This window comes from Aquabacterium sp. (assembly GCF_034003525.1).
In the GTDB taxonomy this organism is placed as follows: domain Bacteria; phylum Pseudomonadota; class Gammaproteobacteria; order Burkholderiales; family Burkholderiaceae_C; genus Aquabacterium.
Genome location: NZ_JAVEYN010000016.1, coordinates 1 through 56585, shown reverse-complemented (window position 1 = coordinate 56585; position 56585 = coordinate 1). Strand labels below are relative to the sequence as shown.

Below are 56585 nucleotides of genomic sequence, written 5' to 3'. Positions count from 1 at the left end.
GTTGAAGGGCTGCCCCGCCAGCGCGTGCGCCTCCTGCTCCAGCGCCATGATGCGCTGCCCCAGTTCATGGCTTTGCTGTTGCAGCAGGGCTTTGTCGATCAGCACACCGTTGCGCTCGATGCGCTGCAGCACCCGCGAGGTGGGCAGCTCGAAACGCTCGTAGATATCACGCAAGGCCGGCTCGGCCTGCAGGCGGGGCCACAGCGTCTGGTGCACGTGCAGCGTCAGGTCGCTGTCTTCGCACGAATACTGCGCGGCCTTGTCCACGGCCACCTGGGCAAACGGGATCTGCTGGGCGCCCTTGCCCGCCACGTCTTCGTAGTTCAGACCGCTGCGGTGCACATGACGCTGCGCCAGATCGGCCAAGTTGTGCTTGCGATGCGCTTCGAGCACATAGCTTTCCAGCATCGTGTCGTGCGCATAGCCGCGCACCGTGATGCCGTGGTTGGCCAGCACATGGGTGTCGTACTTGATGTGCTGCCCCAGCTTGGGTCGGCTGGCGTCTTCCAGCCAGGGCTTCAGGCGGGCCAGCACCTCGTCGAGCGGCAACTGGGCCGGCACGTCCACGCCTTCGTGGCGCAGCGGGATGTAGCAGGCCTCGCCCACCTGGTCGCTGAAGGACAGGCCCACGATGCGCGCCTGCATGGCGTCCAGGGAATCGGTTTCGGTGTCGAAGGCCACCAGCTCGGCCGCCTGCAGACGCGCCAGCCAGCGGTCGAAGGTGTGCCAGTCCAGGACGGTGTCGTACTGCGCAGCGACCACGGTCACGGTCTCCGGCGATGCCTGTGCGTTGTCCCCCATGTCGCCCGATGCGCCCTGATCGAACAGATCGGCTGTGGCGCTCGGCTTGGCTTTCGGCCTGGCCGCCGGGGTCGATGCAGAGGCCGGGGCCGCGCCGCCACGCAGCTTGGCCGCCTCGGTGCGGAAGCCGAAGCGCGTGAAAAAGTCGAGCAAAGCTGCGTTGTCGGGCTCGCGCAAAGCCAGGGCCTCCAGCTCGGGCCACAGCGGCACGTGGGCACTCAGGTCGCAGTCTGTCTTGATGGTGATGAGGCGTCGCCCCTGGGGCAGCCAGTCCAGCGCCTTGCGCAGGTTCTCACCCGCCACGCCTTTGATTGAGACCGCAGCCGACATCACGCCGTCGAGCGAGCCGTGCTCGGTGATCCACTTCACGGCCGTCTTGGGCCCCACCTTTTCGACACCGGGCACGTTGTCCACGGCATCCCCGATCAGGGTCAGGTAGTCGATGATGAGGTGGGGCGGCACGCCGAACTTGGCAGCCACGCCCGCCATGTCCAGCTTCTCGTTAGTCATGGTGTTGACCAAGGTGACGTGCTCGGTCACCAATTGGGCCATGTCCTTGTCGCCGGTGGACACCACCACGCGGTGACCAGCCTCGGCACCGACCTTGGCGAGCGTGCCGATGGCGTCATCGGCCTCGATGCCGGGCACTTCGAGGATGGGCCAGCCCAGCAGACGCACCACTTCGTGGATGGGCTCGATCTGCGCCCGCAGGTCATCGGGCATGGGCGGACGGTGCCCCTTGTACTCGGGGTACCACTCGTCGCGGAAGGTCGGGCCCTTGGCGTCGAACACGCACACCGCGTGCTCGCAGGGCACTTCGTCGCGCAGGCGACGCAGCATGTTGACCATGCCGTGCATCGCGCCGGTGGGCTCGCCTTGCGGCCCGCGCAGGTCGGGCATGGCGTGGAAGGCGCGGTAGAGGTAGCTGGAGCCGTCGACCAGCAGCAGGGTCGGGCGGGCTTCGGCAGAGGCGTCGGCAGAAGAAGGAGACATATCCGGGGTGTTCATGCCCCGGATTGTGGGGCCTTCAGGCTGACGGGATCAGAATTCGGCGGAAGCACCCACCGAGAACAGGTAGAGGCTCTCCTTGCCGTCGATGATGTAGTCGAAACTCTGCAGCAGACGGATGTCGCGGGTGATGTTCATCGCCAGACCGACACCGACATAAGGAGCCTGACGGTAGTCACGCACAGTGCGCTCGGCGCCGCCCACCAGCACCTGATTGTCGTCCACGCGCTTGAAGGCCCAGCCCAAGCGGATCTGATTGACGAAGCCTTCGAGCAACTCCACTTCCCAATTGATGCCAGCTGTCAGGGCGCGCACGCTGCGACGCTCGTTTTGAACCGCGCCAATGACTTTGGTGTCATCCGCACGATTCATGCCACCAAAGACCATGTAGTTGATTTCGGCGGCCAGGCCCGGCGTCAGGCGTTTGCCACCGAAGACCTTGCCGCTCAGGCGTGCGCGGTCGCACGACACATCGCAATCCCACTGGGCAGCGCCAACGCCCAGGTTACCCCCGGCGTAGATGCCCCACTGACGAGCGGCCGGCTTCAGTTCATCCTGGGCCATGGCCGAACTGCCAAGCACCGACAAGGCGGCCACAGCCAGGGTGGACAGAGTGCGGGAGATCTTGCGCGATGTGATGCTGCTCATGATGCGGGACCGGTTCCTCAAGAGGGGGTGGATGGACGCCCCGAACGCCCAAGCGCGGGGATGTCTTCACAATGTTGAAAAGTCTGCCAGATCGACATGCGCAGACTTCTACAATCACGCTCTCCGACACCCCTTCAGCCTGGGGGTTTCGCGCAAACCTGACTGTCAGCTCTTCACCTGCGGCACGGGCTTTCCCCTAAACGCGGGTCCCAGGCGTGGCTTCATCCCTCTTTGCTCCATCTGTCTCATGGCCGTTTTCACCGAAGTCTCCCCACAGGAAGCAGCTGGCTTGCTGTCCACCCTGGGTCTGGGCGCCTTGCAGTCCCTGCAGGGCTGCGCCTCCGGCATCGAGAACACCAACTACTTCGCCAGCACCGATCAAGGCGACTATGTGCTGACGCTGTTCGAACGCCTGAGCTTCGAACAACTGCCCTTTTATCTGAACCTGATGCACCACCTGGCGCAGCGTGGCATTCCCGTGCCGGCCCCGCAGGCCAATGCGAAAGGTGAGATCCTGCACACGCTCAAGGGCAAGCCTGCTGCCGTCGTGACGCGCCTGAAGGGGCGCAACCAGCTCAGCCCCCAGGTGGCCGACTGTGCCCAGGTGGGCGCGATGCTGGCGCGCATGCACCGGGCCGGCACCGACTACCCTCATCAGCAACCCAATCTGCGCGGCCTGACCTGGTGGACGGAGACCATCCCCGTGGTCCGCCCGCACCTGAACGCCGAGCAGGCCGCGCTGATCGAATCCGAGCTGGCGTACCAGCAGGACCTGGCGCGCAGCGAGGCCTACCAAACGCTGCCACACGGCCCCATCCACGCCGACCTGTTCCGTGACAACGTGATGTTCGACGGTCCCACCCTGTCAGGCTTCTTCGACTTCTACTTTGCCGGCTGCGATACCTTCCTGTTCGACATCGCCGTGTGCCTGAACGACTGGTGCATTGACCTGGCCACCGGCGCGCTGGATGCGGCCCGCGCACAGGCCTTCGTGGCCGCCTACGACGCCGAGCGCCGCCTGACCGATGCAGAACTGGCCTTGCTGCCGGCCCTGCTGCGCGCCGCGGCACTGCGGTTCTGGACCTCGCGCCTGTGGGACTTCTACCTGCCGCGCGATGCCGCCATGCTGCAGCCGCACGACCCCACACACTTCGAGCGCGTGCTCACCCTGCGTCGTCAACAGCCCTGGTCCTACACCCGCCAGGCCGCCTCCGCATGAAGCTCCGCATCGTCAAGCCCTCGCAAGGCTATGTCTGGTTGAGGCAGGGGCTGCTGGTCAGCCGCCGCCAGCCTTTCCACTTTGTCGGCCTGCTCGGCCTGTGCCTGTCCTTCGCCCTGCTGTTGATCGGACTGCCGGTGGTGGGCCCCTTGCTGGTGGTGGGCTGCATGCCGCTGATGTGGCTGGGCTTCATGCTGGCCACGCGCAAGGTGCTGCAAGGCGAGCGCTTCACGCCTGCCATCCTGTTCGAAGCCTTCAAGGGCCCGCACAGCCCGCGCCGCATCCTGGCCCAGTTGGCCGGTGGCTATGTCATGGCCACCCTGTTGATCATGCAACTGGCGCAGTTGCTCGGCCCCGGCGCCGACGAGGTGGCGGCCGTGTTCGAAACGGCCGAGAGCGCTGCCGAACTGGTCAACCACCCCCTGATCCAGCAAGACATCCTGTGGCGCGTGCTCTTGACCCTGCCGGTTTCGCTGCTGTTCTGGCATGCGCCGGCCTTGATCCTGTGGGCCCGACTGCCGGTGAGCAAGGCGCTGTTCTTCAGCATCGTGGCGTGCTGGCGCAATCTGGGGGCGTTTGCCGTGTACGGGCTGTGCTGGTTCGGCGTGGTGCTGGCCCTCGGCCTGCTGGACCGTTTCCTGCTCAGCCAGCTGCCGATACCGATGCTGGGCAATGTGCTGGCCATCACAGCTGGCCTGTGGGTGGCGTCGGCGTTCTACGCCTCGCTGTACTTCACGGTGGTGGACTGCTTCGAGTCCCCAGCGGATGTCAGCCCCACGGACACCGATCCAAGGTCGCAGCCTGAGGCCTGAGGCGCGCCGCATGGCGGCGGCCCTGCTTCAGTCGGTCAGACGCGTGACGCCCTCGAGCTCGCAGGCATAGATCGCATTGCGCAAGGCGGCAATTGCCTCGTAGCGCGTGAAGCTGCGGCGCCAAGCCAGCACGACTCGGCGCGTCGGCGGCTCGCCCTCAAACGGCACATACACCACATGCGGATGGGGCTCGACCGGCACCGACAGGCGCGGCACCACGGTCACGCCCATGCCGGCGGCCACCATGTGCTTGATGGTTTCCAGTGAGGAGCCCTCGAAGCTCTTGCGGATGCCCTCAGTCGCGCTGGAAAAACGCGCGAACTCCGGGCACACCTCCAGCACATGGTCGCGGAAGCAGTGGCCAGCACCCAGCAAGAGCATGGTTTCGCGCTTGAGCTCTTCGGCACCAATGGAGGCACGCTGCGCCAGCGGGTGGCTGCGGGGCACGGCCACCAGAAAAGGCTCGTCGTACAGCGGCGCCACGGCCAGGTTGGTGTCCGGGAACGGCTCGGCCAAGATGGCACAGTCCAGCTCACCCGCGCGCAACATTTCCAGCAACTTGGCGGTAAAGTTCTCCTGCAGCATCAGCGGCATCTGCGGCACGCGGCTGATGGCCGAGCGCACCAGTTCCGGCAGCAGATAGGGCCCGATGGTGTAGATGACGCCCAGGCGCAGGGGGCCGGCCAGCGGGTCCTTGCCACGCTTGGCGATTTCCTTGATGGCCTGGGCCTGCTCCAGCACGGCCTGCGCCTGGCGCACGATTTCTTCACCCAAGGGCGTGACGGTGATCTCGGCGCTGCCACGCTCGAACAGCTTGACGTCGAGTTCGTCTTCCAGCTTTTTCACGGCCACCGACAAGGTGGGCTGGGAGACGAAGCAGGCTTCGGCCGCGCGCCCGAAATGGCGCTCGCGGGCGACGGCAACGATGTAGCGAAGTTCGGTCAGGGTCATGGTGGCCACATTGTGCGGCATCCGGGGTGCGGCGGCCACGCTTCGGGGCCTGCCAGCGTCACTGCAAAGCCCGGCGCCCTGCTTTCCCTCAGGCCTTCAGATACTCGGACTTGTGGCCCAGCCAGCGGCCGACATGGCGCTGAGCCGCACCCGGATGGTCGCGCAACAGCACCTCGGCCACCTGGCGGGCCCGCGCCACCAGCGCCTCGTCTTCGTGCAGATCGGCAAAACGCAGCATGGCCGCGCCCGACTGGCGCGCGCCCATGAACTCGCCCGGGCCACGGATTTCCAGATCGCGGCGCGCGATCTCGAAACCATCGGTGGTTTCGGCCATGGCCTTGAGGCGCTGCTTGCCGGAGTCAGACAGCGGCGAGGCGTACAGCAGCACGCACACGCTGGCCACGGCGCCACGCCCCACCCGCCCGCGCAACTGGTGCAGCTGACTCAAACCGAAACGCTCGGCGTGCTCGATCACCATCAGGCTGGCGTTGGGCACGTCCACCCCGACTTCGATCACGGTGGTGGCCACCAGCACCGACAGCTCGCCCGACGAAAACTTCGCCATCACCTCGGCCTTCTGGGCCGCCGGCAGGCGACCATGCAGCAGCCCCACCCCGCAGCCCGGCAAGGCTTCACTCAGATCCTGATGGGTCTGGGTGACGTTGCTCAGGTCCAGCGGTGGGCGCTTGTTGCTGTCGCGGCCGGCCACCTCGTCTGCCGCCTGGTCGCTGTCTTCGGTTTCGTCGATCAGCGGGCAGACCCAGTACACCTGGCTGCCCTTGGCCACCTCGTCGCGGATGCGCTCGATGACCTCTTCGCGCCGGCTGTCGGCGAAGACGCGGGTGACGATGGGCGTGCGGCCGGGCGGCAACTCGTCGATGGTGCTGACCTCCAGATCGGCCAGGTAGGTCATCGCCAGGGTGCGGGGGATGGGTGTGGCGCTCATCATCAGCAGGTGCGGCTCCAGCTCGCGGCTCTGCAGCTTGCTGCGCAACTGCAGGCGCTGGGCGACGCCGAAGCGGTGCTGCTCGTCGATCAGCGCCAGGCCCAGTTTCGCAAACTCGACCTGGTCCTGGATGACCGCGTGCGTACCGACCACGAGCTGCGCCTCGCCCGACGCGACAGCAGCCAGTTGCTCACGCTTGACCTTGACCTTGAGGCTGCCCGTGAGCCACGCCACCTTGATGCCCAGGGGCTCCAGCCAGTCGACCAGCTTGCGAAAGTGCTGCTCGGCCAGGATTTCGGTGGGCGCCATCAGGGCGCATTGCCAGCCAGCGTCCATGGCCACGGCAGCCGCCAGCGCCGCCACCACCGTCTTGCCGGAGCCCACATCGCCTTGCAGCAGGCGGTGCATCGGCACAGGGCGAGCGAGATCGGCCGCGATCTCGGCACAGACGCGCTGCTGCGCGCCCGTCAGCTGGAAAGGCAGGACCGCCAACAGGCGCTCGGGCAGCCCTTGGGCGTGGGCTTTCAACACAGGCGCCTTCAGGTGCGCACGCTCGGCGCGCGCCTGCATCTGCGAGACCTGTTGCGCCAGCAGTTCCTCAAATTTGAGGCGCTGCCAGGCCGGGTGGCTATGATCCTCCAGTGCCGTCAGCGAGGTGTCGGGGCTGGGGTGGTGCAGGAAATGCAGCGACTCGCGCAAGGACGGCAGGCGCGGCGGCAGCAAGGCCGGCGGGATCAGCTCGTCCAGCGGGGCCCGCGCCAGGCCCGCCGCCACCGCCTTGCGCAGGTAGGCCTGCGGCAGGCCGGCCGTGGTCGGGTAGACGGGGGTGAGCGCCTGCGCCAGCGGCGCGCCTTCCTGCACGATGCGCACCTGCGGGTGCACCATTTCCCGGCCGAAAAAGCCATTGCGCAACTCGCCACGCACCCGCAGGCGCACCCCGGCGCCCCAGCTCTTTTGCTGTGAGCCGTAGAAGTTCAAAAAGCGCAGCAGCACCTCGCCCGAACCGTCGTGCAGGCGCACGATGAGCTGGCGGCGCCCGCGGGCCTCGATGCGGTTGTCGCGCACCACGCCTTCCACTTGGACCGTTTCCCCGTCGCGCGCCTCGCGCAGCAGGGTCAGACGCGTCTCATCTTCGTAGCGCAGCGGCAGGTGCAGCGCCAGGTCGATGTCACGCGTCAGGCCCAGGCGCTCCATCGCTTTCTGCGGCGGCGAACGCTTGTCGGCAGCCGCAGGCTGCCCCGTGCGCGCCTTGCCACGTGCAGAAGATGTCGAAGAAGGGCCTGCTGCCTCGTGCGCCACGCTGAACTCGTTGAATGGATGAAAGCGATCGCCATTGTGCCCGCCCGCCAACCCCACCGCCCCCGCGTCTGAGCGTGCCCGCGCCCTGCCGGGTCACCCCAGGGCTGCGCAGATGAAGGACAATAGCGGGTTTCCTTGGCACGGGACCCGTCCGTCCCTCAATGGCATGACCGCTTCTGCTTCCGGCTACACCCTCAGCGATTTCGACTTCGAGCTGCCGCCCGAACTGATCGCCCAGCACCCCGCTGCCGAGCGCAGCGCCTCGCGCCTGCTCGATGGCCGGGGCGCCACACCGGTGGACCGCGTGTTCCGCGACCTGCCCTCGCTGCTGCAGCCTGGGGATCTGCTGGTCTTCAACAACACCCGCGTCATCAAGGCACGCCTATACGGCGCCAAGCAGTCCGGCGGCGCCGTCGAGGCCCTGGTTGAGCGCGTATTGCCCAACCACGAGGTACTGGCCCACATGCGCGCCAGCAAGTCGCCCAAGCCCGGCAGCATCGTGCGCTTTGCCGACGCCTTCGACGCCGAGGTGCTGGGCCGCGGCGGCCCCGATGGCGGCCTGTTTCACCTCAAACTCTCGGGCGACCCGTTCGAATTGCTCGAACAGCACGGCCACGTGCCCCTGCCCCCTTACATCACCCATGCCGACGAAGCCGACGATGTGCGGCGCTACCAGACGGTGTTCGCCAAGGCCCCCGGCGCGGTGGCGGCCCCCACGGCGGCCTTGCACTTTGATGACGCCGTGCTGGCGGCCCTGCGCGAGCGCGGGGTGCGCACCGCCGAAGTGACCCTGCACGTGGGCGCGGGCACCTTCCAACCGGTGCGCACCGACAACCTGGCCGAGCACAAGATGCACAGCGAGTGGTTCGAGGTGCCGGCCAGCACCGTCGCCGCCATCGAAGCCACCAAGGCTGCGGGCGGCCGTGTCATCTCGGTGGGCACCACCACCTTGCGCGCACTGGAGTCCGCCGCCCTGCACGCGCCTGCCGGCCAGATCCTGCAAGCGGGCAGCCGCGACACCGACATCTTCATCACCCCGGGCTTCCAGTTCAAGGTGGTAGACCTGCTGCTCACCAACTTCCACCTGCCCAAGAGCACGCTGATGATGCTGGTGAGCGCCCTGGCCGGCTACGAACACATCCGCTCGCTCTACCAGCACGCGATCGCGCAGGGCTACCGTTTCTTCAGCTATGGCGACGCCATGCTGATCGAGCGTCGCGCGCCATGAACACGCTGCTGCGCCTGGCCTGCTGGTGCCTGCTGTGGCTGGCAGGCACGGTCGCGGCCGCCCCCAAGCTGGTGATCGATGCCGTCACCCTCGCGCCGGGTGCATGCTCGGAACAGCGGCTGGGCCGGGGGGTGACGCTGCCCGATGACTGGCGACAACTCGGCATTCACCCTCCGGCGGTGTACTGCTACCGTGCGCAGCTGACGCTGCCGGCGGTGCCCGCCACCCCCTGGGCCTTGCGCGTCGATCGCCTGCCTGGCAACCACCGCATCACGGTCAACGGCGAGACCCTGTCCACGCGGCACATGGAAGGCGAGGCCATCACCAGCATGGCCCCCCTGCCCTATCTTACCGAGCTGCCCGTCAACGTCCTGCACGCCGGTCACAACGAGATTGCCATCGACGTGCGGATGAACCCCTTCCGCAAGCCCGGCATCGCCCCGCTCGAGCTGGGCGTGTTGAGCGAAATGCGCGATGACTTCGACCGCACCACGCTGTTGACCGTCGATCTGCCGCAGATGCTCAACATGAGCGTGGCCGGCATGGCCCTGTTCGTGCTGTTCGCCTGGCGAGCCCGTCCGCGTGACGTGATCTTTGCCTACTTCGGCTGGATGATGCTCATCATGTGCGGCCGCAACGGCCTGTACTTCATCGAGACCATCAGCTGGCCCACGCACGTCGTCGACTGGCTGTTTTTCTCGACGCACTCGGTGACGACCTACTTCCAGGTCATGTTCGGCCTGGCCTACTCCAACACGCGCATCAGGAGCCTGATCAACCCCTTGCGAATCGTCGGTTTCGGCGTGCCGCTGATGGGCCTGTTCGCGATGGGCACGCCCTACCTCGACGTGCTGCGCCTGATCGCCTACCCATTGATGATGGCCGGCGGCGTGCTGGTGGTCTACAAGATCCTGCAGACGGCATGGACCCGCCACTGGATGGAGGCCTCGGCCATGACCCTGGGTCCGCTGGGCACGCTGGTGAGCATGGCCCACGACTACCTGTTCCTGACACCCTACCTCGACGTCACCGACCTCTACTGGACACCCTACTTCGCGCCCATCATCTTCCTGGGCTTTGCCCTGACCTTGATGAGCAAGTTCATCGAAGCAATGAACCTGTCCGAGCGGATGAACATCACGCTCGAAGAGCGCGTGGCCGACCGAACCCGCGCCCTCGAGGTTGCCAACGAATCCAAGACCCGCTTCCTGGCTGCCGCCAGCCACGACCTGCGTCAACCCACCGCGGCCATCGGCCTGCTGGTGAGCCTGCTGCGCAAACAGGCCACCGAACCCGAAGTCAAGGAGCTGACCAACATGCTCGACGAGGCGGTCACCTCCATGGAGTCGCTGCTGGTGGGGCTGCTGGACATCTCCCGCCTGGATGCCGGCGCCGTCAAACCAGAGTTTCAGTCGGTGCGCATGCAGGACGTCTTCCAGGAAGTGAAGATCCACGAAGCCAGCGCGGCCGCCGCCAAGGGGCTGGACCTGCGCTTCCGCCTGCCCAAGAACAACGATGGCAAGCAGCTGATGGTCTTGACCGACCCCATGCTGCTGCACAGCGTGCTTCGCAACCTGGTGGCCAACGCCATCCGCTACACCGAGCGGGGCGGCGTGCTGGTGGCGGCCCGCCGGCGCGGCAAGCACCGCCTGCGCATCGAGGTCTGGGACACCGGCATCGGCATCGCCCCGGAGCAGCGCGAGCGCATCTTCGACGAGTTCTACCAGGTCGGCAACAGCGCCCGCGACCGTACCCGCGGCATCGGCCTGGGCCTGGCCATCGTGCGGCGCACGGCCTCCATCCTCGGTGAGCAGATCAGCGTGCGCTCGGTGCCCGGTAAAGGCTCGTGCTTTGCCATCGAACTGCCGCTCAACCTGGTCACGCCAGCCCAGACCCAGGTTCAGCCCGGCGTGGCCCACCCCCTGTCCGACCGCGTGATCTGGCTGGTGGAAGACGATGTGCTGTTGCGCCGCGCCCTGGGCGAGATGCTGCACAGCTGGGGCGCTCATGTGCGCACCTGGTCAGACGGCGAAGCGCTGCTCGACGAGCTGCCCCACCTGCTGACCCATGTCGACGCCGAGCAACTGCCCGACACCCTGATCACCGACTACCGCCTGCCCGGCATCGACGGCCTGCAACTGGCGCAACATGTGAGCCTGCAGCTGCGCGCCCAGGATCCACCGACCAAGCCCCTGCAGACCCTCATCATCTCGGGCGACACCAACCCCAATGAACTGGCCCGCTTCGACGAATCGGGCCTCACCGTGCTGGCCAAGCCCTTCCGCAGCGAACGCCTGCTGGAACACCTGAATGCCCGTCGCCCCGCGACCGCCCAGGCCTGAGGCCCGGTCGCACGACACCCCCACGAGACCCGTCCCCATGCTGAACTTTGAACTGCTCAAGACCGAAGGCGAAGCCCGCCGCGGCCGCCTCACGCTCAACCACGGCGTTGTCCAGACCCCCATCTTCATGCCAGTGGGCACCTATGGCACCGTCAAGGGCGTGATGCCCCGCTCGCTCGAAGAGATGGGCGCGCAGATCATCCTGGGCAACACCTTCCACCTGTGGATGCGCCCGGGCCTGGACATCATGAAGCAGTTTGGCGGCCTGCACAAATTCGAGTCCTGGAACAAGCCCATCCTCACGGACTCGGGCGGCTTCCAGGTCTGGTCGCTGGGAGAGATGCGCAAGATCAGCGAAGAAGGCGTGCGCTTTGCCTCGCCGGTCAACGGCGACAAGCTCTTCCTGACGCCCGAGATCAGCATGCAGATCCAGACCATCCTGAACTCGGACATCGTCATGCAGTTCGACGAGTGCACGCCCTACTGGAAGGGTGACAAATCGCTGGGCCACATCACCACCGAGAAGGAAGCCCGCGCGTCGATGGAGCTGAGCCTGCGCTGGGCCAAACGCTGTCAGACCGAGTTCGATCGGCTGGAGAACCCCAATGCCCTGTTCGGCATCGTGCAAGGTGGCATGTTCGAGCACCTGCGCGAAGAGTCGCTGGCCGCGCTGGCCGACATGAACCTGCCGGGCTACGCCATCGGGGGCGTCAGCGTCGGTGAACCCAAGGACGAGATGCTGCGGGTGATGAGCCACATCAGCCCCAAGCTGCCCGCGAACAAGCCGCGCTACCTGATGGGCGTGGGCACACCCGAAGACCTGGTGGCTGGCGTGGCCACAGGCGTGGACATGTTCGACTGCGTGATGCCCACCCGCAATGCGCGCAACGGCCACCTGTTCACCCGCTTTGGCGACCTGCGCCTGCGCAACAGCCGCAACAAGGCCGATGAACGCCCGGTGGACGAGACCTGCAGCTGCTACACCTGCCAGAACTTCAGCCGAGCCTACCTGCACCACCTCGACCGTTGCGGCGAGATGCTGGGCCCCATGCTGACCACCATCCACAACCTGCACTACTACCTGAATCTGATGCAGGAAGTGCGCGATGCGCTGGACGCCGGCCGCTTTGCCGCCTTCCAGCAGCAGTTCGCCGCCGATCGCGCGCGCGGCGTCTGATCCGGTGGCCGTCCGGGCTCAGGCCCGGGCTACGCTCACCAGAACTGCCAGTTGCCCATCACCACCACCCAGGCGCCCAGGATGCCGTTGGTCACGGCGTGCGCCAGGATCGGTGCCCACAGCGTGCGGGTGTAGCGGTACAGCCAGGCGTAGGCCATGCCAGCCACCAGCGCGGCCAGCCACTGGCTGTGCGCCAGCATGAACACCAGCGAGGACAGCAGCATGGCCCGCAGCGTCACCGCGCCCGGGTCTTGTGTCTCGAAATCGGGTTTGTCCACCCAGCGCATCAGGTAGGAGCGCCAGAACAGCTCCTCCATCACCGGCACCAGCATCGCAGCGCCAATCCAGCGCACGATCACCAAGCCCCACAGCAACTGGCCCTCGTCGTCCACCGGCCGAAAGCTGGCACTGGGCTCACCCAGCAGCATCCAGGGCTCGGTCAGCCACACCCACAGCACGAACACCACCACGCCCACCGCCATCGCCAGCAAGGCGTGCCAGAACGACAGGCCCGAGCCACGCCCCAGCTCGCCGTAACGGCGCCAGAAGTACACCAGGCTGCCACCGACCACCAGCACCGAGACGCCATAGAGCCAGCGCGGGTCCAGCCAGCCACCTTCGCCAGCCGGCCACTGCGCGCGCAAGGCCAGCAAGGCCATGAACAGGGCAAAGGGAATGACGCGCGCCCAAGCGGCAGGGGAAAGCAAGGATTTCATCGGGTCCAGCGGAGCAATGGAGTGCGGCGATTCTGCCACCCCACCCCGATCTCACTCAGGGCTGGGCTCATCGAGCAGGCCCTGCACCCGCACTTGAAGGGCCTCGGGCGTGACCGCCTCAGGCGCCATGGGCTCGCCCACCACCAGGCCAATGCGGTTGAACAGTCCGCGGCGCAGCGGACGCGCCATCGCCGCACCCTCAATGCGAGAGAAGCTCGAACCCCACAGGTTGTGCAGCGCCGCCGGGATCACCGGCACCGGGTCCGAGGCCAGGATCTTCATGATGCCGGCCTTGAAGGGCTGCATGCGCCCATCCTTGGTGATCGCCCCTTCCGGGAACAGGCACAGCAGATCTCCGTCGCGCAAGACCTGCCTCGCGCGCTCGAACGCCTGCTCATAGGCCTGCGGGTCTTCTTTTTGTGGCGCAATCGGGATGGCCTTGACGGCCCGGAAAAACCAGCCTATGCCCGGCGTCTTGAAGATGCGGTGGTCCATCAGGAACACCATCGGGCGCGGGCTGCAGACGCCCAGGATCACGGCATCGACAAAGCTGACGTGGTTGCACACCAGGATGGCCGCGCCATCGGTGGGCAGGTGTTCGTCACCGCGTACCTTGAGTCGGTACACCACCCGCGTCACCACCAGCATCACCAGGCGCACGATGTACTCGGGCATCAGCCAGAACACATAGCCCACCACCAGGATGTTGAGCAAGGCGGTGGCACCGAACACCTGCGGGATGCTAAAACCGGCGCCCAGCATCGCCCCGGCCAGCAGGCTGCTGACGATCATGAACAGTGCGTTGAGGATGTTGTTGGCGGCGATGATGCGCGCGCGGTGGCTGGGCTGGGCGCGCAGCTGGATCAGCGCGTACATCGGCACACTGTAGAGTCCAGCGCTGAAAGCCAGCAGCGCCAGATCGGCCATGACGCGCCAGTGGGCCGGATGTGCCACAAACTCGCCCACCGTCAGCAAGACGCCGGCAGCGGGCGGCACCACCGCCTGCGACGCCAGGTACAGATCGAAGGCAAACACCGTCATGCCTAAAGCGCCAATGGGCACCAGGCCGATTTCGACATGGCGGTGCGAGAAGGTTTCGCACAGCAGCGAGCCCACCGCAATACCGACCGAGAACACCACCAGCAGCAGCGAGGCCACCTGCTCATTGCCCCCCAGCACATCGCGCGCGAAAGACGGGAACTGTGCCAAGAACACCGCGCCGAAGAACCACATCCACGAGATGCCCAGCAGGGAGCGGAACACGCTGGGGTACTGGCGGGCCAGTTGCAGGTTGCGCCAGGTTTCGCTAAAGGGGTTCCAGTTCAGCTTCAAGCCCGGATCGGAGGCAGGCGAGACCGGGATGCGCGCCGAAGTCAGCCAGCCCAGCACAGCCACGCCCAGACAGGCAGCGGCCACCCAATGGGCGCCGGTCTGCGGGATGCTCATCAACAGGCCCCCGCCCACATTGCCCAGCAAGATGGCGACAAATGTGCCCATCTCGACCAGCCCATTGCCCCCGGTGAGTTCGCGCTCACTGAGGTGCTGCGGCAGGTAGGCGTATTTCACCGGCCCGAAGAAGGTGGAGTGCAGGCCCATCAACAGCACGCAGACCAGCAGCAGCGGCACCACCTGGAACCAGAAGCCCAGTCCGGCCAGGGCCATGATGCCGATCTCCAGCAATTTGACCGCTCGCATGATGCGTGCCTTGTCGTACTTGTCGGCCCACTGCCCGGCCGTGGCCGACAGCAGCACAAAGGGCAAAATGAACAACGCCCCGATCACCAGCCCGGCCATCTGCGGTGGCAGCCAGCTCACCTGCAACTGGTAGGTCACCAGCACGGTCAAGGCAAACTTGAAGAGGTTGTCGTTGGCGGCCCCCAGAAACTGGGTGAAAAAGAAGGGCGCAAACCGGCCCTGCTTCAACAAGGCAAACTGCCCCTCGTGGGCTGCCGGTACTTCTTTCACGGTGTCCATCCTCTGTGTTTGTTTCGTGCACTGTACAAGGCCAGCGTCATGACCCCTGATCCCACCCTGCGCCTCTTCCTGGCCCTGTGGCCCGATGACGACACCCGTGCCGTCCTGCTCGCCTGGCAGCAGGCTCAGAGCTGGCCCGCCGGCGCCCGCCTCACCCGTGCAAACGATCTGCATCTGACCCTGCATTTCCTTGGTCAAGTGCCGAAGGCGCTGCTGCCTGCTCTGAAGCAAGCCCTACCAGCGGCAGGCTCGCCTGTGATCCTGACCCTGGACCACCTGGACGTGTGGCCCAACGGTGTGGCCGTGCTGCGGCCCGAAGCCACTCCCCCGACCCTGCTTGATCTGCACGCGCACCTGGGCGACGCGCTCAAGCAACTCGGCCTGCCGCTGGAATCCAGGCCGTATCAGCCTCACATCACGCTGGCGCGCCGTGCGCGGGGCCTGGTCCCCAAAGCGGCGCTGCCACTGCGCTGGACGGCGCAGCGCTACGCGCTCGTTCTCTCCGATCACGGCTACCACCCACTCCAGCACTACGGCTGACACAGGGGCAGACATCGGCTCGCAGGTCAGGGCTGAAGTCGGGACAGCACCGCCTCGGTGTCTTCGCCCAGCTTGGGCGCGCGGCGGGTGATGGCGCCCGGCGTGCGCGAGAGCTTGGGCACGATGCCCGGCACCTGCACGGTCAGGCCATCCGGGGTGGTCACCGGCAGGATCATCTCGCGCGCCTGGAAATGCGGATCGGCCGCGATGTCGGCGGCAGTGTAGATGCGCCCGACCGGCACGCTGGCCGCATTGAGCACCGCCAGCACCTGCTCGACACGACGCGCCTGGGTCCACAAGCCAATGGCGGCGTCGATCTCGGCCACGCGCACCACCCTGCCAGGGTTGCTTGCCAGTTGCGGATCGGTGGCCAGGTCGTCGCGCCCGATGGCGATCATCAGCCGCTTGAAGATCGAATCCCCATTGCCGCCGATGACCACCATGCCATCGACACAAGGGTAGGCGTTGCTTGGCGCGATGCCCGGCAAAGCCGAACCAGCCGGCTGGCGCACGGCCCCGAAGGCGCTGTACTCGGGCAAGAGGCTTTCCATGCAGTTGAACACCGACTCGTACAAGGCCACGTCCACCACCTGGCCCAGGCCCTTGGGCGCGTCGCGGCTGATGCTGGCCTGACGGGCCTGCAAGGCCAGGAGCACACCGATGACGCCATGCAGGGCCGCCAGCGTGTCCCCCAGACTCACGCCCGCGCGCACCGGCGCACGGCCGGGCTCGCCATTGAGGTAGCGCATGCCGCCCATGGCTTCGGCCACCACGGCAAAGCCCGGCCGATCCCGGTAAGGGCCGGTCTGCCCGTAGCCGCTGACGCGCAGCATGATCAGGCCCGGGTTGCTGCGGCTGAGCACCTCGTAGCCCATGCCCCATTTCTCGAGGGTGCCAGGCTTGAAGTTCTCGATGAGCACGTCGGCCTCGTCGATGAGGCGGCGCACCGTGTCGCGGCCGGCCTCGGTGCGCAGGTCCAGCACCACGCTCTGCTTGTTGCGGCTTTGCACCTGCCACCACACGCTGGTGCCGTTGTGCAGCATGCGCCATTGGCGCAAGGGGTCGCCCCCTGCCCCCCCCTCGGTGGCCGGCGGCTCGACCTTGATGACCTCGGCCCCGAAATCGGCCAGGGTCTTGCCGGCAAAGGGGCCAGCGATCAACTGGCCCAGTTCGATGACCTTCAGACCAGCCAGGGCCTGGGGCGGGATCTGAGGGGCACCCTCAGTCGACAAAGAGGAAGAAACGGGCGTGCTCATGGCCTTGATGTTAACCGTGTGTACCGCCTCAGAAACGACACAGGCCCCGTGCAGGGGCCTGGTCCAGGATCAGGGGGCGCGCTCAGGGCTGGGCCGGATCCGTCACGAAGCCGATCTTGCTCAAGCCGGCTTTCGAGGCATCGGCCAGAGTCTCCGCCACGGCGCCGTAGGGCACGGTCTTGTCAGCACGCAGATGGATCTCCGGCTGGGTGCTCTTCTGGCCCTCGGTCATGAAGCGTGCAGCCGCTTCTTCACGGCTGAGCGCCGCACCGTTCCAGTAGCGGATGCCGTTGGCGTCGATCGAAAAGTCGATCTTCTCGGCCTTGGCCGACATCACCTGGGCGCTGGCCTTGGGCAGGTCCATCTTCACGGAATGGCTCAGCAAGGGGGCCGTCACGATGAAGATCACCAGCAGCACCAACATCACGTCGATGAGCGGCACCATGTTGATCTCGGAGACCGGGGCGCTGCTGCTCTTGCTGTCAAAACTGGCGAAGGCCATGGCTCACTCCTCGCAGTCGAAATCAGGCGGCGCTGCCGTGCTTGACCACGCGCACCGGGGCGGCCGAAGCGGACGGGGTGTCGTGCTCAACGCTGGTTTTCAGCGTCTGGCCCGTGGACAGGAAGGTGAACAGCTCGAAGGCAAAGGCGTCCAGACGGGCGCCCCAGACGCGGTTGCTGCGGGTCAGCCAGTTATAGGCCATGACCGCCGGGATGGCGACGGCCAAGCCCACGCCGGTCATGATCAGCGCCTCACCCACCGGGCCGGCCACCTTGTCGAGCGTGCCCGCACCGGTGGCGCCAATGGCCAGCAGCGCGTGGTACACGCCCCAGACAGTGCCGAACAGGCCCACGAAGGGGGCGGTGGCGCCGATGGTCGCCAGCACGCTCAGGCCGCTTTCCATGCGCATGGTTTCTTCATCGAGCACCTTCTTGATGGTGCGGGTCAGGAAGTCCTGGGCGCTGCCGGCTTCTTCCAGCTTGGCCGCGCCGTAACGGGCGTGGTGGGCCTGCGCGTGCATGGCGTGCGCCGTGAGGTGGGCAAAGGGCTCGTCCACCCCATGCGTGGCGATCTCGTTTTGCACGGCCTCCAGCGAGGTGGCGTTCCAGAAGAAATTCAGGAAGGCCTGGCTGCGTCGCTGACGCTTGAACAGCCCCACCCCCTTGATGACGATCAGTGCCCACGAGATCAGGGACATGATGACCAGGATCACGAACAGGCCCTGACCGACCAGATCGGTCTGGGCAATGAAGTGCGTGAAACCCAGTTCGGGGGCCGTGGCAACAGGCACCGCGGCAGGCACGGCAGCAGCGAGATCGGTCATGGTCAGTCTTCCAGATTGAATGTCAGGGGGGCCACCACCCACACCTTGCGGGCTTGCCCGTCTTCCAGGTGCGGCTGAAAGCGCGCTTTCTTCATCGCCTGGACCGCTTGCTGGTCCAGGCGTGGGTAACCCGATGAACGGGCCACCTCGATGTCTTGGGGGCGGCCCTGCTCGTCCACCAGCACCTTGAGGCGCACCACCCCCTCCTCGCCCATCTCACGGGAGATGCGGGGGTAGCTCAGCATTGGCTCAAGCAGATAGCGCACAGCCGAGGACGGCAGCACCTTGGGTTGCGTGGTGCTGCGGCCGACCTGCCCGGCGGGCGCCGCCGTCACCGGACCTGTGGGAGCCGCCTGGGTGGCTGGCGCGGCCGCAGGGGCCGGAGCGACCTCGGCGGGGGCCACCGGCTTGGGTGGAGTGGGCGGCGTGGGTGGGGCCACTGGCACCTGCATCTCCTGCGGAGCGGCAGGACGCGGGGCAGCCACCAGCGGTGGCGCCGGACGCGGCACCGGCGGCGTCGGACGGGGTTGCACCACCGGTACCGGCTTGGGTGGCTCAGGCTGCACCACCGGGGGCTGAGCGGCCTGGGTCTGCGGCTCGTCGGCAATCAGGGCCACCGTGATGGGGGCCGACTCGGCCACCAGCACCGGTTCGGGCGCCAGATGCCAGAACACCAGCGCCGCGCTGGCATGCACCACCAGCACCGACGCGGCCAGGCCGGCACGCTGCAGGCGTGTGAGCTCGACCGGCGGCCGCAGCAGCTGGGGTTGAAGCGGGAGCGCAAACGAAGTCATAGAACGTAGCTTAACACATCAATTGCAATTGCGAATCACTCTCATCCACTTCAGTGAACCGCATTCACAAGCAATTACCTTTGCCCCCTCTTCGGGTGATCGCGGGCCGTCGCTCGCCATGGAATGATGACGGGCGCGCACCGTGCCGGGCTCAGACCCGCCGTCCGCACTCACACACAGGGATGTCATGGAAATGGAAGTCTTGCTGACGCCGCTGGCCGCACACGCGCCCTGCGGCGACGATCTGTCGTTCTCTTCGGAGTTTGACACCATCAACGAAATGCGGCGTGCCGATGACGCCACGCTCAACCAGGGTGAATGGGTCACCAGCCTCAAGGTAGCCGACTGGCCAGGCGTGGCCCGCGCCTGCGAAACCCTGCTGGGCACCCGCACGAAAGACCTGCGCCTGGCCATGTGGCTGACCGAAGCCTGGGCACTGACCCAAGGCTACGAGGGGCTCGCGCGGGGTTTGCGCGTCTGCACCCTGCTGTGCGAGCGCTTCTGGGAGCCGCTGCACCCGATGGCCGAAGACGGGGACCACGAGCAGCGCGTTGGCAACATGCGCTGGTTGCTGCAGCGCGTGGTCAGCCTGGCCAACTCCCTGCCAGTGGCCCAGTCCCGCAAAGGCGCGACCTTCAGCCTGCACGACCTCACCTTGGCGCGTCAGCAAGCCGCCTTGATGGAGCGCGACCCCGAGGAGGCCAACCGCAGCGCAGGCGACAAGATCACGCTCGACCAATTCCAGCGCGCCTTGCGTGAGACCCCTGCCGAGACCCTGCAAGCCACCCTGGCCGCCGCGCGTCAATGTGAGCAGGTCTTGCTGGCCTGGCAGGACGTGGTCGACACCCAACTGGGCGACGAAGGCCCGAGCTTTGTGGCGGCCAAGGAAGCCCTGTCTCAGGCTGTACACGACATCGAGCGACTGGCGCGCGAGGCAGGCGTGCTGCATGACGGTGCGGGCGAGCCTGCGCCTCCTGTGGCATCCAGCGCGGACCCGGCCACTCCCACAACGCCGGCACACCACCGCCCCCCCAACGTCGCCGGCCCGCTGCAAACACGGGCTCAGGCCTTGCAGCAACTGCGCGACGTGGCCAGCTTCTTCCGCCGCACCGAGCCGCACAGCCCCGTGGCCTATCTGGCCGAGAAGGCCGTCAAATGGGGCGAGATGCCGCTGCACGAATGGCTCAGCCAGGTCATCAAGGACCAGGGGGCCATGTCCCACCTGGAAGAGCTGCTGGGCCTGGACAAGCCCGGGCACGATCACGGCTGACCGGGTGGCACGCCGCTCACGCGCGATGCGCGGTCGGCCCCATCCGGCCTGGACCCGCTTCCAACCGGCTCAACCGCCCACGCGGAACTCGATGCGGCGGTTGCGGGCCCGGCCCTCGTCGGTGGCGTTGCTCGCCACCGGTTGGTCCGGCCCCAGACCTGAGGTGCTCAGGCTGTCGGCGGGCAGGCCTTTGCTGACCAGATAACCCTTGACCGCCTGCGCCCGCGCGAGCGACAGGCTCACGTTCGACGCATGGCTGCCCTGTGCATCCGTGTGCCCGATGACCTCGAAGCGACGCCCCGGCAGGCGCGCCAGCGCAGCCGCCATCTCGTCGAGGATCAACAAGCCCGCCGGCCGCAGGACCGCGCTGCCCGGCTCGAACTCGACGATGCGATTGGCCAGCGCCTGGTCCACCACCGCCTGTTCCTGCACGGCCACACGCAGGCCGTTGCGCACGGTATAAGTCGGGTTGAGCGACTGCGCCATCTCGCTGGCAAGCTGCTGGCGCAAGGCCTCGTTGCCCACCTCGCCCTTGAGCTCCACCGTCTGCCCCTGCACGCTGAGCTGACCGTGACTGACCTGTTTCAAGGACGGCGACAGCAGCTTTTGCACATGCTGCGACCACTGCGGCGGCGCCACCACCGAGCCCAGCGCCAGCTGATCCACCACCCGCTCGGCGCCATACAGCTCTCGCAGGCGCGCGATCACGGCCACCCGTGTGGCCTCGTCCGGCACGGTGCCGGCCACCACCACCTGGCCCGGGCCCTGAATCTGCGCGCCACCGGCGGTTTGCGCGCCAACCCAGTTCGAACCTGCCACCAGCCCAGCGAGCACGCCCAGGCGCACCGTGTGCATCCATTTCACCGCTTGCATCACATCAGACTCCGAGAAACACTTCCTGGTAGGTGGCCAGCGCCTGCGACAGGGACAGGCCCGGATCCCGCAGGTAATTGGACAGTTTGCGCAGACCGTAGTCGGCCTGCACCTCGTCTTCGACCCAGTCGGCCTGGTTGACGCTGACCGCCTCCTGCGCCAGCGTGTGCGGGTCGATCAAGGTGCTCAAGGTGGCCGCCGACGCACCCTGAAAACCCAGCACCAGCCAGGTCTGGCCTTCATGACCGACCAGGTACAGGCCCAGCTCCACGTCGTGCCGGCGGAAGAAGCCCAGTACCAGCGACAGCCAGAACGCCGCCACCGGTCCGCGCAAACTGGCATCGTTGACCAGCGGCAGGCACAAGGCCTTGGTCAACCGCGCGGCCCCCTGGCTCATCACCGGCTGCAGCAGCAGGCCCAGCGCCAGCGTGGCCTGCCGCAGCGACACCTTGACGCCGCTGGCCGCCAGCATCTGTTCCAGGCTGGCCACAGTGTGCGTGTCGAGGAACTCTTGCAGGGCATTGCGAGCGGCGGGCTCCTGGACCTCATGGGGCACGGGTGCCTGCAGACTCGCCTGAGCGTGGACCAGATCGGTCGCGGCATGGGCCACCCCCGCCACTTGATCCAGTCGGTTCCAAACCCGCGACAACGCCACCGGCGCCACATCCGGAAAGGCGCGCGGCGTGGTGACATCGAATGAGCAAGCCGTCACGAAGGGAAAGCGCCGCCCGGACGCATCCTGGCTGGCACGCCAGTGACCGGCCAGGCCCACGCGGCTGGCCGTACCCAGGATCGCAAACTGCACGGTGGGCGCGGCGTCGTAGCGCAGCTTCCAGCGTGGGTCGGTGGCCAAACGCTCCATGGTCTGGGACTGCCAGCGATCGAGGTGCTCGATCAAGGCGCTGTGATGGGCGCTGCGCACGAAGTCGCCGCGCGAAGGCAGTTTGCCGAAGTACACCAGGTCGTGGCTGGCCGAGGGGGTCGTGCTCACAGCGTGCCCCCCGTGGCCACCGGCTCGACCGGCCCCGCAATGATCGCCGGCAAGGCGCCCAGGCTCGCCGACGGCGCCGCGCCACCGGACGTGGCCTGCGACGTCGGGGTGTCGGCGTTGGAGATGATGCGCAACTGCACCGCCACCGAGGCACCGCCCTGGACCCAGCGCAGTTCGAACACACCGTCATCGATGCGCCGACGTTGGGCCGAATTGATCATCTTCTCCAAGCCAAAGCGTCCCGGCTCCTGGAAGAAGGTGATCGGTGTGCCGTCGTAGCTCACCCCCGCGATCTTCACGCCCGGCGTGCCCGGCCCCGGCCACACGAAGTGCGCCCAGCTGGCCTTGCCATTGCGATAGCGCAGCACCTGACCGTCCACCTCGATGGTGTACTCGGTCAGGCCCGGCACGGCCTGCGGCAGCATCTGGAACACCGTCTTCACCTCGGCAGCCGCACCGCCTGCGCCCCCCCCCGCCGCCGCGGCAGTTTGCCCGCCCAGCGGTGCCATCCAGGCGCCCACCCCGCCGACGAACTCGGGGCGCAGGCGCACGCCCATGTCGGCCCAGGTGCGCGGCGTGAGGCTGTCGCCGCGCTTGAGCACAAGCGCACCCAACGACTGTTCGACGAACTTGCTCACCGCCCCTTCGGTGCCAAACACCTTGGCGACCTCGACCGGGCTGGCCTCGATGCGGGCGTTGCGATCAAACGGGTACTTGCCGGCCAGGGTGCGCTGATAGGGCTCGAAGACCTGTGCCATCCACACGCGGTTGAGCTCGGCTTCGGCGGGCTTGACGATGACGCCATAGGCCTGCATCAGCGGGCGCACCAGGATGGGCCGCAAGGCATTGCGCGCCGATTCGCTCAGGCCATTGAGCAGTTGCTCGTCCACCAGCTTGAGCGCCTCGGCCAGCTCGCCGCTGCCCTCCAGGGTCTCGACCATGAACTTGCGCGAGGCCGGGCCCGCATCGCCGGCGGTCTTCATCTGGTTGAAGCGCGAGCGGATCTTGGAGAGCGCGCCCAGATAGTGGCGGATCAGCGGCTCCTGGCCTTCGCGCGGCATCATCAGCCGGTTGAGACTGGCAAACTCCTGACCGATCGGGCCCATGGGGATCTGGGCATCCTTGCCCAGCGTGAGGCTCAGGTTCACCGGCGTGGGGCTGGGCGTCGCGCTGAGGATGCGTTGCTTGAACCACTCCAGGAAGCTCTTTTGGCCCTTGGCCAGGCGCTCGTTGACCAGCGAGGGGTTATCCCAGGAGGTCTGCTCGTACAGGGTGTGTAGCAGCACGCCCACCGGCGAATTGCTCGGGTCACCCAGACGGTTCATGTGCACCACGGCCTGGTCGAAGCTGGCGAAGTCGTGCACGGTGATGCCCTGCATGAACTTCTGCCACTCGCGCACGTACTCGGTCTTGTAGAGCGTGGTGAGGGCCTTCTGGATCTGCTCCGGACTGCCCTCCAGCGTCAGGTCATCGGCCGCCGCGGTCTTGAGCACCCAGTCGCTGGTCTGCAGCTCCTTGTGCGCGGCGTTCTGGATGGCCTCCTTGACGTACTGCTCCCAGGCCTGACGCGTGAAAGCGCCGGACACGGCATGGCTGCCGGCCACGATCTGGCGGTCGTTCTCGGTGACGAAGCGCGTGACCGTGACGGGCGCAAAGCGGGTGGCGGCACGCGCCTTGATCTCGCCGTACACGCGCTCACGGGCTGGCATGCCCTTGACGACGCGGCGCAGGTTCTCGCGGGTCTGGTCCAGCAGGGTCAGGTTGAGGTCTTGCTGCGGGAAGGCCGGGTCGCTCATCTGCGCCAGGGCAAAGGACAGGATGCGCTCGGCGCGCTGGATCAGCTGCTCACGCGGCATGGCGCCGCGGTTGGTCTCCAGCCAGCTGCGCCAGAAGCGGGTGAGCTGGTCGCTCATGTGGCCGGCCTCCAGGCGGCTGCGATCGCCCAGCATCAGGTAGGCCTTCAAGGCGTTGTAGGCCTCGGTGACATTGGTGCTGGACGCCTGGGTGTAGGGGGCACCGATCGCAGCGGGGGCCGGCACGGCAGAAGTCGGCGCGTTCGCCACAGCCTGGGTACTGACCAGCATGACGCCCGAGGCTGCGCCCGCCGCTGGCAGCGGCGAGGCGGTGTCGGCGGCGGTCACCACGGGCGGCTCACTGCTGCGCTGCAGCGGACGCAGCTCGGCGGCACGGCTGTTCACCTCGGTGAGGTAGCCCGCGATCGACTGGGCGACCGGCTTGAGCATCACGGCCTGCAGGCCATGGAAGTACTCTTCCTTCAGGCGCGCCTCGATGGTCTCGCCCTGGTACAGGCCCAGGCCAATCGACCAGGGCCGCTCGGCGCGGTAGCGCTGCATCTGCTCCAGGCGGTCCTGCAAGATCTCCAGCGCCTCCAGGCGCGACTGCAGGTCGACACGCTGTTGCTGCACCTGCTGGGCCTTGAGCAGATCGGCCTGCACGTGCGCCACCAGTTGGCGGTTGCCCATGTAGGACCAGGTCCAGCCCGCCAGCACGGCGCCCACCAGGGTCAGCCCGCCGAAGAAGGCCGCATAGCGCAGGCGCAGCTTGTGGCGGCTGGTGTACTGTTTGACGAGGTCACGGTCGGCAAAGATGACGCGCGAGAACAGCTCCTTGAGGAAGAAGCCGCTTTGCGAATAGACCGCGGCCGCCGCGCCAGGCTGTAACTGCAGCCCGAACTGATCGGCCACGCGCTCGCTGGCGCGGCTGGTGGACTGACCTTCCTGCACCGCACTGGTGAAGTAGAAGCCGCGGAAGATGGGACGGAACTGGTAGGGGTTGTCCTCGAACAGGGTGTTGAGGAAGGTGCGCAGTGCGGGCTTGAGGGCGGCAAATTCGAGCGGGAAGGTCAGCACGCCCGGCGGCAACTGCTCGCCGCGGTGCAGCGACATGCGCGCCACCGAAGCGTCTTTCAAGCCTTGGTACAGCACATCGAACTGCTGCTCGAACTGGGCCACCACATCGCCCCGACCGGTGGTGTCGTAAGGCAGGGTCGCGCCCCAGACCTTGTCGCGCTCGCTGCGTTCGCGGTCCTCGAAGAAATCGACGAAGCCGGCGATCAGGTCGGCCTTGGTGAAGAGCACATAGACCGGCGCGAAGACCTCGAGCTTCTCGGTGAGCTCCTGCACACGCTGACGCAGCTTGCGCGCCAAGTCGATCGCGAACTCGGGCTTGTTGGCGCCCAGCTCGGCGACGCTGACCGCGATGATGACGCCATTGAGCGGCGCCTTGGGGCGGTGCTTCTTGAGCAGGGAGAGGAAGCCCAGCCACTCGCCGCGGTCTTCCTCGTGCACGGAATAGCGGCCAGCAGTGTCCAGCAGGATGCCTTCGGTGGTGAAGTACCAGTCGCAATGGCGCGTGCCGCCAATGCCCTGGATGACGGCGTCAGTGTTGTCAGCAAAGGGAAACTTCAGGCCCGACTTGACCACCGCCGAGCTCTTGCCCGCCGCCGGGTTGCCAATGACGGCGTACCAGGGCAACTCGTACAGGGCGGCCGAGCCGGAGGTCTCACCCAGGCGCGAGGTCTTGATGAGCTTGACGGCTTCGGTCATGCGCTCGCGCACGGCGGCCACCTCGTCCTGGCGCCCGGCATCGGCGGCTTCGCGTACGGCCTTGTCAGCCTCGTCGGCCATGGCCTGCTCCAGCGACTGCGCTGCGCGTTGCGCGCGCCAGTGCCGCACACCCCAGACGATCAACCAGGCCAGCCCCAACAGGCCCAGCACGATCCCGGCCCAGATCAGCCCGACCTTGAGGGTGTCGGCCCCCAGCAGCAGCAGGCCCGCCAGCGCCGCCACGCCGATGACCGTCAGCGTGCGGGTGTCAAGGAGAAAACGCCAGATTCTTTGCATGGGGACTTCCAGGTCGTTCAGGCCGCCTCAGGGACGGCAAGCATGGGGTGCATGGGCGAGAGGGCCACCACCACGCGTTCATGAGGAGACTGCACATGGGTGGCCACGGCCACCCGCTGCGCCTGATCGCTTTGCCGCAAGGCCGCGCACGCCAGCGCCGTGGGCACCAGCGCACGGGCCACGCCCAGGTCGCCGCAGGCCTCACCCACACGGGTCACCTGCTGCAAGGGGTCGAGCTCAGGGGCCACGCTTTGCAGGGCTTCGAACAGCTCGCCGGTGCGGCTGGCACGGTGATCGGCGTCCGACACCACCATCAGGCCCTCATGGGGTGGTGTCGAGCGCTGCAGGACTTCGGTGAGCACGGCGGTCAGGGTGGTGCAGCCAATGCGTCCGGCGGCATCGGCCGACTTGTCACGTCGGCGGCAGACCGGGCGCCACAGGCGCATCGCCTCGGGCATTTGGGTGCTCAGATGCGGCCATTGCGGGTGGGCCAGCAGCAAGGCGGCCGCGCCCTCGCCAGGCACGCGTCCGGTCTGGTGCTGCGCGGTGAAGAGCTCGCCGATGGCTTGCAGGTGATCGATACGGTCGGCATCGAGGGCGCTGTCCACCGCCAGGAGGAGCAGCAATTCGGGGCGCGGCTCGCGGGCCCAGCGCAGCAGCAGCTGATCGATCTCGGTCCAGAGGCTCTCGGCCTGAGCCAGGGGAGCGACCTGCCAGGCGGGCATGTGGGCGTTCACCGTGGCCACCCAGTCCAGCAGCGTGCCGCACTGGGACTGCAGCCAGGCAGTGGCGGCTTCACGATCGGCCTCTTGCCAATGAGCCGGCCACAGCACGCGCACGGCAACCCGCGGGCGCTGCGCCTCGCGGGAGGCTTGTTGGGCCAGCGCCATGGGCCGTGCGACACCGGACAGGTGTGCCTTGCCAAAGGCTGACCCGTCGCCCAACGCCAGCGCCTCGTCAGAGTCCGATGAGGGCTCGTCCTCAGGCAGCTCGGTGCGCAGACTGGTCAGGGTGTCCAGCACGCGGTGCAGCGGGGCGTCGATCAGCGCCAAAGCCCGCAGCACGGCAGGCGGCAGACCGCCCTCGTCAGGATGGCTCAGCTCGCCGTGGGTCATCAACCAGTCGTCCAGCTCGATCTCGGGCACGCGGGCGGTGAACACGGGCAGCCCGTCGAGATCTTGCAGGTGGGCGTCGAGATCGGGACGGGCACCGCCCGCTTGCAGCGTGGACCAGGCTGTGTCGGCATCGGCGCCGACAGGCAGGTGGACCGCTTCGGCCAGCACCCAGGCCGAGGCGTCGCGCTGCGCCTGGGCTTCGGCCGACAACGCTGCGTCCAAGGCGCCCTCGCCCGTCGACGGAGCGGCCGCAGGCGCCTCCACCGGTGCACGCAGGCGCTGCACACCCCACAGCGCGGCCAACAGGCCCAGGGTCAGCAGCACGGGCAGCACAACCAGTTGCACGACGATGTCAGCCATGCCGATGTCGCGCTCGGCGTTGTGCCATTGCCAGAGGGTGACCAGCCACACGATCGTGGCGATCACCAACCCCAAACCCAGCGCTTTCAAAATCCTGGCCATGCCCTGACTGCCTGCTCGATAGCCGTGCTGCCACGCGGCAGCACCTGTGACGGTGCGGAGAGCCCGCAAGGGCTCAGATGCCGGTAGAGACCGCCTGTCCGGAGATGAGGGTGGCCCCGCAGGCGCACTTGTCGCCGTGGCGGGCCGCGGGCTGGCCGTCAATGATCATGGTGGGGTCGCCACTCACGATCACGGTGGTGCCGCCGTGGCCTTTCTTGGGGCAGGTGACCTTGTCGCCCACCCGCGCAATGCGGCGGCCATGGGTGTCGGTGCTGCCCGATGCCCCCACCACGGTACCGCCATGGCTGGTGCTGTCCCCCAAGACAATGAATGGACGTCCCATGGTCCGCGCGCTCCCTGATCTCTTTGTGTATGCGGTCGGAAGTACCGACGCGGGCGCAGTCTAAGGCGGCGCAACCCCATCTCAGCCCCCCCGCTAGAGGGGTGGCACTGTGACAGTCTGTGTCAAGTGCACTCAGCGGTTACGCGCGGCCCGCATGGCTTCGCGCACGCCCGGCTTGCGCCATTCGACGTGACCCAGGTCCATCATCTGCCAGCGCCCGCCCCAGGTCAGGCCCAGCCGCTCGGCGACCTCGCCATAGAGCTGGTAGCCGCGCATGGCCCAGGGGTCCTTCTCGCTGATGACCAGCTTGCCGTCGCGGTAGAAGGCGCAGTCGGCGCCCAGGCCCCACTGGTGGTAGCTCTGCCAGGCTCCGGCGTTGGTCACATGTCCGCCCTTGGCAGCCAGCATCGCCTGGCGCTCGGGGCTGCGCCAGCCTTCGAGCAAGGCCATGTCGTAGCCATGCTCTTCTTTCATGATCTTGAACGCCCGCAGCAGCAGTTGCACGAAGGCCGGGTCCATCTGTTCCCAGCGGCGATCGGCACTGGCGAGCATGGGGCGCACGATCTCGACCTCGGCAGTGTCGAAGACCTCGGGGGGCAAGGGCGGCGGGGGCACCAGGTGCTCGCCTTGCAGCAACTGCGCCACCTGCAGGTTGAGCGGGTCGATGCGGTCGTCGAAGCCCTCCAGTGTGCGCGTGCCCCACAGGCCCCAGCTCACGGTGAGCAGCACGGGCAGCGACAGCAGCGTGCCCCCGCCCAGCACCCAGGTCCAGCGACGCGCCCACCAGTGGCGCACGCCCTGCACGCCGGTGCCGGTCTGATGCCACAGACGGACGGGCGCCTGCCGCACCTGCGCGCCCAGGTGCTGCCCTGCCCGCTGGCCGTGCGCACGCCCGCGCTGCCACCAGCGTTGCCAGCGCAGCGCCAGGGCCTGGCGCCAATGCGGAAACACCAGCAAGGCCAAGGCCGCGCTGGCCAGCATGAAAGATCCGAACACCCACCCTGTTTGCATCATTGTTGTAACCAGTCTTTGCAGCCAGCGGACGCGGCCTTTCGCGACCTGATCTGCCTCCCTAGAATGCGCGGGTTCACACATTCCAAAAACACAACAGGGAGTCAGGCTTGAGCCATGACCAGGGCCTGACATGGCCCCGCAACACGCCTTCTTCGCGGCAGCACACGCCACCCGCACTCGATCGCCCCAGTCTGTTTGCCGGCATGGAGCCCGAGGCAGATGACGCCCCCGAGCGCGTGCGGATTCTATCGACGCTCGCCGCCAGCCGCCCCCCCTCCAAACGGGCGTCCGCTCGTTCGCGCCGCAAGCGTGGCAACAGCTGGCAGTTCAAGGCGCTGCTGGCCCTGATGGGCCTGGGCATCGTCGGCCTGTTGGCGGGTTTTGCCATGGTGCTCGCTCAAGGCCACGCCCAAGCCGGCGCAGCCGTGCCGCAGGAGCCGGCACGCCGTGCCCTGCTTGCTGCGCCGTCGGACACCGCAAAGCCGCCCACGGTGATGGCCACCGGCACAGCCTCCCCTTCCGCATCGGCGGCCGACCTGCCCATCGCCCCGGCGCCTCAGACCGCTGTGATCGAGGAGGTCGCGCCCACGGCGGTGGCGAGCCTGGCCACGGTGGCGGCGGCCTCCCCCTTGGCGGCACTGGGCGCCACACCGCCCGCGCCGTCGGCCACGCCCACAAGCACGACCCAGTCCACGCCAGCAGCCTTACTCCCGTCACCGGCCAAGGCCCCCACCCCGGCCACCGTCCGGGACGAACCCCGTCGCGTGGCCAAGGCCGCGCCAGCGGAGGTGCGCCCCCGCCAGAATGCGACAAAGCGAGGTCAAGATGCCGACGTGGCACTGCTGGAGGCGATGTTCACCCACACCCGCGCTGGTGGCACGGACAGCGAGCGGCGCCGCCGCTGCGCGCAGCAGCCCAAGGGTGCAGGCTGCGCCCCCTCACGCTGATCCGAACCGGTGGAGCCCCCCCTGCGACAGGTGAGGGCTCCCGCCCACACTCGGCAAGAGGCTGGTTTGGGCGCTACGATGCTTGATTGCTGTATGAGCACCTCGTAGCCCAGGACACGCCATGACCCATTCCAGCCCTTCCGACCCGGCCCTCGATGCCGACCTCCCGACCCGCCCGTCTGACGATGAGGGCGTACCGGTGTCTCTGAAGATCCGCGAGCGGATCAAGGCCGCACGCAAGCGCTTTCACGCCAACGACAACATCGCCGATTTCATCCGCCCGGGCGAGCTGGACGCGCTGCTGGACGAGGTGGAGAGCAAGATGCGCGGCGTGCTGTCCAGCCTGGTGATCGACACCGACAGCGACCACAACACGCAGGACACGGCCCGTCGCGTGGCCAAGATGTACCTCAACGAGATCTTCCGGGGCCGCTATCAGGAGGCGCCCCCCGTCACGGAGTTCCCCAACGCCGAACGTCTCAATGAGCTGATGATCGTCGGCCCCATCACCGTGCGCAGCGCCTGCTCGCACCACCTGTGCCCCATCATGGGCAAGGTGTGGATCGGCATCATGCCCAATGAGCATTCCAACCTGATCGGCCTGTCGAAGTACGCGCGCCTGATCGACTGGATCATGAGCCGGCCGCAGATTCAGGAAGAAGCCGTGACCCAGGTGGCCGACGTGCTGCAGTCGCGCATGAACCCCGATGGTCTGGCCGTGATCATGGAGGCTGACCACTTCTGCATGCACTGGCGCGGCGTCAAGGACATGGACTCCAAGATGATCAACAGTGTGATGCGCGGCTCCTTCCTGAAGGACCCCAATCTGCGTCGCGAATTCCTGTCCCTGGTGACCCACAAGAAAGGCTGATGCCATGTTGGTTCGACTGCTTTATGCCAGCCGCGCGGCTGAGCCCCTGACCCCCGAGGTGATCGACAGCATCCTGACCACCTCGCGCAAGACCAACCCGGCCCTGGGCGTGACCGGTTTGCTGTGTCACAGCGACGAGATTTTCATGCAGGTGCTCGAAGGCGGCCGCGATGCGGTCAACCACCTCTACAGCCGCATCTGCAGCGACCCCCGTCACCGTGACGTGATCGTGCTGCACCACGAAGAAATCACCGAACGGCGCTTTTCCGGCTGGACGATGGGACAGGTGAACCTGGAGCGGGTCAACCCGTCGATCCTGTTGAAGTACTCCGAACGGCCGGTGCTGGACCCGTATGCCGTCTCGGGCAAGGTGTCGATGGCGCTGCTCGATGAGTTGCTGGCCACGGCCAGCATCGTCAGCCGCGCCAATTGAGGATCGTTGGCACGGGGCCTGCGCTGCTGGGCCTGGACTTCAGTTGCGCGCCCACGCGGCGCAAGCCTTTGACCTTGGCCCAGGGAGTGCGTGCGGGCCATGCTGTCAAGCTGCTGGCCCTGGAAGCCCTGCCCAGCCTGGATGAGTGGGCGGCACGCTTGCAGCCGGTGGGCATGGCCGCCGCCGGATGGACGCACGGTTTCGTGATGGGCTGCGACTTCCCCTTCGGGTTGCCACGCCCGTTTGTGCAGGCCCTGGCCGCGCACGGTCCGGGCGACGCGTTCGCACCTTTGCGAGAGGCCGCGTCGCCAAAGGCCGACTGTGACAAGCTGATTTCCGCGCTGAAAGTCCACTGCGGCGACCGTGCCGGCTTTCAGCGCCTGGTCGATGGCTGGGGACAGACCTGGGACACCGCACGGCCTGCGGGCAGCAAGCTGCTGCACCGCGCCACCGACCGGGCCGTGCCAGGGCTGTCGAGCACCAGCCCACTGCAGACGCGCTATGTGCCGGTCGGCAAGATGTACTTCGAGGGCCTGCAGCGCCTGGTCCACGCTGATGTGAGCTTGCCGGGCTTGCGTCCAGGCCGAGCCGAAGCCGTCGCACTGGAAGCCTACCCCGGTCTGCTGGCCGGCGAAATTCTGGGGCGTCGCAGCTACAAGAGCGAGACCGACGCCAGCCCGGAGCGCCTGATTGCTCGCATGGACCTGATCGATGCGCTGGAACAAGGACGCACGCGCCTGGGGTTGCGCTTGAAGCTGACGCCTGCGCAGCGCGACCATCTGGCGGCCGACCCGAAAGGTGACCGGCTGGATGCGGTGCTGTGTCTGATGCAGGCAGCCTGGGCGCAGCAGCGGCACGAGGCGGGCGATGCGCGCTGGGGTCTGTCGCCCGAGATGGACCCGGTCGAAGGGTGGATACTCACGGCATGAGTGAGACGATGTTTGACATGATCGAGGTGCAGGGCCAGCCGGCCGTGCGCGTGCAATCGCCCGATGGGGCCCAGGCAACCGTGCTGCTGCATGGGGCGCAGGTGATTTCGTGGATCCCCGCGCGGGGGGAGGAACAACTGTACCTGTCGCCCCAGGCGGTGATCGCCCCCGGCCAGGCCGTGCGCGGCGGGGTGCCGGTGGTGTTCCCGCAGTTCAATCAACGGGGGCCAGACACCACTCTGCCCCGCCATGGCCTGCTGCGCACGCGCGCCTGGACGGTGGAGAGCAGCCGCCAGGAAAAGGACCATGCGCAGCTGACCCTGGTGTTCGACGACACCGCCGAGACGCGTGCGCTGTGGCCACACAGTTTCACGGTGGAGACGACGGTGTCGGTGAGCAACACGCGCCTGGATCTGGAGTTGTATGTGCAGAACCCGAGTGAAACCGCATGGGACTTCACGGCGGCACTGCACACCTACCTGGCGGTGTCGGACGTGACGCAGGTGCGCTTGCTGGGCCTGGAAGGCTGTCCTTTCGAGGACACCGTGCTGGACGAGCGCCACATCGAAGACCACCCGGAGAAGCGCTTCTACGGCGAGTTCGACCGCATCTACAGTGGCGTGAAGGACCTGCTGCTGCGCGATGGTCCGCGCCGCGTGAACATCACGCAGGCCGGCTGGCCCGATGCGGTGATCTGGAACCCGGGGCCGCACAAATGCGCCGCGCTGGCCGACATGCCCGATGCCGACTGGCAGCGCATGCTGTGCGTGGAGGCGGCCGCAGTCTTCGAGCCGATCACCCTGGGCCCGGAAGAAGAGTGGAGCGGCCGCCAGAGCCTGGTCTTGCTGACCGAGTGAAACCGGCCGCCGCGTCGATGACTGGGCTGGGTCACAACCTAGCCCAGTGCCCCCTCAATGGGCTGCCGAGGCCCCCACAGCAGGCAGGTTGAGCAGCTGACGCACGTCGGCAGTGAGCTGATCGAGCGGCATGCCATAGCGGGCAAACAGGCGCACCTGACCCTGAGGGTCGAAGATGTAGGAACCCGCGGTGTGGTCGATGGTGTAGCCCCCGCTGGGCGTCTCGACCTTCTGGTAGAAGACCTTGAACTCGCGTGCGACCGCCTGGATCTCGTCGGGCGAGCCGGTCAGGCCCACGAAGCTGGGGTCCATGGCGGTCAGGTAGCCCTTGAGCACCTGGGGCGTATCTCGCTCCGGGTCCACCGAGACGAACACGCCCTGCACCTTGTCGCCATCGGGCCCGAGGCGGCGACGCAACTCGGCCAGCTCGGCCATGGTCGTGGGGCACACGTCGGGGCACTGCGTGAAGCCGAAGAACACGAACACGACCTTGCCCTTGAACTCGGACAGGTCGCGCATGCGCCCGTCAAAGTCCTTGAGGCGCAATTTCTGGGCGTAGGTGGCGCCAGTGATGTCCACCCCGTTGAACTTCAGGCCGGCCTTGGGGCGGGTCATGTCGGAGATCTGGTCACAGGCACCGAGGCCCCAGACGGCCGACAGACTCAGGACCGCGGTGGCAGCCAGTTTCAGGGTGCGGCGGCGGGAGACATCAGGGTGAGAAACAGGCTTGCGGGTCATCGGGGCGCTCAGATCTTCCAGTAATGGTCGACCAGCAAGGCGGCAAACAACAGCATCAGGTAGATGATGGAGAAGCGAAAGGTCTTGCGGGCCAGTGCGTCACTGTAACGCCGCCACAGCCGGAAGGCATAGACCAGGAACAAGATCCCGAGGGCGAGCGCGGAAGTCAGGTAGAGCCAGCCGCTCATGCCGTAGATGAAGGGCAGCAAGGTGCCCGCCAGCAAGACCAGGGTGTAGAGCAGCACGTGCAGGCGCGTGAAGGCGTTGCCGTGCGTGACTGGCAGCATGGGCAAGCCAGCCTTGGCGTAGTCTTCGACGCGGTAGAGCGCCAGGGCCCAGAAGTGCGGCGGGGTCCACAGGAAGATGATCAGGCACAGCATCAGGGCCTCGGGCCCGACCTCGCCGCGCAAGGCCGCCCAGCCCAGCACCGGCGGCATCGCGCCAGAAGCCCCGCCGATGACGATGTTCTGCGGCGTGAGCGGCTTGAGCACCACCGTGTAGACCACGGCATAACCGACGAAGGTGGCCAGCGTCAGCCACATGGTCAGCAGGTTGACCCACAGCGCCAGGATGGCCATGCCCAGGCCGCACAGCACGGCGCTGAACAGCAGGGTCTGGCGCCGGGACAGGTCTCCGCGCGCAGTGGGACGCCAGGCGGTGCGCTTCATGCGGGCGTCGATGCCCTGCTCGATCAGGCAGTTGAAAGCGGCCGCGGCACCGGCCACCAGCCAGATGCCGGCGCAGGCCGCCACGGCCCGCAGCGCTTCGGCCTGGGTGGGCACGCCCGGTACGGCCAGCAGCATGCCAATCACCGCACAGAAGACGATGAGTTGCACCACCTTGGGCTTGGTCAGCACATAAAACTGACGAAAGACCGAGGGCATGGGCGCAGGCGGCGCCGGCAGCGCGACGGATGAGGGTGCAGCGAGGGCATCAGGCATGGGCATCCTCCGGTAGGTGAACTGACTATGGGGTGGACACGCGGGCCACACCAGGGTGAAGTCCCTGAGGTGCAGGGGCCCGCAAGCCGATGGGCTCGTGAACGAGGCGAGGCAAGACCAGCAGGTGCACCAGACGCCAGACCAGCAAGGTGGCGCCCAGGGTGTGCGCCAGCGCCGCGGCCAGGGGCCAGCCCAGCACCACATTGCTCAGGCCACTGAGCACCTGCCAGGCGAGCAGGCCCCACAGCCACAGGCCTTCGCGGCGCCAGGGATGGGCGGCTTCACGCGCGGTCACGGCGGCGTGCGCGTCAGGGCGCCAGGCGCGCAAGGCAGCGCCGTAGCGCCACAGGGCCACAACGATGACCAGGGCCATCAGACGATGGCTCATGTGGATGGCGGTGAGCGCGGCCATGCTGATGGGCTCGCCCTGCCCGTTCTCGCCCAGCGCACGCAGCAGGTGGAAGCCGTTGGCAAAGTCCATGTCCGGCCACCATTGGCCCTGACAGGTGGGGATGTCGCTGCACACCAGCACCGCATAGTTGGTGCTGACCCAGCCGCCCAGAGCCACCTGGACCGACACCAGGGTGAGCACGAGCCAGCCCCAATGTCGCAAGGGCGCAGACGCCCAGGCGTGCAGGTGCGCGGAGGTGCCCAGATCGCGCTCGGAAGGGGGCGACCTGACACCCTCCAGCACGCGCACCTGTGCGGTCAAGAGGCCGACGCCCAGCAAGGCGCCCAGCAGGTGCAGGGTGACGATGATGGGCTGCAATTTGAGGGTCACAGTGAGCGCCCCGAAGGCCCCCTGCGCGCACACCCACACGAAGGTGGCCGTGGCCCACCATGGGGACAAGCTGCCACGACGGTCACGCAGCCACCAGCCAGCCACCATGAGGCCGGTGATCAAGGCCCCCACGCCGGTGGCCAGGTAACGGTGCGTCATCTCGATCCAGGCCTTGCTGTGGGTGACGGGGCCATGGGGCACCGCGGCCTGCTCGACGGCGATCTGGGCGTGCGCCGCCCAGGGACTGGTCTGCCCGTAGCAGCCCGGCCAGTCAGGGCAACCCAGGCCGGAGTCGGTCAGGCGGGTGAAGGCGCCAAACACCACGAGATCGATGGTGAGGAACAGCGTGGCCACCGTCAGAGCATGCTGCCACGCCGGCCAGCCGGCCAGGCCCGCACGGCGGGCGCGCCACCTCACACCGCCGGCGGCCAGCAGAGCCAGCACGGCACCGAGCAAGGCCACTTCCAGGGCGGGTGCCAGGTTGATGAGGTCGATCATGCGAGCACCCTCAACGGCCGGCCTCGTCCCAGGACTCGTTGGCCTTGAGCAGGCGCATCAGGTCCTTTTTGACGCGCGCCGGGTCGGCATCGGCCGGAAAGCGCATCATCCAGTCGCCCCTGGGGTCCACCAGATACAGGTGGCTGCTGAGCGTCTGCCCCACGTCCGGCTGCAGCCATTGCGACAGGCGACTGGCATCGACCCGCAACGTCCAGGCCTGGGCCAGCGCGGGCAGCAAGGCGGGCCGCACCTCGGCCTGGTCCGGGATCAGCCAGACGCGGTCGACGCGGTCCTTGTCTCGGCCCAGCGCCTCGCGCAGCTGGCGCTGCAGATAGAGCTGGCGTTCGCACGCAGCATCGCAGGCACCGCCCGCCACGCTGACCAGCAGCCATTGGCCTTGCAAGGCCTGGGGCGTCACGGCCTGGCCTTGCAGGTTGGTGAAGCTCAGCCCGGCCTCGGCGGTCATGGGCTTGGGTGGGGTGATCAGAGTGCCGTGGTTGGTGCGCCCCTGAGGCTTGATGACGTAGTAGCTCAGGTAGGAGGCCACGACCGGGGCGGCACACACCGCCCAGATCAGCAGCATCTTGAGGCGGCCCAGGCGCGTGCGCTGCACCGCCGAGGCGCCCGCTGCGGGCAGGCTGTGGACGCTCAGTTGCAGCATGGGGTTGGGAGAGGCAGCTTCAGGAGGCGGCATGGTGGGCACTTTGGACAAGGCGTCGGGCCAGACGCCGGGGACGGAGGAACTGGAACCACAGGGTCAAACCACCCGCTACCGCCGACAAGGCAAACCACTGCACGGCATAGGCCAGGTGCTTGTCTCGCCCCAGATCGGGTGCGGCCCATTGGCGACTCAAGACAACGGGAGCGGTGGACGCGTTGGGTGATCGCTCAACCTCAGCTTGCACCTGAAGCACTGCACCGGGAAGCGGGGATTGCCCCAGCCAGGCTTGCCAGAACGCGGCATCGACGTTCTGACGGATCAGGGACTGAGGTCTGGTGCCCGTGACGGCGTCGCCACCGGTAGCGACAGGCGGCGGCTCGGCGCCCAACTGGTACACGCGCGAGACCGAGGCCACCACCCGCCCGGGTACGGTGACAAGGCCGGTGGCGGTGGGCAGATCGGGAACGTGCAGGCGATCGTGGGCATGGCGGGGCACCCAGCCGCGTTGCACCAGCAGCAGGCGGCCATCACACACACTGCCCGGCGCATGCAGACGCAAAGGGGTGACCACCTCGAAGCCCGTGCGCCCCTGTTGGGTGCGGTTGTCGAGCCAGACGGTGCGTTCGGTGACCCAGGTGCCGGTGAGCTGGACCGGGCGCTGCACGGGCAAGGCCTCCGCAGCTCGACCGTCGCAGGGCCAATCGGCCGACTGCCAGGCGGGCAGTTGCTGGCGGGCGGTGAGCAGCGCCTGGGCCTGCTGCTTCTCGTCGGCGCGGCGCAGCTGCCACTGCCCGAGTGAGGCGGTCAGCAGCACCGTGGCGGCGCCGGCCACGCAGGCGATGAGGCGTGCGCGACCTGGGGTCATCTCGCTGTGCCCTGCCGCGTGGCGTGCCCATAATCGGGTCGCATGAAATGGATCCTTGCCCTGGCCCTGGTGGCCATCGTCGCTGCCTTGGCCCTGGCCGGTCGGGCCATGCTGCGCAACCCTGACTCCAGCACACCGGCGCCACGCCGCATGATGCGGGCGCTTGCCTGGCGGGTGGGGCTCTCCGTGGCCTTGTTCGTCTTCATCTGGGTTGCGTATCAACTCGGCTGGATTCAACCGACGGGGCTGCCCATCGATCGCTGAGCCTTTGACGATGGGGCCCGACGCCAAGGGCAGCGGCTGAATCGGTGTGGCCGCTCGCCATCAGGTCCAGTACACGACCACATACAGGCCCAGCCAGACCACGTCCACGAAGTGCCAGTACCAGGCCGCACCTTCGAAGCCGAAGTGCCGCTCGGGCGTGAAGTGGCCCTTCTGCAGGCGCAGGGTGATGAACAGCAGCATCAAGGTGCCCACGAACACATGCAGGCCGTGAAAGCCGGTGAGCATGAAGAAGGTGGAGCCGTAGATGCCCGATGAGAGCTTGAGGTTGAGGTGGGTGTAGGCCTCGTAGTACTCATAGCCTTGCAGACCCAGGAAGGAAGCTCCCAGCAATACGGTGAGCCACATGAAACCCACCGTCTTGGCGCGCTGGTTCGCCAGCAAGGCATGGTGCGCGATGGTCAGGGTGACGCCGGACGTCAACAGCAAGGCCGTGTTGATGGTGGGCAGCGGCCAGGGCCCCATGGTGCGGAAGGGCTCAACCGTGCCAGCGGGCGAAGCGGTGTAGCCCGGCACATCCGAGGGCCAGATGGCTTTGAAGTCGGGCCACAGCAAGGCGTTGTCGATGCTGCCCAGGTTCGGGATCACATGCAGACGGGCCCAGTACAGCGCCCCGAAGAAGGCACCAAAGAACATCACCTCGGAGAAGATGAACCAGGCCATGGCCCAGCGGTAGGACACATCGATGCGCTGGCTGTAGAGCCCGCTCTCGCTCTCACGGATGGCATCGCCAAACCACTGCGTGAGCACCACCGCCCACCACAGCAGACCAAAGGCCAGCGAGTAGGCTCCCCAGTCCACGCCATTGACCCACTGCCCGGCGCCGAGGATGACGAAGAACAGGCCGATGGCCGCCATCACCGGATGCCGGGAGGGCCCAGGCACAAAGTAGTACGGGGCTTGTCCTTTGGGAACCGCTGTCGACATGTTGTGCTCCTCGACCGAATTCACTGAGCGACGCCGCTGGCGATGATCCATCGCACCAGCCACACCAGCCCCAACACAAACACCAGGGCGGCCAACACCCCGGCAACGATGACGTGCACCGGATTGATCCGGGCCACATCCTGTGCGTAGTCACTGGACTTGCGCACCCCGAAAAAAGACCACGCGACCGCCTTGAGCGTCTGCCAGAACGAGCCGGGACGCTGAGCCGCGTGACGCAGGTCCTCGCTCATACCGCCCCCTTGGGTGCGGCCGGCACCTTGCCGCCCACTTCGAAGAAGGTGTAGGACAGCGTGATGGTGGCCACGTCTTTCGGCAACTTGGGGTCGATCACGAAAGTGACCGGCCACTGCTTGCTCTCACCCGGCTTGAGCGTGTGCTCGGCAAAGCAGAAGCACTCCATCTTGTTGAAATGCGAGGTGGCTTGCTTGGGTGCGTAGCTGGGGATGGCCTGCGCTGCCATGGCGCGGGGCTGGCGATTGCGGAACTCGTACATCACCGTCATCAACTCGCCGGGGTGCACCTGCACTGAGCGCACCGCGGGCTTGAAATCCCAGGGGCCGCGCGCATTGGCGTCGAACTCGATGGTGATGGTGCGACTGCGATCGACCTGCGTGTTGGGCTGAACAGACGAAGTGGCACCGGGAATCTGCCGATCACCCAGACTCAGCACATTGATGCCGAGCGCCGCGCAGATGTGACGGTACATCGGCACCATCGCGTAGCCGAAGCCGAACATCAGCACCGTGATCACCGCCAGCTTGCCCACCATGGCGGCGTTGGCCCGTTGCAGCGCCACACGCACCCGCCCGTGTTGAGCACATGGCCCTCTTGGGGCCTGTTGGGGCGGGGAGGCTGTTGGCTCGGTCATGGGAGGCCTCGGGCGCAAGCGTGACGGCGTGCGCTCAGTGAGAAGACAGCAGCATGATCTTGGCGACAAAGCCGAGGAAGAACGTCGCCGCCACAGAGGCCAGGATCAAGGCCAGGCGCACATTGCGGCGGCGGCCCAGTTTGATGGAAGGGGTGACACTCATGGCTTGCTCCTCATCCGGTTTCAGGCATCAGGGCCTTTGTTCAGCCGATCACGCGCGTGGCGGACGGGTCCAGTTTGGGCGGGGTCTCGAAGGTGTGGAAGGGGGCCGGCGAAGGCACTTCCCACTCCAGGCCTTCGGCGCCTTCCCAGGGCTTGGCCGGGGCCGGTTCACCCTTGCCGCGCATGGCCGGGATCAGCACGCCGAAGATGAAGTACACCTGCGCGAAACCGAAGGCGAACGCCCCGATGGAGGCCACCGCATTGAAATCGGTGAACTGCATGGGGTAGTCGGCATAGCGACGCGGCATACCCGCCAAGCCCAGGAAGTGCATCGGGAAGAAGGTGATGTTGAAAGCGATCAGCGACCACCAGAAGTGCAGCTTGCCCTTCCACTCCGGCACCATCACGCCGGTCCACTTGGGCGCCCAGTAGTAGAAGGCGGCAAAGAGCGCAAACAGGGAGCCTGCCACCAGCACGTAGTGGAAATGCGCCACCACGTAGTAGGTGTCCTGGATCTGGATGTCGATGGGGGCGACCGCGCAGATCAGGCCCGTGAAGCCCCCCATCGTGAACACGAAGATGAAGCCCACCGACCACAGCATCGGGCTCTCGAAGGTCATGGAGCCGCGCCACATGGTGGCCACCCAGTTGAAGATCTTCACGCCCGTGGGCACCGAGATCAGCATGGTGGCGTACATGAAGAAGAGTTGGCCGGTGACCGGCATGCCAGTGGCGAACATGTGGTGCGCCCACACGATGAAGCTCAGGATGGCAATGGACGCCGTGGCGTAGACCATCGAGGTGTAGCCAAACAGGCGCTTGCGCGCGAAAGCCGGGATGATCTGGCTGATGATGCCGAAGGCCGGCAAGATCATGATGTAGACCTCGGGGTGGCCAAAGAACCAGAAAATGTGCTGGTACATGACCGGGTCACCGCCGCCGGCCGGGTTGAAGAAGCTGGTGCCGAAGTGGCGGTCGGTCAGCGTCATCGTGATGGCGCCAGCCAGCACCGGCATCACGGCAATCAGCAGGTAGGCCGTGATCAGCCAGGTCCAGGCGAACATCGGCATCTTCATCAGCGTCATGCCCGGCGCGCGCATGTTCAAGATGGTCACGATGATGTTGATCGAGCCCATGATGGACGAAGCGCCCAGCAGGTGCATGGCGAAGATGCCGGCATCCATCGACGGGCCCATCTGCAGGGTCAGCGGCGCGTACAGCGTCCAGCCCGCAGCCGGCGCACCACCGGGCATGAAGAAGGAGCCCACCAGCAGGCAGGCGGCCGGGATCATCAGCCAGAAGCTGAAGTTGTTCATGCGCGCAAAGGCCATGTCGGAGGCGCCAATCTGCAGCGGCAGCATCCAGTTGGCCATGCCCACGAAGGCCGGCATGATGGCCCCGAACACCATGATGATGCCGTGCATGGTGGTGAGCTGGTTGAACAGCTCGGGGTTGACCAGTTGCAACCCAGGCTGGAACAGCTCGGCGCGGATGCCCAGCGCCAGCACGCCGCCGATCATCAGCATGGTCAGCGAGAACAGCAGGTACAGCGTGCCGATGTCCTTGTGGTTGGTGGCGAACACCCAGCGCCGCCAGCCATGCGGGTGGCCGTGGTCATGGTGAGCGTGCTCACCGTGGCCGGCGTGATCCAGAACTGCGCTCATGGAAAGTCCTTTCCTGATCCTGTGCGGTGTAAGGCCGGATTCACTGGCGCGCAGCCATCACGGCGGCGGGCTGAACGACCTGCCCGGTCTTGTTGGACCAGTGGTTCTTGGTGTAGGTGATGACAGCGGCGATCTCGGTATCCGACAGCTGACGCCACGCCGGCATCAGGTTGTTGTTCTGGCCGTTGAGCAACACGTGGATCTGCTTGCCCACATCGGCGTCCAGCACGACAGGCGAGCCATCGAGCGGCTTGATGGCACCGGCGCCCTTGCCGTTGGCCTGGTGACAGGCGGCACAGTTGGCCGCGTAGACCTTCTCGCCACGGGCCACCAGGTCGTCCTGCGTCCAGACCTTGTTGGGGTCATCGGCCTTGGCCTGCATGGCCTTGTGCTGCTCGGCCACCCAGGCGGCATAGTCCTCGGCGGTCAGCACACGCACATGGATGGGCATGTAGGCGTGCTCCTTGCCGCACAGCTCGGCGCATTGCCCGTAGTAGTCGCCCACCTTCTCGGCGCGGAACCAGGTGTCACGCACAAAGCCTGGAATCGCGTCCTGCTTGATGCCAAAGGCCGGCACCATGAAGGAGTGGATCACGTCGTTGGCGGTGGTGATGATGCGGATCTTGCGATCGACCGGGACCACCAGCGGGTTGTCCACCTTGAGCAGGTAGTTGTCGCCTTGCGGGGTGCCGGCGTCGGACAAGGCGCGCTGCGAGGCGTCGAGCGTGGACAGCATCGAAATGCCCTCGCCCTCGCCTTTGAGGTAGTCATAGCCCCACTTCCACTGATAGCCCGTGGCCTTGATGGTGAGGTCGGCATTGGTGGTGTCCTTCTGGGCGACGACGACCTTGGTGGCAGGCAGCGCCATGCCGATCACGATGATGAAGGGGATCACCGTCCAGATGATCTCGACCGTGGTCGATTCGTGGAAGTCGGCCGGCTTGGCGCCCTTGGATTTGCGGTGCTTGAAGATGGCGTAGAACATCACGCCAAACACCCCGACGAAGATCGCACCACAGATGTAGAGCATCATGTAGTGCAGCCACTGCTGCTCGGCGGCGATGCGCGTGGCGGGCGGGTGCAGATCGAGCTGCCGCACGGCAGGGCCACCGGGCAGGTCGTTGACCGCCCAACTGGCTTGCATCATCAGGAGCAGCAAGCCCCCGACGAGTTGGCGCCTCAGAGAAGACAGGCGTAGCGCCCCAGACCCAAACGAACGAACTGCAAACCCGGGCACATAGCTCATGTCTTGACTCGTCGTGGTTGAACGGGGTCTGTGCGACCCGTACACGGCACCGGGATCCCCGGCCAGCCGTACACCGACCCACCTCGCGCCGCAATGTGCAACGCAAGGCGTTCAACCCATTCTAGTCAGCGGTTTGCGCTACCTCAACCGCGAATCGGCGCTTCCATGCTATGAATTACCCGTGGTTGACGTCAGAAGACACCGCGGTGTGTCGGCATGTATCAAGCTGGCTTGTCGGCCTTGCGGATCATGCGCTTCATGTCCTGCAAGGACACACGCGCCTCGGCTTCCACCTTGACGCGCGGCGTGGGCTTGATGGCGTGGCCATAAACCAGCTCGACGGTCAGGCCCAGGCGGCCATCCGGTCGCATCAGGCGCTCGCGCAAGGCGTCAAGCAGACGCTGACGCCAGCGAGGCGTGCGCAAACCGACAAAGCGCCCGTGGGCCACATTGCCGCCCCAGGTGCGCAGCTCGGCCAACAGCGCCTCGGGCGTTGCCCAGGTCAAGGTCAGACGCTCCATGTCCATCACCGGGTCGGCAAAGCCGGCTTGCACCAGCTCGTCTCCCAGGTCGTGCATGTCGATGAAATCGATGGTGGGTTGCGGCCAGCCCAGCGCGGCGTACACGGCGCGCAGTTCGCGGGCGGTGTCCGGCCCCAGACCGGAGCACATCAGGAAGCCGCCCACGGCCAGGTGCGCGTACCAACGGCGCATCAGACCCGGCAGGTCGGCGCTGGCGTGCAGGGTCATGTTGGCCCACAGCATCTGGGCCCCCTCGGCGCCATCACGCTGCCAAGGCACATCGGCCGCTACGGGCTCGACGTGGGCCTGTGGCACCTCACGGCGCCACAGCTTGCGCCAGTCGCGCGGCGCGTTCTGCGCCAACTGGGCCTGGCTGCGCTGCGCCAGCTCGCCCGAGGGCTCGACCACCCAGCGTTGCGCCTGCGGGTACTGCGACTGCACCAGCTCCGCCCCCGCCCCGAGAAAGGCCGACCAGTCGATCCAATCCTTGGGTTGCAGGCGAATGGGCGCCAGCTTGGCCGCGAGGCGACGTGCCGCTTCCTGATGGAGCCAGGGCGCCTCGGGCAAGGCAGCCAGGCGCCGCGTCTGACGCTGCAAGGCGCGCCGATGGGGGGCGCAGGCTGGCGGGGCCGAAGCGGCGGCGGAAGAAGAGTCGGACATGGGATGAAAAGGCGCTGAAGTCCCCACTGCGGGCGATGGCGCACGCTCGGGATGCGTCAGTATATTGAGGCCATGCCAACCGTGCCGTCATCCGGGGCTTCTCGACTGCGCGCCTGGCTGAAGGCCTGCGGTTTGCCCACGCTTTTGCCCACCACCTGCCTGCTGTGTGGCCAGTGGCAAGACACCCCCCTCTGCCAGCTCTGCGTGGAACGCTGGCAGCGCCCCGTGCCACGCTGCGTGCGCTGCGCCATCGCCCTGCGCGGCCACGCCCTCGACAGCGTCTGCCCAGCCTGCGAAGACCAGTCTCCCGAGTTTGACCGCGCCATTGCGGCGCTGGACTATGCGGCGCCGTGGCAGGGGGCGCTGTCGCGCCTCAAGTTTCAGGAAGGCACGGCACTGGCTCGGCCGCTGGCCGACCTGATGCTAAAGGCCCTGGCACAGCGCCGTGACCGGGTCGACCTGATTGTGCCGGTGCCACTGTCGCGCCCTCGCCTGCTCGAGCGCGGCTACAACCAGACCTGGCTGCTCGCCCAGCATCTGGCGCGAAACCTGAATCACCCCGCGCGCCACGATGTGCTGCACCGCGCCCATCACACCGAACGGCTCATGCACCTGGATGCCGAGGCCCGGCGCGCCCAGATCGCAGGCGCCTTCGAGGTGTCCGAGGCCGCCCTGCCCCACATTCAACGCCGTCACATTGCCGTGGTGGACGACGTGCTCACCACCGGCGCCACCTTGGACGAGGTCGCCCGCACCCTGCGGAAGGCAGGGGCACGCAGCGTGTCCGCCTGGGTGCTGGCGCGCACGCCGGCGCCCGACCGATCAGGTGCTCAGGCGGCTGACTCAGCGGGGTCTGCGGTCGTCCACTCGCTGAGCAGTCGGTAGCCCAGGGCCAGCAGCGTCGGGCCCAGGAAGACACCGATCACGCCAAAGGCCAGCACCCCACCCAGCACGCCCAGCAGCACCACCGCAAAGGGCAGCCGCGAGCCACGGCTGATGATGAAGGGCTTGATGACGTTGTCCACCGTGCTGACGAGGAAGAAGCCCCAGGCCGCCACGAACACGGCCCAGCCCAGCTCCCCTTGCTGGAACAGCCAGATGGCCGCACCGCCCCACACCAGCGGCGGCCCCACCGGCACCACCGAGAAGAAGAAGGTCACCACGCCCAGCAACATGGCCGCCGGCACCCCCGCAATCAGGAAGCCGATGGCCGCCAGCACGCCCTGGGCCAGGGCCGTGCCCAGGATGCCGTAGATCACGCCGTTGACCGTACCTTGGGTGATCTCGATGAGGTAGCCCGCGCGCGTGCCGGCCAGGCGCGACAGCGCCACGCGCAGGCGCACTGCCAGGGCTTCACCGTGCAGGAACAGGAAGAAAGCCAGGAACACCGACAGGGCGATGTCGATCACGCCCTTGCCCACCAGGCGGCCCGTGGTCAGCGCCAGCTTCTGGGCCGGGTCGGCCAGCTTGCCCAGCTCGGCCATCAGCCGCTTGCCATCGTGTGCCAGCCGCTGCCAGTACTCGAAGAGCGACTGACCGACCAGAGGCAGCTCACGCAGCCAGGCGGGCGCATCGGGCAGACCACTGTTGACCAGATTGTTGATGCCCCGTCCCAACTGCGCCACGTTCTCGGCCAAACCGAACGCCACCGCCGTCACCGGGCCCAGCACGACCAGGGTGATCAAGGCCGTGACCAAGCTGGCCGCCAGCACGCGCCGACCTTTCAAGATACGGTCCAGCCACAGCAAGGGCGGCCAACAGGTCGACGCCAGGATGGCCGCCCAGGCCAGCGAGCTCATGAAGGGCCACAACACATAGACGCAACCGACCGCGAGGAAGGTCAGGGCCACGATGGCCAGGAGACGGTCGGCGCGCAGAGGGTCCATGTGTCAGGCAAGCGGGGTCAGGTGGCAGGGATGGGGGTACCGCAACTTTCGCAGAAAGCATTGTCGCTGTCATTGACCGTTTCGCAGGCCCCACACACCACCTTGGCCGACGTGAGCGGCGCCACCACCGCCTCGGGCACGGCCTCGGCCTGGGGGGCCGCCGCCTGCAACAAAGTCTCGGCCACCACGCCGGACGTCAACGCGGCCGTCGAGGGTGACGCGCCGCCCAGCTGATTGAGCGCTCCCATGGCCGCCATGCGGCGGGCGTCTTCGTTGGCCGTCGGCGCGATCACGATGCTCTGCTCACCCGCAAACTGGCGCACCAGGTTCTTGAGGTACTCGGCCTCTTTGGGCTGACTCAGCATGCCTGTGATGATGCGGGGCGTGACGCTGCCATGGCTCTGGTGGCCAAAGACCACGCTGCGCAACTGCATCACCCAGACGCGGAAGGTCATGTTCTCGACGTTGACCACTTCGCGCTCGGTGAAGACGCGGTCTTGCAGGCGGTTGCCGATGTCCACCTTGGAGCGGATGTAGCTGCCTTCCATCTCGACCCAGGTCAGCGTGGACTCGAAGTCGAAACGGCCCCACAGGGTGTGGGCACTGCGGAAGGCGTAGCCACCGACGGCCACCAGCGACAGGCCCAGCGAGGCAAAGCCGAGCACCGGGCGCCAGTCGCTCATCGGATCGAAGCGCACGGCGAAGATCACCAGCGCCAGCGCCCCCGCCAAGGTCAACACGACGCCCATGAGGTCAATGATCATCAGCCAGAAGAAGCGCGGGTAGGCCTTGGCGACCGAGAAGTCCATGCGCTTGAACGCCGAGGGCGCCATCGGCTGGGTCTCTTCCAGAATTTGGCCCTTGAAGTTGCCGGCACGGCTGCCCAGGTTGATGTTGGGCAGGACGCGAGCGTAGCGGCGGTTGGGGATGCGGTGCGTCCAGCTGCGCTGCATCTCGCGGTCGAGCTCCTGCATCAGCAGGTTCGGGTCGGCATTGAAGCTGAAGTTGTCTTGCGTGTCGACCTTGCTGACCGGGGGCGGCGGGTCGATGTGGCGCTGCACGGCCACGAAAAACACACCTTCGATGGCGGCCAGGGCCACCAGGATGATCAGGGCCTGGGTGCCGAAGCTGGCCCATTCCAGATCGGGCAGGACGCCGCTGAGAAAGCCCAGAGCCACGGGGCCCAGGATGGCCGCCAGCGTCAACCCCACGATTTGCTTGAGGTTGAAGCTGACCTTGGCCTGCACGTCACTGCCCGATACCGGCTTGACGGCCATGAAGACCACCAGTGCCAGGAAGAAGCCACCCACCCAGGCCTGGATGGGCGAGCCCCAGACGAAGATCATCGCCACCAGCATGATCAAGAGCAGGAACGCGTAGGACGCCAGATTGGCAAAACGGTTCTGCAGCACGTTCTGGATATAGGCCGGCGCCGTAATCAGGTCCTTGACCAGCGAGTACAGCACCCCATTGAGCGCACCACTGGGAATGGCGAACTCCAGCGCACCCTGACGCACCGTCTGCATCAGGGTCTTGGCGCCATCGGGCAGGCCCAGCTTGTCAGCTTCCAGCTCCGGCGCCAGGCCGGCGGGCTGGCCCCGTCCGAAGAACACACGCAGCTGCTGCCCGATGCGCACGAAGTTCCAGGCGGCCAGCACCAGCATGCCCACACCCAGCGCCACCGGCACGATGAAGCTGCCCAGCGCCTGCTGCGCCAGATGCTTGCGTGCCAAAAAGATCAAGGCCAGGGCGCACACCAGCAAGACAGTGGCGCGCACCGCCCACAGGATGTTCTCGACGCGGTAGGGATTGGGGAAATCAAGCTGGGCTTGCTCGGAGCTGTATTCGTAAGACATAGGCGAAACAGAGGAACGGGGAGTCGGAGGCTGAGACTGCGCGACGCAGGCCGCTTTACTTCAGCTTGTGGCCGCAACCACCGCAAAACACGTCGTCAGCGGTGACGCTGTTGCCGCACTTGGGGCAGGCCCCCGGCTGAACAGCCGGCTTCGCAGGCACTGCAGCGGGTGGCACGGCCATGTCCGGGCCGTTGAAGACCTGACGCAGCGAGGTCGGTGCCGGACTCGCCATGCGACCACCTTGCGAGCTGCTGCCCATGTCCACCTCGCCCACGTGATCGTCCCGGTGCTTGATCAGGTTCTCGATCACACCGATGATCTTGTGCAACTGCTCTTCATTGATCTCCTGGCCCTCGATCACGGAGCGCTTGAAGGTGATGGCCGCCACTTCACCGGCGGCATCGGTGAAGCCGAAGGTCAGTTGGCGATTGAGCACGTAATACAAGCCCGAAATCACCGCGCCCAGCACGAAGAAGGCAAACAGGGCCCAACCGCTTTGCATCGCGCTGCCGAGGAACAGGCAGAAGCCAAAGATGCCCAAGGCGGTCTTCCAGGGCTTGAAACGCCCATAGAACGTGGAGCAGACGTGCTCGAAGGTGGTCAGGCGCCGAATGAAGCCGGACAGGGAGCCTTGCTCGAACTCGATGCGCGTGCCCGTCACCTGAAAGGTGGTGGTGGCGTCGATCCCCAACAGAGAGAAGACGAAGCTCCAGAAGCCGCTTTCCCGGGCCACGACCTTGACGTAAGGCTCTCCCGAGGCCGGGTTGGATTTGACGCTCCACGATTTGATGACCAAGGCCATGCGATGTTCCTGATGTAGTGATGGATGAGAGAGAAAAAAACCGCCTCGCGAGGCGGTTGCTGAGGATCAGACCTCGGTGGTTTTGAGGCGTCCCGCCTTGACGGTGATGCGCTCCATGCCCTTGGGCACACTGGTGTCGGTCACCTTGGTCACCGTGATGGGGTTGCCCTTGGCCGTCTGCACCTGGCCGCCGGCCATGTTCACCTTGCTGGCGCGGGCATCGGCGGGCGTCACCGCCACGCGGATCTCGGCCGAACCACGCTCATCGGCCACCCGCTCGGCCAGCGTCTTGAGCTTGCCCATGGCCGCTGTGTACTCGGGCGTGCCCTTGGCCGAGATGGGCAGGTCGATGCTGACCGAGTCGAAGGTCTTGATCTTCTGCGTGTTGCCGGTGGCCTTGTCCTTGGCCACCACCTCCACCGTTTTCACCTCCCCCCCGCGTGCACGCTGCTGGGGCGGCAAGGAGGCAGTGGCCTGGATCGCTTCCTGACGGACACGCTCGGCCTCGGCAATCTCTTCCTGTCGCGCGCGCTCAAAGCCGACCAGGCCACCGACCACGGCGCCCATGGCGCAGCCGGCAGCCATGTTCCCACCGGCCAGCTTGGCCAGCAGGGCCCCCCCCGCGCAGCCCAAGGCCCCGCCCACGACGGCGCCGGTGGTCTTGTTGTCCATGCCCCCCTGCCCGGCCGTGTTGGCACAACCCGTCAGACCGATGGTCAGGGCGATGGCGGTCCATCCAAACTTGTTCATACGTGCTCCCGTGTTCACTTCAGCAAATCGTCCAAGGTCTTGTTGGCCTGGTTCAGCTTGGCCTTGTCCTGCTCGCGTTGCCGCGCCTGGGCCTGCGCCTCGCGACGGGCTTGCGCCTGGCGTGCTTCCTCCTCCACCTTCAGGCGGCGAGCCTGAGCCTGGGCGGCCTCGTCCACGCTGGGGGTCGGCGGCACCGCGACCGGCTCGCTCTCGATGATCTCCTCCGGGGCGGGCTCGGGCGGAGGTGCGTTGAGCACCGGCACGGGTGCCTCGGTGACCGGCGCAATCGGCTGCGGTGTCGCTTCAGGCATGGCCGCGTCCGATGCCTCGGCAGAAGGCTCGGGCAGAGCGGGTTCATCGGCCACAGGTGTCGAGCTGCGTGAGGTCAACCACCACGCGAACACCCCCAGGACCACGACGGACGCCGCCACCAGCGCGATGACGGCTTTGTTGCCTGAGCGTCCGGGCTGAGGGGCCGGCTTCGACGCGACTGACTCGGAACGTTCGGACCTGGCCGGCTCGGTCACCGGAGGCACGGCCGGCTGCGGCACCGGCGGCTCTGGGGGAGCGGACGGCGCCGGCGGCATCTCGGGAGCCGATGCCGTGATCGGTGCCGTCACAGGCTCCACAACCGGCACCACGTCGGATTCAACAGGCAGTTCAGCGGGTGCAGGTGCAGGTGCAGGTGCAGGTGCAGGTGCAGGTGCAGCAGCGAAAGCATGACCGCATTTGCCGCAGAACTTCGCCCCGGGTTTACACGCCGCGCCACAGCTCGGGCACGGCTGGGTCGCCGACTCGGCCGGTGCGACCTCGGGGGCCGGCACCGTCACAGGCTCGCCGCACTTTCCACAAAACCGGGCGCCTGCGGCCAGCCCATTTCCACATTTATGACACTGCATTGATCTTCAAATCTCGGACGAGGACGTCGCACATTCAACCCCGAAGGTGTGACGGTAGCAATCGAATTTGTAACGATTATGACAATGAGGCGTCCTGCTTTTCATGAGGTCGATCAAAGAACAACAGTCTCCTGATCCGGAGCCTCGCTCGCGCGCCCCTTGACGCCCCGCGCCATCGTTGCTGCAATGCAACCGTGTACCGCACGTCAGGGGACATTCATGGCCCAACACGACCTCACGCACGCGCCGTCCCCTGTCCACAGCGGGGACAGGGCAGCGCACCGTCATCTGGCGACCCTGCTGGCCAGCGCGGATGTGCGCCTCGACGGGCAGCGCCCCTGGGATCTGCAACTGCTGGGCGAAGGCGTCCCTGAGCGTGTCCTGGCCCACGGCAATCTGGGGCTGGGCGAGACCTACATGGACGGTCTGTGGACCTGCCAGCACCTGGATCAGCTCTTTGACCGCCTGCTGCGTGCCGACATGGCCTCGCGCGTGCGCAGCCTCAGCACCGCCTGGCATCACCTGCGGGCTCGCTGGCTGAACCTGCAGACCGAGCCTCGCGCCTGGCAAGTCGGCCAACAACATTACGACCTCGGCAATGCGTTTTACGCGGCCATGCTCGACCGTCGCATGACCTACACCTGCGCCCTCTGGGAAGGCGCCCGCGACTTGGACGAGGCCCAGGAGAACAAGCTGGAACTCGTCTGCCAAAAGCTGGGCCTGCAATCAGGCATGCATGTGCTCGACATTGGTTGCGGCTGGGGCAGCTTCATGAAGTACGCCGCCGAGCGCCACGGCGTCCGCTGCACGGGCGTGACCATCTCTGCCGAGCAAGCCGCGCTGGGTCGCCAGCTGTGCGAGGGCCTGCCGGTGGCGTTCCACCTCATGGACTACCGAGGCTTGAGCGAGCGCTTTGACCGCATCGTCAGCCTGGGCATGTTCGAGCACGTCGGGCAGAAGAACTACGACACCTACATGAGCGTGGCCAAGCGCTGCCTGGCGCCCGATGGGCTCTTTCTGCTGCACACCATTGGACGCAACGAGCCTGGCCACGGCACCGACCCGTGGATCCACAAGTACATCTTCCCCAACGGCGAGCTGCCCACCATCGCGCAGATCGGCCACGCCTGCGAGCGACGCTTCGTGGTGGAGGACCTGCACAACTTCGGCGCCGATTACGACCGGACGCTGATGACCTGGCACCAGCGTTTTGAAGACGCCTGGCCTCGCTTTGCCGAACAGCTCGGCGAGCGCTTCCACCGCATGTGGCGCTACTACCTGCTCTCGTGCGCGGGCGCCTTCCGCGCCCGTGACGTGCAACTGTGGCAATGGGTGCTCTCGCACCCGGGACGTGCCGGCGTGTACCGGCGCGTGTCTGCGCCCCGGTGAGCGCCGCGAAGCTCACCTGTTCACCCCCGTTGTCAGTTTCCAGGCCCCTTGAACCGGGCGTTCACAGGCATTTCGGGGGATTACACGGGGGAGGGACCCCAATGTGACTCGGTACAAAGTCACATTCTTCAATGAAAGGTCCCCATGACCCTCCGCACACGCACCTTGCGCCCTCTCGCGCTTGCCACCCTCGCCAGCTGCCTCATGGCTGGCGCCCTGACCAACGCCATTGCCCAAACCACGACCCTGGGCACACGTGGCACCCTGAGCCAGGCCAACGCCCCGACGACCACCAACCCCTACGTCAACTGGTCCACCTACGATCGCGCCGCCGACTACCCGCGCTCCATCTCGCTGCCGCTGCAGTACATCACCACCAGCACCGGTGACAAGCTGTCGGTGCGCGTGTCCGTGCCCGCCAACATCTGGGGCAAACAGGCCTCCGGCAAGTTCCCCGTCATCCTGACGCAAACCGCCTACCGCAACGGCGTGGGCCAGATCCTGGGCACCATCGCCACCGGCGACACCACCCTGATCATCGGCGGCAAGGACGACTACATGATCCGCCGCGGCTACATCACCGTGGCCGTCGACGCCTGGGGCACCGGCATGTCCACCGGCGAAACCCAACTGATCGGCGAGGCCGAACAGCAAGCCTACGGCGAAGCAGTCAAGTGGGTCACCCAGCAGCCCTGGTTCAACGGCAACCTGGGCCTGGCCGGCACCTCTTACCTGGGCATCACCAGCATGCTCACCGCCAAGCAGCAGCACCCCGCCGTCAAGGCCGTGTTCGCCGCCGTGCCCATGGGCGACGCCTACCGTGGCGTGGTCGGCGTGGGCGGCCTGCTGAACGCCCAGTTCCTGAGCATCTGGCTGCCGCTGACGCATGGCCTGAGCGTGGGTGCCCTCAACACGGTCGAACAACTGCTCAACCCCAAGCTGGCCTCGACCATCAAATTGGCCAACCAGCAGCACATCGACGCCATCGACAGCTGGTACCTGCCCACAGTGAACAACGGCTTGGCCGGCAAGGTGGGCATAGCCACCGACGACGGCTCGTTCTGGTCGGTGCGCTCGCCGATCGAAGGCGCCAACCAGATCAAGGTCCCGACCTTCCTGGTCGGCGGCACCAACGACATCTTCCAGCGCGACGTGCCCCTGCTGTACGAGCAAGTCAAGCGCAACGCCAACACCAAGCTGCTGGTGCTGCCGGGCTCGCATGTGGGCTCGATCATGAAGCTCATTGGCGGGGCCGAGGGCGTGCCCAAGGGCCGCTACCTGCTGCTGCAGTGGTTTGACCAGTACCTCAAGGGCAAGAACACCGGCGCTGCCAGCATGCCCAATGTGACCCAGTATGTGCAAGGCTATGGCAGCGGCTCCACCCAGCGCTACGCCCGCGCCACCGACTGGCCCCACCCGCAGATGTCCGCCCAGCGCATGTACCTGCGTGAAGGCAAGTTGCTGAGCGCACAGGCCCCCACGTCCACCGAAGTGGCCGCCTCCGTGAAGGAGCCGACCGCCCCGGTGGTGACGATTTCGCGCGGCAACGAGAGCGTCAAGGCCGAGGTCACGCTCAACGACGGCAGCAAGTGCTCGACCAGCTACGACCAGTGGACCCTGGGTATCGCCGGCATTCTGGGTGGCTCCTGCTACACCGATGCCAACAAGGTGGAAACCGCGCAGAAGGCGGCCATCTACGAAACCCCGACGCTGACCTCAGACCTGTACCTGAACGGCCCCATCCAGGCCGATGTCTGGGTCACCACCACCCACACGGACGCGGCCCTGGCCGTGCGCGTGGACAGCGTCTCACCCGATGGCGTGGCCACGCCAATCAGCACCGGCCTGATGTCGGCCCGCTACCGCGCGGTGGACACCAGCCGCTCGCGCTACGTCAACGGCGTCATGATCCAGCCCTGGCATCCGTTCACGGCTGCGTCGGCCCAGGCCGTGGTGCCGGGCAAGCCGATGCTGGTGCCGGTGGAGATCTTCCCGAATGCAGCCCTGATCCGCGCCGGCCACAAGCTGCGCGTGGCCATCAGCGCCAGCAACCAGGCGCAAGGTGTGTGGCCGCTGCCGAACCAGGCCAACGCCAATGGTGGCACCACGGTCATCCTCAACAGCGCCGAGCATCCTTCCAGCATCGTGCTGCCGGTGGTGCCTGCCAACACGCTGAATTGATCTGAACTCGCCTCAGTGGTAGAAACAGCAGGGCCCGGTGTCGTTGTCCAACGGCATCGGGCCCTGTGCACATGACATGAACAAAACTTTTGTCGCCGCCCTCTCCGCCCTGTCGCTGCTGGTTGTGGTGGTGCTGATGTGGCCGGACCCGCCCTCAAGCGATGACGCCTCCGGCCTGCCGGGCGGCACCGCGACGTCGCCCAGCACGCCGGCCGCGTCGGAAAACCGTTTTCCGTGGGAGACCACCGGCAGCGCCGCGCGCACATCGGCCACCCTGGACCAGTTGCGCCCCCAGCCGGATGGCCGCCTGCAACTGTCGGGCAACACCCGCGATGTGCTGGACACCTTTTTGTCGGAACACCCGCGCGCTGCGCCCGAGGTGATCGCCGCCCAGTTCAGAGAAGCCGCCCAAGCCCACCTGAGCGAACCCGCCCTGAGTGAGGCCGCCGACCTGATGACGCGCTACGCTGCTTACCAGGATGCGTTGAGGGCCACGCAAACCCAGCCGACGCCGGCCCCCAATGTGGAGCCCGGTCTGGCCGCCATCCTTCAGTGGCAGCAAACCAGCGCCTTGCGTGAGCAGTTCCTGGGCAGCACGTTCAAGGAGGCCTTGTACGGGCAAGAGGAACAGATGCAACGCTACCAACTGGCGCGCCAGCAGATTTTGTCGGTGCAGGGGTGGAGTGAGCAGCAGCGCAATGAAGAACTGGCCGCGCTGGAGCGGGAGTATCCGCGTGCGGTGGTGGAGGCGGCGGGGCAAGGCACTCGTTGAGCGGCCGCCTGTGAGCGGAAGCACACCGGGCCAGCGCACGACGTGCACAACACAATGAGAAAAGCCTCACAAATCAATGACTTGTGAGGCTTATTCTGGTGGGCGGTGCAGGGTTCGAACCTGCGACCCCTGCCGTGTGAAAGCAAAAAATCGGTCTTTTAGATCAAGGACTTAGAGAAAAAATCCAAGAACGACAATCACTTAGCGTACTTCAGTGTACTTGTTTATCCTTCGATATCCAAGTGTCAGTGTCCCAAAATTGTCCCAGCGGCGAGGGCTGTCCACCCCAGGCAAAGAAGGCTCATGTCGGTGTCCACACGGCCTTCACTCCCAGCCTCCGCCCACGCCACGTCCACACGTCGGCCACCTCCACGCGATAGCGCCCTTCGTCTGGGCTGTATGGGTGAACAACCAAAGCTTCATCGTCGATGTCGATGCGCTGCACGGTAAAGGTCCGGGACGGGAACACGTAGACGAACTTCCCCAACATCTTGCTGTGCAACGGCTTGAAGTCCTTGTTCAACAAGGTCACGAAGGTCAACTCTTCATAGGGACAGTCGCAGTCCGAGAAGATCAGGTAGCCACGGTCCGTTTCGTATTGATCGACCAGCCTGACACCCTCCAGCTTGTACGGTGTGCGAAGGCCGTCAACCAGAAGCTGCGCATGGGTGGCTTCAGGATCCTGCGCGAGCGCTTCCATGTCGAGGGAAAAACGGCTGATTTTCTTCATCGTTCAAACCCCGTCGTTCTCACGGGCAGGTCGGCGCATCGACCGCGCAGCCCAACGACAGGTACAGGTGCGATAGCAACAGCCTGCACACCGGACCAGGTTCATCGTTGCCACAGCATCGCCCATGTCGGCTTGTCGGGCATGCCGCGCTGAATCCAATCTTCGTATTGCAGCAGCAGGTTGAAGTGCAAGGCTGCAGTGATCAAACCCACCGTCAGGATCGAAATGGCCCAGGCCAGGAAACGCAGCCCTTTTGAACCCACACACCCCAGGAGGATTGAAGGCCCCGCAGCCCAAAGCAACAGGGAGGGCTCAAAGCCAATGTGGTTCTCGGGAACGCAGAAAGATCGATGCAGCACCCATGCTGACACCATTACTGCCGGCATGATCAACAGCGCAGCAACGACAACCTTGGGCAGGGCCCTCATGCACAACCGGCCATCAATGCTCAACATCAGGCCGGGGTGCGTCACGCTCGAACCTGTCCAAACTCAGCTCTGTGAGCGTTTCGCTCACGCCTGTGGACGAGAAACCTTTGCGGCCCGCAAGCCTCAGCCACTCCACCGCATGCGTCTTTTGCTGCCCATCGGGGAGCCGCTGCCAGTACGGCACCACATGCACACCGTTACCGCGAGCCATCAAGCCTTTGCACGATCCATACAGTTCAGGCAACTGATAGACAGTGAGCTTGCCCAATGGATCCGCCAGCAAATAAACGCTGCGAAATGGCGCGCTCTGACCTGCGCCGTCAGGCAATGACTCCACACAGATGAACGAATCGCGCCCGGCCTTCTCCGCCTTCAGGAAAATCGTGACCCCCTTTGAATCCAGCACCGCTGGAGCCTCGCCCTCCACGCGAACAGCTTGGCTGAGACGGCGATGCCAGACACGTTGGCCCGACCGCAAGACCAGCTCATCACCATGCAGCTCGACGTAAGCAGCCCTTTTGCCAAAGCGCCCATCCCAGGTCATGTAGGGAACATCATCGCCTTGCAGGTACCCCACAGTCATGTCCTGGGCCAACGAAGCCTTGAACACCTGGCCTGGCTGCCGAGCATAGAAAGTATCGCTGCTGAGCCCTTCGTCTGCTCGGGCTGCCATGGACAAGACGGCACATACCAAGCACCACAACCATCGTTTCATTTGTACTCCTTGGCACCCGTGGCCTTCACGTACTCAGGCGTGTAGCGCCAGAAGATGGTTTTCCCATGGGCGGCTGTAGAGCGATACACACAGTCAAACCGACCTCGCTCCTGCGAGTTTTCGATCTTCCCTGTTTTCTTGTTCTTGACCTGCCAGTAAATGACTTTGGTCTTCGTGATCGCGTCCATTCCGAAGATGTCGTGAGCAGGATTGAAGCGCCCCGGGTTTCGCGGAGGCTCCAACCCTGGAGAATGGAGCCATGAAGAAGTCCCCGAAGTTTTCACCTGAGGTGCGCGAACGCGCAGTGCGCATGGTCCTGGAGCACCGTGGCGAGCATC

At 66.4% G+C, this 56585-nt stretch carries 53 protein-coding genes and 2 pseudogenes (1 of these 55 running past the window's edge); 17 read left to right on the top strand and 38 right to left on the bottom strand.

All coding sequences use genetic code 11. The features are described from left to right. On the bottom strand, nt 1-1809 hold the 5' portion of the coding sequence (polA, locus tag RBT42_RS10795; protein ID WP_320364961.1) for a DNA polymerase I. The gene continues 1050 nt to the left of window position 1, outside the view; the window shows 1809 of its 2859 coding nt (coding positions 1-1809); its start codon is at nt 1807-1809; the stop codon falls past the left edge of the window. A gap of 33 nt (nt 1810-1842) precedes the next feature. After that, nucleotides 1843-2457: an outer membrane beta-barrel protein gene (locus tag RBT42_RS10790; protein WP_320364959.1), complete on the bottom strand. Its 615-nt coding sequence runs from the start codon at nt 2455-2457 to the stop codon at nt 1843-1845. Nucleotides 2458-2704: 247 nt separating this feature from the next. Here RBT42_RS10790 and RBT42_RS10785 point away from each other — a divergent pair, with 247 nt between their 5' ends. After that, nucleotides 2705-3676 carry a homoserine kinase gene (locus RBT42_RS10785; RefSeq protein WP_320364957.1) on the top strand — a complete coding sequence of 324 codons (972 nt, stop codon included), beginning with the start codon at nt 2705-2707 and terminating at the stop codon, nt 3674-3676. Continuing rightward, a complete protein-coding gene (locus RBT42_RS10780) occupies nt 3673-4488 on the top strand; it encodes a BPSS1780 family membrane protein (protein WP_320364955.1) in 816 nt (271 codons plus the stop codon). The genes RBT42_RS10785 and RBT42_RS10780 overlap by 4 nt, the downstream gene beginning before the upstream one ends. Before the next feature lie 27 nt (nt 4489-4515). On the opposite strand, the gene RBT42_RS10775 is transcribed toward RBT42_RS10780, so the two are convergent. Both RBT42_RS10775 and recG read right to left on the bottom strand, forming a co-directional pair. After that, nucleotides 4516-5439: a LysR substrate-binding domain-containing protein gene (locus RBT42_RS10775; RefSeq protein WP_320364954.1), complete on the bottom strand. Its 924-nt coding sequence runs from the start codon at nt 5437-5439 to the stop codon at nt 4516-4518. Nucleotides 5440-5527: 88 nt separating this feature from the next. Next, nucleotides 5528-7579: an ATP-dependent DNA helicase RecG gene (recG, locus tag RBT42_RS10770; protein ID WP_413785886.1), complete on the bottom strand. Its 2052-nt coding sequence runs from the start codon at nt 7577-7579 to the stop codon at nt 5528-5530. Nucleotides 7580-7850: 271 nt separating this feature from the next. Between recG and queA the strand changes: the two genes are divergently transcribed. Genes queA through tgt form a run of 3 tightly spaced genes read left to right on the top strand, consistent with a single transcriptional unit; the run spans nt 7851 to nt 12431 of the window. Further along, on the top strand, nt 7851-8912 hold the full coding sequence (gene queA, locus RBT42_RS10765; protein WP_320364951.1) for a tRNA preQ1(34) S-adenosylmethionine ribosyltransferase-isomerase QueA: 1062 nt from the start codon (nt 7851-7853) through the stop codon (nt 8910-8912). Continuing rightward, a complete protein-coding gene (locus RBT42_RS10760; RefSeq protein ID WP_320364949.1) occupies nt 8909-11254 on the top strand; it encodes a hybrid sensor histidine kinase/response regulator in 2346 nt (781 codons plus the stop codon). The genes queA and RBT42_RS10760 overlap by 4 nt, the downstream gene beginning before the upstream one ends. 37 nt (nt 11255-11291) lie before the next feature. Further along, nucleotides 11292-12431 (top strand): tRNA guanosine(34) transglycosylase Tgt, encoded by a 1140-nt coding sequence (tgt, locus tag RBT42_RS10755; protein ID WP_320364947.1) that lies wholly within the window; start codon nt 11292-11294, stop codon nt 12429-12431. Between the two features lie 35 nt (nt 12432-12466). Here tgt and RBT42_RS10750 read toward each other — a convergent pair whose 3' ends face one another. Together RBT42_RS10750 and RBT42_RS10745 are read right to left on the bottom strand one after the other, a co-directional pair. Beyond that, nucleotides 12467-13147: a CAAX prenyl protease-related protein gene (locus RBT42_RS10750; protein WP_320364945.1), complete on the bottom strand. Its 681-nt coding sequence runs from the start codon at nt 13145-13147 to the stop codon at nt 12467-12469. Nucleotides 13148-13198: 51 nt separating this feature from the next. After that, entirely contained in the window at nt 13199-15121 is a 1923-nt protein-coding gene (locus tag RBT42_RS10745; protein WP_320364943.1) for an MFS transporter, read from the bottom strand. A 39-nt stretch (nt 15122-15160) separates the two neighbouring features. On the opposite strand from RBT42_RS10745, the gene thpR reads away from it, so the two are divergent. Further along, a complete protein-coding gene (thpR, locus tag RBT42_RS10740) occupies nt 15161-15661 on the top strand; it encodes an RNA 2',3'-cyclic phosphodiesterase (protein WP_320364941.1) in 501 nt (166 codons plus the stop codon). 26 nt (nt 15662-15687) lie between these two features. Here thpR and RBT42_RS10735 read toward each other — a convergent pair whose 3' ends face one another. The 4 genes from RBT42_RS10735 to RBT42_RS10720 all read right to left on the bottom strand — a co-directional run bounded on the left by RBT42_RS10735 (nt 15688) and on the right by RBT42_RS10720 (nt 19036). Continuing rightward, entirely contained in the window at nt 15688-16917 is a 1230-nt protein-coding gene (locus RBT42_RS10735) for a CoA transferase (protein ID WP_320364939.1), read from the bottom strand. 82 nt (nt 16918-16999) lie between these two features. After that, nucleotides 17000-17419, bottom strand: a complete 420-nt coding sequence (locus RBT42_RS10730; protein WP_320364938.1) for a biopolymer transporter ExbD — start codon at nt 17417-17419, stop codon at nt 17000-17002. 22 nt (nt 17420-17441) lie between these two features. After that, nucleotides 17442-18242 carry a MotA/TolQ/ExbB proton channel family protein gene (locus RBT42_RS10725; protein WP_320364936.1) on the bottom strand — a complete coding sequence of 267 codons (801 nt, stop codon included), beginning with the start codon at nt 18240-18242 and terminating at the stop codon, nt 17442-17444. A gap of 2 nt (nt 18243-18244) precedes the next feature. Further along, on the bottom strand, nt 18245-19036 hold the full coding sequence (locus tag RBT42_RS10720; protein WP_320364934.1) for an energy transducer TonB: 792 nt from the start codon (nt 19034-19036) through the stop codon (nt 18245-18247). Nucleotides 19037-19223: 187 nt separating this feature from the next. Between RBT42_RS10720 and tssA the strand changes: the two genes are divergently transcribed. After that, the gene (gene tssA, locus RBT42_RS10715) at nt 19224-20306 is read left to right on the top strand and encodes a type VI secretion system protein TssA (RefSeq protein WP_320364931.1); all 1083 of its coding nucleotides are present in this window, start codon (nt 19224-19226) and stop codon (nt 20304-20306) included. Nucleotides 20307-20375: 69 nt separating this feature from the next. Here tssA and RBT42_RS10710 read toward each other — a convergent pair whose 3' ends face one another. From RBT42_RS10710 to RBT42_RS10685, 6 genes are all read right to left on the bottom strand, one after another. Beyond that, the gene (locus RBT42_RS10710) at nt 20376-21179 is read right to left on the bottom strand and encodes an OmpA family protein (protein ID WP_320364928.1); all 804 of its coding nucleotides are present in this window, start codon (nt 21177-21179) and stop codon (nt 20376-20378) included. 4 nt (nt 21180-21183) lie between these two features. After that, on the bottom strand, nt 21184-22170 hold the full coding sequence (gene tagF, locus RBT42_RS10705; protein WP_320364926.1) for a type VI secretion system-associated protein TagF: 987 nt from the start codon (nt 22168-22170) through the stop codon (nt 21184-21186). Further along, complete coding sequence (tssM, locus tag RBT42_RS10700; RefSeq protein ID WP_320364924.1) at nt 22167-26033, bottom strand: type VI secretion system membrane subunit TssM; 3867 nt, start codon at nt 26031-26033, stop codon at nt 22167-22169. The genes tagF and tssM overlap by 4 nt, the downstream gene beginning before the upstream one ends. Before the next feature lie 17 nt (nt 26034-26050). Beyond that, on the bottom strand, nt 26051-27610 hold the full coding sequence (locus tag RBT42_RS10695) for a hypothetical protein (protein ID WP_320364922.1): 1560 nt from the start codon (nt 27608-27610) through the stop codon (nt 26051-26053). A 73-nt stretch (nt 27611-27683) separates the two neighbouring features. Beyond that, the gene (locus RBT42_RS10690; protein ID WP_320364920.1) at nt 27684-27953 is read right to left on the bottom strand and encodes a PAAR domain-containing protein; all 270 of its coding nucleotides are present in this window, start codon (nt 27951-27953) and stop codon (nt 27684-27686) included. 132 nt (nt 27954-28085) lie between these two features. Then, a complete protein-coding gene (locus RBT42_RS10685; RefSeq protein ID WP_320364918.1) occupies nt 28086-28934 on the bottom strand; it encodes a M15 family metallopeptidase in 849 nt (282 codons plus the stop codon). Nucleotides 28935-29074: 140 nt separating this feature from the next. On the opposite strand from RBT42_RS10685, the gene RBT42_RS10680 reads away from it, so the two are divergent. The 5 genes from RBT42_RS10680 to RBT42_RS10660 all read left to right on the top strand — a co-directional run bounded on the left by RBT42_RS10680 (nt 29075) and on the right by RBT42_RS10660 (nt 33004). Then, nucleotides 29075-29914, top strand: a complete 840-nt coding sequence (locus RBT42_RS10680) for a hypothetical protein (RefSeq protein WP_320364916.1) — start codon at nt 29075-29077, stop codon at nt 29912-29914. A 121-nt stretch (nt 29915-30035) separates the two neighbouring features. Then, nucleotides 30036-30785, top strand: coding sequence for a GTP cyclohydrolase I (gene folE / locus RBT42_RS10675; RefSeq protein WP_320364914.1), 750 nt, complete (start codon nt 30036-30038; stop codon nt 30783-30785). A gap of 4 nt (nt 30786-30789) precedes the next feature. Further along, nucleotides 30790-31218 carry a BLUF domain-containing protein gene (locus RBT42_RS10670; RefSeq protein ID WP_320364912.1) on the top strand — a complete coding sequence of 143 codons (429 nt, stop codon included), beginning with the start codon at nt 30790-30792 and terminating at the stop codon, nt 31216-31218. Further along, nucleotides 31215-32147 (top strand): DUF429 domain-containing protein, encoded by a 933-nt coding sequence (locus RBT42_RS10665; protein ID WP_320364910.1) that lies wholly within the window; start codon nt 31215-31217, stop codon nt 32145-32147. The genes RBT42_RS10670 and RBT42_RS10665 overlap by 4 nt, the downstream gene beginning before the upstream one ends. Further along, nucleotides 32144-33004, top strand: coding sequence for a D-hexose-6-phosphate mutarotase (locus tag RBT42_RS10660; protein ID WP_320364908.1), 861 nt, complete (start codon nt 32144-32146; stop codon nt 33002-33004). Before RBT42_RS10665 ends, RBT42_RS10660 begins: the two co-directional genes overlap by 4 nt. A 54-nt stretch (nt 33005-33058) precedes the next feature. Here the strand turns inward: RBT42_RS10660 and RBT42_RS10655 are convergent, their stop codons facing one another. Genes RBT42_RS10655 through RBT42_RS10635 form a run of 5 tightly spaced genes read right to left on the bottom strand, consistent with a single transcriptional unit; the run spans nt 33059 to nt 37488 of the window. After that, on the bottom strand, nt 33059-33742 hold the full coding sequence (locus tag RBT42_RS10655) for an SCO family protein (protein WP_320364906.1): 684 nt from the start codon (nt 33740-33742) through the stop codon (nt 33059-33061). An 8-nt stretch (nt 33743-33750) separates the two neighbouring features. Continuing rightward, nucleotides 33751-34683, bottom strand: coding sequence for a heme o synthase (gene cyoE, locus RBT42_RS10650; protein ID WP_320364904.1), 933 nt, complete (start codon nt 34681-34683; stop codon nt 33751-33753). A 25-nt stretch (nt 34684-34708) separates the two neighbouring features. Beyond that, a complete protein-coding gene (locus RBT42_RS10645) occupies nt 34709-35962 on the bottom strand; it encodes a COX15/CtaA family protein (protein ID WP_320364902.1) in 1254 nt (417 codons plus the stop codon). 10 nt (nt 35963-35972) lie between these two features. Then, complete coding sequence (locus tag RBT42_RS10640; RefSeq protein WP_320364900.1) at nt 35973-36656, bottom strand: hypothetical protein; 684 nt, start codon at nt 36654-36656, stop codon at nt 35973-35975. Further along, a complete protein-coding gene (locus tag RBT42_RS10635; RefSeq protein ID WP_320364898.1) occupies nt 36643-37488 on the bottom strand; it encodes an SURF1 family protein in 846 nt (281 codons plus the stop codon). The genes RBT42_RS10640 and RBT42_RS10635 overlap by 14 nt, the downstream gene beginning before the upstream one ends. Before the next feature lie 42 nt (nt 37489-37530). On the opposite strand from RBT42_RS10635, the gene RBT42_RS10630 reads away from it, so the two are divergent. Continuing rightward, entirely contained in the window at nt 37531-37752 is a 222-nt protein-coding gene (locus tag RBT42_RS10630; RefSeq protein ID WP_320364896.1) for a DUF2909 domain-containing protein, read from the top strand. Between the two features lie 60 nt (nt 37753-37812). Here the strand turns inward: RBT42_RS10630 and RBT42_RS10625 are convergent, their stop codons facing one another. The 7 genes from RBT42_RS10625 to RBT42_RS10595 all read right to left on the bottom strand — a co-directional run bounded on the left by RBT42_RS10625 (nt 37813) and on the right by RBT42_RS10595 (nt 43839). Next, entirely contained in the window at nt 37813-38697 is an 885-nt protein-coding gene (locus RBT42_RS10625) for a cytochrome c oxidase subunit 3 (RefSeq protein WP_320364894.1), read from the bottom strand. A 20-nt stretch (nt 38698-38717) separates the two neighbouring features. Further along, the gene (locus RBT42_RS10620; RefSeq protein ID WP_320364892.1) at nt 38718-38948 is read right to left on the bottom strand and encodes a DUF2970 domain-containing protein; all 231 of its coding nucleotides are present in this window, start codon (nt 38946-38948) and stop codon (nt 38718-38720) included. Next, nucleotides 38945-39514 (bottom strand): cytochrome c oxidase assembly protein, encoded by a 570-nt coding sequence (locus tag RBT42_RS10615; protein WP_320365008.1) that lies wholly within the window; start codon nt 39512-39514, stop codon nt 38945-38947. Before RBT42_RS10615 ends, RBT42_RS10620 begins: the two co-directional genes overlap by 4 nt. Before the next feature lie 106 nt (nt 39515-39620). Next, on the bottom strand, nt 39621-39749 hold the full coding sequence (locus tag RBT42_RS10610; protein ID WP_320364890.1) for a cytochrome oxidase small assembly protein: 129 nt from the start codon (nt 39747-39749) through the stop codon (nt 39621-39623). 40 nt (nt 39750-39789) lie between these two features. Next, nucleotides 39790-41412: a cytochrome c oxidase subunit I gene (gene ctaD / locus RBT42_RS10605; RefSeq protein ID WP_320364888.1), complete on the bottom strand. Its 1623-nt coding sequence runs from the start codon at nt 41410-41412 to the stop codon at nt 39790-39792. Nucleotides 41413-41452: 40 nt separating this feature from the next. After that, a complete protein-coding gene (gene coxB, locus RBT42_RS10600; RefSeq protein ID WP_320364886.1) occupies nt 41453-42559 on the bottom strand; it encodes a cytochrome c oxidase subunit II in 1107 nt (368 codons plus the stop codon). A gap of 320 nt (nt 42560-42879) precedes the next feature. Beyond that, nucleotides 42880-43839, bottom strand: a complete 960-nt coding sequence (locus RBT42_RS10595) for a methyltransferase domain-containing protein (protein ID WP_320364884.1) — start codon at nt 43837-43839, stop codon at nt 42880-42882. 72 nt (nt 43840-43911) lie between these two features. Here RBT42_RS10595 and RBT42_RS10590 point away from each other — a divergent pair, with 72 nt between their 5' ends. After that, nucleotides 43912-44724, top strand: a complete 813-nt coding sequence (locus RBT42_RS10590) for a ComF family protein (protein ID WP_320364883.1) — start codon at nt 43912-43914, stop codon at nt 44722-44724. On the opposite strand, the gene RBT42_RS10585 is transcribed toward RBT42_RS10590, so the two are convergent. The 6 genes and pseudogenes from RBT42_RS10585 to RBT42_RS16510 all read right to left on the bottom strand — a co-directional run. Then, nucleotides 44670-45725, bottom strand: coding sequence for an AI-2E family transporter (locus RBT42_RS10585; RefSeq protein ID WP_320364881.1), 1056 nt, complete (start codon nt 45723-45725; stop codon nt 44670-44672). The two genes, RBT42_RS10590 and RBT42_RS10585, sit on opposite strands and share 55 nt — an antisense overlap. 17 nt (nt 45726-45742) lie before the next feature. Next, on the bottom strand, nt 45743-47581 hold the full coding sequence (locus tag RBT42_RS10580) for a zinc ribbon domain-containing protein (protein ID WP_320364879.1): 1839 nt from the start codon (nt 47579-47581) through the stop codon (nt 45743-45745). Between the two features lie 55 nt (nt 47582-47636). Next, nucleotides 47637-48383: a zinc ribbon domain-containing protein gene (locus RBT42_RS10575; RefSeq protein ID WP_320364877.1), complete on the bottom strand. Its 747-nt coding sequence runs from the start codon at nt 48381-48383 to the stop codon at nt 47637-47639. A gap of 66 nt (nt 48384-48449) precedes the next feature. Next, nucleotides 48450-49133 carry a hypothetical protein gene (locus RBT42_RS10570; protein WP_320364876.1) on the bottom strand — a complete coding sequence of 228 codons (684 nt, stop codon included), beginning with the start codon at nt 49131-49133 and terminating at the stop codon, nt 48450-48452. Nucleotides 49134-49147: 14 nt separating this feature from the next. Continuing rightward, the gene (locus RBT42_RS10565; RefSeq protein WP_320364875.1) at nt 49148-49684 is read right to left on the bottom strand and encodes a hypothetical protein; all 537 of its coding nucleotides are present in this window, start codon (nt 49682-49684) and stop codon (nt 49148-49150) included. Between the two features lie 183 nt (nt 49685-49867). After that, a pseudogene (locus RBT42_RS16510) lies at nt 49868-50032 on the bottom strand (double zinc ribbon domain-containing protein); the annotation flags it as partial. 219 nt (nt 50033-50251) lie between these two features. Here RBT42_RS16510 and cfa point away from each other — a divergent pair. The 3 genes from cfa to RBT42_RS10550 all read left to right on the top strand — a co-directional run bounded on the left by cfa (nt 50252) and on the right by RBT42_RS10550 (nt 54374). Further along, nucleotides 50252-51421, top strand: coding sequence for a cyclopropane fatty acyl phospholipid synthase (gene cfa, locus RBT42_RS10560; RefSeq protein WP_320364874.1), 1170 nt, complete (start codon nt 50252-50254; stop codon nt 51419-51421). Between the two features lie 144 nt (nt 51422-51565). Then, nucleotides 51566-53602 (top strand): CocE/NonD family hydrolase, encoded by a 2037-nt coding sequence (locus RBT42_RS10555; RefSeq protein WP_320364872.1) that lies wholly within the window; start codon nt 51566-51568, stop codon nt 53600-53602. A 76-nt stretch (nt 53603-53678) separates the two neighbouring features. Next, a complete protein-coding gene (locus RBT42_RS10550; RefSeq protein WP_320364871.1) occupies nt 53679-54374 on the top strand; it encodes a lipase secretion chaperone in 696 nt (231 codons plus the stop codon). A 301-nt stretch (nt 54375-54675) separates the two neighbouring features. On the opposite strand, the gene RBT42_RS10545 is transcribed toward RBT42_RS10550, so the two are convergent. From RBT42_RS10545 to RBT42_RS10530, 4 genes and pseudogenes are all read right to left on the bottom strand, one after another. Next, nucleotides 54676-55104 carry a hypothetical protein gene (locus tag RBT42_RS10545; RefSeq protein ID WP_320364870.1) on the bottom strand — a complete coding sequence of 143 codons (429 nt, stop codon included), beginning with the start codon at nt 55102-55104 and terminating at the stop codon, nt 54676-54678. Nucleotides 55105-55205: 101 nt separating this feature from the next. Then, nucleotides 55206-55532 carry a hypothetical protein gene (locus RBT42_RS10540; protein WP_320364869.1) on the bottom strand — a complete coding sequence of 109 codons (327 nt, stop codon included), beginning with the start codon at nt 55530-55532 and terminating at the stop codon, nt 55206-55208. Between the two features lie 13 nt (nt 55533-55545). After that, nucleotides 55546-56247, bottom strand: coding sequence for a hypothetical protein (locus tag RBT42_RS10535; RefSeq protein ID WP_320364868.1), 702 nt, complete (start codon nt 56245-56247; stop codon nt 55546-55548). Then, nucleotides 56244-56585, bottom strand: a pseudogene (locus tag RBT42_RS10530) (hypothetical protein); the annotation flags it as partial. The pseudogene RBT42_RS10530 and the gene RBT42_RS10535, both read right to left, overlap by 4 nt.

Coding starts and splice junctions, on each gene's coding strand:
- RBT42_RS10655 (WP_320364906.1), bottom strand. CDS start 33,742: ATGACCCGCAAGCCTGTTTCTCACCCTGATGTCTCCCGCCGCCGCACC.
- RBT42_RS10630 (WP_320364896.1), top strand. CDS start 37,531: ATGAAATGGATCCTTGCCCTGGCCCTGGTGGCCATCGTCGCTGCCTTG.
- RBT42_RS10645 (WP_320364902.1), bottom strand. CDS start 35,962: ATGATCGACCTCATCAACCTGGCACCCGCCCTGGAAGTGGCCTTGCTC.
- RBT42_RS10720 (WP_320364934.1), bottom strand. CDS start 19,036: ATGACTTCGTTTGCGCTCCCGCTTCAACCCCAGCTGCTGCGGCCGCCG.
- coxB (WP_320364886.1), bottom strand. CDS start 42,559: ATGATGCAAGCCAGTTGGGCGGTCAACGACCTGCCCGGTGGCCCTGCC.
- RBT42_RS10750 (WP_320364945.1), bottom strand. CDS start 13,147: ATGAAATCCTTGCTTTCCCCTGCCGCTTGGGCGCGCGTCATTCCCTTT.
- RBT42_RS10610 (WP_320364890.1), bottom strand. CDS start 39,749: ATGAGTGTCACCCCTTCCATCAAACTGGGCCGCCGCCGCAATGTGCGC.
- queA (WP_320364951.1), top strand. CDS start 7,851: ATGACCGCTTCTGCTTCCGGCTACACCCTCAGCGATTTCGACTTCGAG.
- ctaD (WP_320364888.1), bottom strand. CDS start 41,412: ATGAGCGCAGTTCTGGATCACGCCGGCCACGGTGAGCACGCTCACCAT.
- RBT42_RS10625 (WP_320364894.1), bottom strand. CDS start 38,697: ATGTCGACAGCGGTTCCCAAAGGACAAGCCCCGTACTACTTTGTGCCT.
- RBT42_RS10595 (WP_320364884.1), bottom strand. CDS start 43,839: ATGTCCGACTCTTCTTCCGCCGCCGCTTCGGCCCCGCCAGCCTGCGCC.
- RBT42_RS10775 (WP_320364954.1), bottom strand. CDS start 5,439: ATGACCCTGACCGAACTTCGCTACATCGTTGCCGTCGCCCGCGAGCGC.
- RBT42_RS10780 (WP_320364955.1), top strand. CDS start 3,673: ATGAAGCTCCGCATCGTCAAGCCCTCGCAAGGCTATGTCTGGTTGAGG.
- RBT42_RS10575 (WP_320364877.1), bottom strand. CDS start 48,383: ATGGCCTTGGTCATCAAATCGTGGAGCGTCAAATCCAACCCGGCCTCG.
- RBT42_RS10735 (WP_320364939.1), bottom strand. CDS start 16,917: ATGAGCACGCCCGTTTCTTCCTCTTTGTCGACTGAGGGTGCCCCTCAG.
- RBT42_RS10695 (WP_320364922.1), bottom strand. CDS start 27,610: ATGGCCAGGATTTTGAAAGCGCTGGGTTTGGGGTTGGTGATCGCCACG.
- RBT42_RS10710 (WP_320364928.1), bottom strand. CDS start 21,179: ATGCAAGCGGTGAAATGGATGCACACGGTGCGCCTGGGCGTGCTCGCT.
- tssM (WP_320364924.1), bottom strand. CDS start 26,033: ATGCAAAGAATCTGGCGTTTTCTCCTTGACACCCGCACGCTGACGGTC.
- RBT42_RS10580 (WP_320364879.1), bottom strand. CDS start 47,581: ATGTCTTACGAATACAGCTCCGAGCAAGCCCAGCTTGATTTCCCCAAT.
- RBT42_RS10620 (WP_320364892.1), bottom strand. CDS start 38,948: ATGAGCGAGGACCTGCGTCACGCGGCTCAGCGTCCCGGCTCGTTCTGG.
- RBT42_RS10670 (WP_320364912.1), top strand. CDS start 30,790: ATGTTGGTTCGACTGCTTTATGCCAGCCGCGCGGCTGAGCCCCTGACC.
- RBT42_RS10690 (WP_320364920.1), bottom strand. CDS start 27,953: ATGGGACGTCCATTCATTGTCTTGGGGGACAGCACCAGCCATGGCGGT.
- folE (WP_320364914.1), top strand. CDS start 30,036: ATGACCCATTCCAGCCCTTCCGACCCGGCCCTCGATGCCGACCTCCCG.
- RBT42_RS10640 (WP_320364900.1), bottom strand. CDS start 36,656: ATGCCGCCTCCTGAAGCTGCCTCTCCCAACCCCATGCTGCAACTGAGC.
- RBT42_RS10585 (WP_320364881.1), bottom strand. CDS start 45,725: ATGGACCCTCTGCGCGCCGACCGTCTCCTGGCCATCGTGGCCCTGACC.
- RBT42_RS10660 (WP_320364908.1), top strand. CDS start 32,144: ATGAGTGAGACGATGTTTGACATGATCGAGGTGCAGGGCCAGCCGGCC.
- RBT42_RS10555 (WP_320364872.1), top strand. CDS start 51,566: ATGACCCTCCGCACACGCACCTTGCGCCCTCTCGCGCTTGCCACCCTC.
- RBT42_RS10570 (WP_320364876.1), bottom strand. CDS start 49,133: ATGAACAAGTTTGGATGGACCGCCATCGCCCTGACCATCGGTCTGACG.
- RBT42_RS10685 (WP_320364918.1), bottom strand. CDS start 28,934: ATGCTGGCCAGCGCGGCCTTGGCCTTGCTGGTGTTTCCGCATTGGCGC.
- RBT42_RS10545 (WP_320364870.1), bottom strand. CDS start 55,104: ATGAAGAAAATCAGCCGTTTTTCCCTCGACATGGAAGCGCTCGCGCAG.
- recG (WP_413785886.1), bottom strand. CDS start 7,579: ATGGAGCGCCTGGGCCTGACGCGTGACATCGACCTGGCGCTGCACCTG.
- tgt (WP_320364947.1), top strand. CDS start 11,292: ATGCTGAACTTTGAACTGCTCAAGACCGAAGGCGAAGCCCGCCGCGGC.
- RBT42_RS10535 (WP_320364868.1), bottom strand. CDS start 56,247: ATGAAACGATGGTTGTGGTGCTTGGTATGTGCCGTCTTGTCCATGGCA.
- RBT42_RS10550 (WP_320364871.1), top strand. CDS start 53,679: ATGAACAAAACTTTTGTCGCCGCCCTCTCCGCCCTGTCGCTGCTGGTT.
- RBT42_RS10760 (WP_320364949.1), top strand. CDS start 8,909: ATGAACACGCTGCTGCGCCTGGCCTGCTGGTGCCTGCTGTGGCTGGCA.
- RBT42_RS10540 (WP_320364869.1), bottom strand. CDS start 55,532: ATGAGGGCCCTGCCCAAGGTTGTCGTTGCTGCGCTGTTGATCATGCCG.
- cfa (WP_320364874.1), top strand. CDS start 50,252: ATGGCCCAACACGACCTCACGCACGCGCCGTCCCCTGTCCACAGCGGG.
- thpR (WP_320364941.1), top strand. CDS start 15,161: ATGACCCCTGATCCCACCCTGCGCCTCTTCCTGGCCCTGTGGCCCGAT.
- RBT42_RS10790 (WP_320364959.1), bottom strand. CDS start 2,457: ATGAGCAGCATCACATCGCGCAAGATCTCCCGCACTCTGTCCACCCTG.
- RBT42_RS10590 (WP_320364883.1), top strand. CDS start 43,912: ATGCCAACCGTGCCGTCATCCGGGGCTTCTCGACTGCGCGCCTGGCTG.
- RBT42_RS10745 (WP_320364943.1), bottom strand. CDS start 15,121: ATGGACACCGTGAAAGAAGTACCGGCAGCCCACGAGGGGCAGTTTGCC.
- RBT42_RS10785 (WP_320364957.1), top strand. CDS start 2,705: ATGGCCGTTTTCACCGAAGTCTCCCCACAGGAAGCAGCTGGCTTGCTG.
- RBT42_RS10730 (WP_320364938.1), bottom strand. CDS start 17,419: ATGGCCTTCGCCAGTTTTGACAGCAAGAGCAGCAGCGCCCCGGTCTCC.
- RBT42_RS10635 (WP_320364898.1), bottom strand. CDS start 37,488: ATGACCCCAGGTCGCGCACGCCTCATCGCCTGCGTGGCCGGCGCCGCC.
- RBT42_RS10725 (WP_320364936.1), bottom strand. CDS start 18,242: ATGACCGATCTCGCTGCTGCCGTGCCTGCCGCGGTGCCTGTTGCCACG.
- tssA (WP_320364931.1), top strand. CDS start 19,224: ATGGAAATGGAAGTCTTGCTGACGCCGCTGGCCGCACACGCGCCCTGC.
- cyoE (WP_320364904.1), bottom strand. CDS start 34,683: ATGCCTGATGCCCTCGCTGCACCCTCATCCGTCGCGCTGCCGGCGCCG.